Genomic DNA, 57,671 nt, shown 5'->3' on the forward strand with positions numbered 1-57,671 from the left:
ACGTTTGTACAAAGAAATCTTCTGCATCTTCAAGTATGCGCGAAAAAAAGTGACTGCTTTTGAGGAGATTTTATCCCACAGTAATAACGGAATAAAGTTTGGATCATCATGGTAATAGGATAACTTTGATACATATGTTATATAGCAGGTAACAGAAGAAAATGCTCCCGACAAGGAGGAACAGCAAAAATGGACCAATTTCATGCGACAACGATATTTGCCATTCATCATAACGGGAAATGTTCGATGGCTGGTGACGGACAAGTAACAATGGGAAACGCGGTAGTAATGAAGCATACAGCAAGAAAGGTCAGGAAAATTTTTAATGGCCGGGTTTTGGCAGGATTCGCAGGCTCTGTTGCCGATGCGTTTACACTGTTTGAACTGTTTGAAGGTAAATTGGAGGAGTTCAATGGAAACCTGCAAAGAGCTGCTGTAGAGCTAGCGAAAGAATGGAGAAGCGATAAAGTCCTTAGAAAACTTGAGGCCATGTTGATTGTCATGGATCAGGAGAGCTTGTTACTGGTTTCGGGTACTGGGGAAGTCATTGAACCGGATGACGGGATCCTTGCCATTGGTTCAGGAGGCAACTATGCATTAGCAGCTGGCCGGGCCTTAAAAAGCTATTCAGGGGAGCATTTATCAGCAAAGGAAATCGCAAAAGCTGCTTTGGAAATAGCTGCAGACATATGTGTTTACACCAACCATAATATCATTGTTGAAGAATTATAACGGGAAGGAGTTTTCATAAATGGCCAGAACAACTGATTTAACCCCCCGTCAAATTGTAGAGAAACTTGATCAGTATATTATTGGGCAAAAGGATGCGAAGAAAGCTGTTGCTGTTGCACTCCGGAATCGATATAGAAGGGGCCTGTTGACTGAAAAGCTTCGGGAAGAAATTATTCCTAAGAATATTTTAATGATAGGACCGACTGGGGTAGGGAAAACGGAAATTGCCAGAAGAATTGCCAAACTGGTGGGCGCCCCATTCATTAAAGTAGAGGCTACAAAATTTACTGAAGTTGGTTATGTTGGCCGTGATGTAGAGTCAATGGTACGTGACTTAGCCGAAACCTCTGTTCGTCTTGTCAAAGAAGAACGGATGCAAAGCGTCAAGGAACGGGCAGAAGAAAATGCCAATAGCAGACTGGTGGAACTGTTAGTGCCGTCATCTAAAAAATCTTCAAACTATAAGAATCCATTAGAAATGCTATTTGGCGGAGGGAATCAAACCCAGGAACAAGATTCCCCGCAAGAAGATTATTCCGTTTATGAAAAACGGAAAATTGTCAAAGAAAAATTAGCTTTAGGCCAATTGGAAGATGAAATTGTTACGGTCGAAGTGGAGGAGCAAACCCCTTCCATGTTTGATTTGCTGCAAGGCTCAGGTATTGAACAAATGGGAATGAATATGCAGGATGCGCTTAGCAGCTTTATGCCCAAAAAACACAAAAAAAGAAAGCTGACGGTTCGTGAGGCACGAAAAGTGTTAACGAACGAGGAAGCCTCCAAACTGATTGATATGGATGAAGTGACAAGCGAAGCAATCTTCCGTGCAGAACAAAATGGAATCATTTTTATCGATGAAATCGATAAAATTGCCAGCAAAAATCATGGCGGTTCGTCCGCAGATGTTTCCAGGGAAGGTGTTCAAAGAGATATTCTTCCTGTTGTGGAAGGTTCGACGGTTGTAACGAAATATGGGCCAATCAAAACGGATCATGTATTATTTATTGCTGCTGGGGCTTTCCATATTGCAAAGCCTTCTGATTTAATTCCTGAACTTCAAGGGAGATTTCCAATCCGTGTTGAGTTGACAAAGCTTACAGTCGATGACTTTTACCGGATATTAGTAGAACCGGATAATGCTTTGATTAAACAATATCAAGCATTATTGGAAACGGAAGGTATACAAATTGAATTTTCTGACGATGCTATTCGTAGAATAGCCGAAATCGCTTTCGATGTGAATCAAAATACCGATAATATTGGAGCAAGGCGGCTGCATACCATTTTGGAAAAACTGCTGGAGGAACTCTCCTTCGAAGCGCCAGACATTTCCATGGAGAAAGTCACCATTACCCCGCAGTATGTGGATGAAAAACTTGGAGCCATATCCAAAAACAAAGACCTGAGTCAGTTTATCTTATAAACAGGACTAGAAAACAGGCTTTGGCAGTATCAAAAATAAAAATTTAATAATGGTTGTTGTAATTTAGGAGGAAGAAACAGATGGATTTACTTACTAAGACACGAAGAATTAATGTATTACTGCAAAAAGCTGCAGGAAAGCCAGTAAACTTTAAAGAAATGGCTGAAACTTTAAGCGAAACAATTGAAGCGAATGTTTACATTGTAAGCCGCCGCGGGAAACTTTTAGGATTCTCGATTTATCAGCAAATTGAAAACGAGCGTATGAAGAAAATGTTCGAAGACCGCCAGTTCCCAGAAGAATATACCAATAGTTTGTTTGATATTAAAGAAACTTCTCCAAACCTTGGTGTTGAAAGCCAATATACAGCATTTCCTGTAGAAAACAAAGAATTGTTTAATGAAGGCTTAACTACCATTGTACCGATTATTGGCGGGGGCGAACGGCTTGGAACATTAATTCTTGCCCGTTTGCATGAAAAATTCCATGATGACGACCTGATCCTTGCAGAATACGGCGCAACAGTTGTCGGAATGGAAATTTTGCGTGAAAAATCAGAAGAGATTGAAGAAGAAGCGAGAAGCAAAGCTGTTGTACAAATGGCAATCAGTTCATTATCTTACAGTGAACTTGAGGCCATTGAGCATATCTTTGAAGAATTAAACGGCCATGAGGGCTTGTTAGTGGCTTCTAAAATTGCAGACCGCGTTGGAATTACCCGCTCTGTTATTGTTAACGCGCTAAGAAAACTTGAGAGTGCTGGGGTTATTGAATCACGTTCTCTTGGAATGAAAGGAACTTACATTAAAGTTCTTAATGATAAATTCCTTGTAGAACTGGAAAAGCTTAAATCTCATTAATAAATCTTCTTGGTTCCCAGCCATGGCTGGGAATTTTTTTTTCGAAACTAATTCTTGATTGTTTAAAAACCATATGCTATAGTAATTCATGGTGTTAATACACACGTTCGGGGATTTGGACAGATGGTGCTGTTAGAACAGTTTCTGGCCAAAGATGAGCTGGACGGAGGAAATCAAACCAAATAGGAGGAACAATCATGTCAGTAATTTCTATGAAACAATTGCTTGAAGCTGGTGTGCATTTTGGACACCAGACTCGCCGTTGGAACCCTAAAATGAAGAAATATATCTTCACTGAGCGTAACGGCATCTACATCATCGACCTTCAAAAAACAGTTAAGAAGGTTGAAGAAGCTTACAACTGGGTAAAGGAACTTGCTGCTAACGGCGGTACTATGCTATTTGTAGGTACTAAGAAACAAGCTCAAGATTCTGTTAAAGAAGAAGCAGAACGTTCTGGTATGTACTATGTTAACCATCGCTGGTTAGGTGGTACTTTAACAAACTTCGAAACCATTCAAAAGCGTATTGGCCGCTTAAAAGACATTGAAAAAATGGCTGAAGACGGCACTTTCGATGTACTTCCTAAGAAAGAGGTTGTACAATTAAAGAAAGAACAAGAGCGTCTTGAAAAATTCCTAGGCGGAATTAAAGATATGAAACAGCTTCCTGATGCACTGTTCATTATCGACCCTCGTAAAGAGAGAATTGCAGTGGCTGAAGCTAAAAAATTAAACATTCCAATCGTTGGTATTGTTGATACGAACTGCGATCCAGATGAAATCGATGTCGTAATTCCAGCAAACGATGATGCTATCCGTGCGGTTAAGCTTTTAACAGGCAAAATGGCTGATGCGATCCTTGAAGCAAAACAAGGTGAAGAGGTACAACCTACAGCTTAATGAATGCTTTTTTAAAAAGGTGATAAGAGGGAGACCCTTTATCACCTTTTTTTAAGAAAAAAATGTAGTGAACTAGAATGTTTATCTTCATTCCTAATGGCTATGATAGGAATATAGTACATAAGAAAGTTTAAGGAGGAAATATAGAATGGCAATTACTGCTCAAATGGTAAAAGAACTACGTGAAAAAACTGGCGCAGGTATGATGGACTGCAAAAAGGCATTAACTGAAACAAATGGAGATATGGATAAAGCAATTGATTATCTTCGTGAAAAGGGAATCGCCAAAGCAGCTAAAAAGGCTGACCGTATTGCAGCTGAAGGATTAACTTCTATTCAAACTAACGGTAACGATGCTGTTATCTTAGAAGTTAACTCTGAGACTGACTTCGTTGCGAAAAATGAAGGCTTCCAAACACTTGTAAAAGAAGTTGCAGAGCATCTGCTTGCTAAGAAACCAGCAACTGTTGATGAAGCATTAGCTCAAACGATGGAGAATGGTGCGACTGTTGCTGACCATATCAACGCTGCGATCGCTAAAATCGGTGAGAAACTGACTCTTCGCCGTTTTACCATTGTTTCAAAAACTGATAATGACGCATTTGGCGCTTACCTTCATATGGGCGGACGCATTTCTGTATTGACTGTTTTGGAAGGAACTACTGATGCAGATGCTGCCAAAGATGTATCCATGCATATTGCAGCATTAAATCCTAAGTATGTATCCCGTGACCAAGTGTCTCAAGAAGAAGTGGAGCATGAGCGTCAAGTATTAACACAGCAAGCTCTGAATGAGGGCAAACCTGAGAATATCGTGGCTAAAATGGTAGAAGGACGTTTAGGAAAATATTTTGAAGATGTTTGTTTGTTAGACCAAACATTTGTCAAAAATCCAGACCAAAAAGTACGCCAATATGTTGAATCTAAAGGCGCATCTGTTCGTGAATTTGTCCGTTACGAAGTAGGCGAAGGTATTGAAAAGCGTGAAGATAACTTTGCTGAGGAAGTAATGAATCAAGTAAATAGAAAATAGTCAACTATTCTCTAGCTCCAGCCAAAAGGTAAATGGGAATGTTACTGCAATAATTTTGTGAATAGGGGACACGATGTGTGTTCCCTATTTTTAAAGGAATAAGCTATAATTTAATGGAGGTTTATATGAACGGTCCTAAGTACAAACGCGTTGTGTTAAAATTAAGCGGAGAGGCGCTTGCTGGTGAATCAGGCTTTGGGATTAAACCTTCAATCATCAAATCAATTGCCACTCAAGTAAAAGAAATTGCTGAACTTGGCGTGGAAGTGGCTGTCGTTGTTGGCGGCGGCAATATTTGGCGCGGAAAAATCGGCAGCGAAATGGGGATGGACAGAGCCACAGCTGATTATATGGGAATGCTTGCAACAGTCATGAACTCGCTGGCTCTCCAGGATAGTTTAGAACAGCTTGGAGTCGAATCAAGGGTTCAAACCTCTATCGAAATGCGCCAGGTAGCTGAACCATACATAAGACGCCGGGCGATGCGCCACCTTGAAAAAGGCAGGGTCGTTATTTTTGCAGCGGGTACGGGTAATCCTTATTTTTCAACAGACACCACAGCAGCTTTAAGAGCAGCAGAAATTGATGCGGAAGTCATCCTGATGGCTAAAAATAATGTGGATGGCGTTTATTCGGCAGATCCGCGAGTGGATGCCAATGCCACGAAATATGATGATTTATCCTTTCTGGATGTTATCAAGGAAGGATTGGCGGTTATGGATTCTACAGCTTCTTCCCTATGTATGGATAATGATATTCCGCTTATTGTTTTCTCGATTATGGAACAAGGAAATATTAAACGAGCCGTTTTAGGCGAAAAAATTGGAACTGTTGTGAGGGGGAAAAACTGATGGCTAAACAAGTTATTAATCAAGCAAAAGAAAGAATGACTAAAGCAATCCAAGCGTATACTCGCGAACTTGCTACCATTCGTGCTGGCAGAGCCAGTGCATCATTGCTGGATCGAATTACGATTGATTATTACGGTGCACCAACTCCAGTCAATCAAATGGCGGGGATTACTACCCCAGAGGCTAGATTGCTTGTTATTCAGCCATATGATAAGTCCGTTCTTGGAGATATTGAAAAAGCCATTTTGAAATCTGATTTGGGCTTAAATCCTACAAATGACGGTTCTGTTATTCGGCTTGCGATTCCTCAATTGACAGAAGAACGCCGTAAAGAGCTCGTGAAATTGGTCAAAAAGGAATCTGAGGAAGCAAAAATTGCTGTCCGCAATATTCGCCGTGATGCCAATGATGATTTGAAAAAACTCGAAAAAGCTGGCGAAATAACAGAAGATGCCTTGCGTGGATTTTCGGATGATATCCAAAAGTTGACAGATGAACATATCAATAAAATTGATCAAATAACCAAAGATAAAGAAAAAGAAATCATGGAAGTGTAATTTTAATGCATGCAACCCTCTTTTTAGGGGGTTTTTTAACTATTTAAGGCAGTTTTATTGGCTATAGTGAAAACTTGAAAGATTTTGAACGTTATTCTTAAATCATCCTCTTGTACATATGTTAATTTAAGAGATATCTTCTTGCATTTTTGGTATGATTAAAGCATATTTATTATTGTTTTTTACATAACCGCCAAATCTTAAGTTTCACTTTATTATCGGAGGAAACAATACTTTATTTGAGGAGCAATAGTATGTTAAATAAGATGAAGCTTTGGAAGAATCAAAAATCCTCTTCCACACTCCGAGATAAAATAGAACAAATAAAAGCGAGACCTGTTCCTGAACATGTGGCGATCATCATGGATGGCAATGGGCGCTGGGCTAAAAAACGGGCTCTGCCGCGAATTGCAGGCCATCATGAGGGGATGAAGGTTGTCCGTAAAACGACAATGCTGGCGAACGACTTAGGAATTAAAACTTTAACACTCTATGCATTTTCAACTGAAAATTGGAAACGCCCGAAGAATGAAGTGGACTATATCATGAAATTGCCTGAAGAATTTTTGGATACGTTTCTTCCAGAACTAGTGGAAAACAATGTTCGGGTGAAAATGATGGGGTATAAAGACCAGCTCCCGAAACACACACTAAGAGCTATTGAACAAGCGATGGAAAAAACAAAAAACAACAATGGGCTGATCCTTAATTTTGCCTTGAATTATGGCAGCAGGGCGGAAATTCTCGATGCTGTTAAGCAAGTCTTAAACGATTATCATAGTGGTATACTAAAAGAAACAGATATAGATGAAGAAGTTTTTTCATCCTATCTGATGTCTTCAAATTTTGCGGATCCGGATTTATTAATTCGGACAAGCGGTGAAATTCGCTTAAGCAACTTTATGCTATGGCAGCTAGCCTATTCGGAATTTTGGTTTACCGATGTTTTATGGCCGGATTTCAGTGAGGAACATTTAATCGAAGCGATTGAAGCATACCAAAGCCGGCAGCGCCGGTTTGGGGGAATTAATACGTGAACCAAAAAGGTGTTGAACTATTAGATGAAGCAAAGAATTATTACAGGAGTTGTAGCCGCGGCACTATTTTTGCCAATTATTATTTACGGCGGCCTGCCTTTCGTGTTAGTCACCTATTTGCTTGCAAGCATTGGGTTATATGAATTGCTAAAGATGAAGGGATTGTCCATCTTTTCGCCATATGGGATGCTTTCTGTTTTATTTTTATGGATCATTCTTTTTCCTAAGCAATATGATGAACTTATCGCAGATTTTTATTATTCAAGGATAGAAATTGCGATAGCATTTATTTTTTTGTTACTAACCTATACGGTCCTTACGAAAAATCGTTTTACCTTTGAAGATGCAGCTTTTTGCATCCAGTCCGCGATTTATGTGGGAATCGGGTTTTACTTTTTTATTGAGACCAGAGAGGCCGGGCTGATCTATATCTTCTACTCGTTGTTTATCATTTGGGCCACTGATTCAGGTGCCTATTTCATTGGAAAAGCGCTTGGGAGGAATAAATTGCTCCCAGAGATCAGCCCCAATAAAACTGTGGAAGGATCCATCGGCGGAGTGGTCTGCGCTATGGCTGTAGCGGCCCTATTTCTAGCATTTGCCGATATGGATACAGCACCGATTACCCTTTTGGGGGTAACATTGGTATTATCCGTTTTTGGACAAATTGGCGATCTTGTACAATCTGCCTATAAACGCCATTTCAATGTGAAGGATTCCGGCAATATCCTTCCAGGACATGGAGGAATATTAGACCGTTTTGACAGTTTATTATTTGTTTGGCCATTATTGCACTTTTTTCATTTATGGTAGAAGAAATGTAGGATGTGCCTTTTGAAATATGGGAGATGAAGGAATTGAAGTTAATCAGTTTGTTGGGTGCATCAGGTTCTATAGGCACTCAAACTTTAGATATTATCCGCCAGCATCCGAATGATTTTAAACTGGCTGCCTTTTCGGTTGGAAAAAATATTGATTTGGCTCGAAAAATTATCCTTGAGTTTCGTCCAGAGCTAGTTTCTGTACAAACTAAAGGCGATTATCATATAGTGAAAGCAGAGTTCCCTGGCACTAAAGTTACATATGGTGATGAAGGTCTGATCGAAACAGCGGTGTTTGACAAGGCGGATATTCTTGTGAATGCTGTTCTTGGCAGTGTCGGCTTAAATCCGACTTTGCAGGCGATCGAAGCTGGAAAAACCATTGCGATTGCCAATAAAGAAACACTGGTAACAGCAGGACATTTAGTGCTTGAAGCCGCCAGAAAGCATCAAGTTCCGCTTCTCCCGGTAGACAGTGAACATTCAGCTATTTTCCAAGCTCTTCAGGGGGAGAAGGATAAAAATATTGAGCGGCTGATTCTGACAGCATCAGGTGGAAGCTTTAGGGACCGTACTCGAGAAGAGCTAGTGGATGTAACGGTTGAAGAAGCATTAAACCACCCAAACTGGTCCATGGGGGCAAAAATTACCATTGATTCAGCTACAATGATGAATAAGGGATTGGAAGTAATAGAGGCCCATTGGCTGTTTAACATGCCATATGAGAAAATTGATGTGTTGATGCATAAGGAAAGTATTATCCATTCCATGGTAGAATTCCATGACAGCAGCATCATCGCTCAGTTAGGAACTCCTGATATGCGGGTGCCGATCCAATTTGCGCTTACTTATCCTGATCGATTGCCGCTTCCTGCAGCCAATCGGCTTGCTTTGGCGAAGATAGGTTCACTGCATTTTCAGGAAATGAGTTTTGAAAGATTCAGGTGTTTAGAGTTTGCTTATTCTGCCGGAAAAACAGGCGGCACCATGCCAACTGTTTTAAATGCCGCAAATGAGGCAGCAGTCGCTGCATTTTTACAAGGGAAAATTAAGTTTTTGCAAATTGAAGAATTAATTGAAAAAGCATTAATCCGGCATCAGCCGATTGAACATCCGGAATTGAGTTTGATTCAAGAGGTTGACAAAGAAACTAGACAATATGTACATTCACTTCTGTAAAAAAACGGAAGCGCACGTAAGAGGTGGCGGAGCTAGAATGTATGATGGCAAAAGTGAAACTTTTTAACCTAAAAAAAGGTGGTTTTATCGTTGACTACAGTTTTAGCTTTTATAGTGATTTTTGGCGCACTCGTTTTTTTTCATGAGTTAGGGCATTTTATTTTTGCAAAGCGGGCAGGAATTCTTTGCCGTGAATTTGCGATTGGCATGGGTCCTAAGGTTTTCTCACATAAAAAAGGGGAAACAACCTATACCATCCGATTATTGCCAATTGGCGGCTATGTCCGGATGGCAGGCGAGGATCCGGAAATGATCGAAATCAAAGCAGGTTACCGGATTGGTCTTTTATTTGACAAAGAGGAAAAAGTATCAAAAATTATATTGAATAATAAAGAAAAATTCCCGAATTGCCGGATTGTGGAAGTCGAGTTTGCAGATATTGAAAAGGATTTAATTATTAAGGGCTTCCCCGAAGATGATGAAGATCATTTAACATCTTTTTCTGTTAGTCCGCAAGCCGTTATTGTCGAAAATGGTGTAGAATCGCAAATTGCCCCTATCGACCGCCAATTCGCCTCCAAATCGCTGGGACATCGCTTCATCACCATTTTTGCTGGCCCAATGAATAACTTCATTTTGGCGTTTGTTGTCTTTATTGTGATTGCCTTATTGCAAGGTGTCCAGACAAACGAACCTAAACTCGGAGAAATAACTCCTGATGGTGCCGCTAAGGCGGCGGGGCTTCAGGAGGGCGATATTGTCCAAAGCATAGATGGGTCAGAAATTTCAAGCTGGAATGATGTCGTTGAAATCATTAGGGAAAATCCAAATAATAAATTAGATTTTACGATTGTCCGTAACGGTGTAGAAAAAGAAATCCAAGTAACACCAGAAGAAAAAATAGTGGAAGATCAAAAGATGGGGATGATTGGTGTATATAGTCCCGTTGAAAAATCTCCCGTCCAGGCTGTGACTGCTGCGGCCAAAGAAACCTATTTCTGGACCATTCAAATATTTGTCAGTTTGGGTAAATTAATCACTGGGCAATTCTCGATAGATGCTCTATCAGGGCCGGTTGGAATTTATGTTTCGACAGATGAAGTGGCCAAGTCAGGAATCTTTTATTTAATGAAATGGGCCGGCATTTTAAGTATCAACCTTGGGATTATGAATTTACTGCCAATTCCTGCTCTTGATGGCGGAAGACTAATGTTCTTTGCGATAGAAGCCGTAAGAGGAAAGCCAATCGACCGCCAAAAAGAAGGGATGGTTCATTTTATTGGCTTTGCACTTCTGATGCTATTAATGCTGGTGGTCACATGGAACGACATTCAAAGATTTTTCTTAAAATAAGATATTCTAAGAAACGCCCCTGCAGGAAGATGCAGGGGCACTTTTTATGGTTCCAAATCTGGATGAAGTTTTCTGTCGAATAAAGCCGAATCCAGTGCAATCATGTGTTATAATTACATTTTAGAAATCACTACAAAGAGATATAGATATAGATGGGAGAGAGAACGTTGAGCGGTCTATCCTTAGGGAATAAAGAGCGATTCTTACTCTTGCTCCAGCAGCTTCAATTAACAGAGGATGCTGTGATGATCCACTTCAATAATGCACAAATTGAAAGAATGTTAGTTGAAAAAAAAGCTAGGAAATGGCATTTTGAATTTTTATTTGAAAAAATACTGCCTTATCAGATTTATATGCAATTTACCTCAAGATTGGAGAGAGCTTTTGCTGAAATTGCCAAAGTTTCCTACGATATAAAAGTTTTGGATAAAACCATTGCACCGCAATTGGTCCTGGATTACTGGAGCCATTGTATCCAGCAAATCGATGGAATCGCACCGCCCCTATTAAAATTACTCAGTGAGCAAATGCCGCAAATCAGCGGAACCAAGCTGACCGTATCGGTTCGCAATGATACAGAAGGACTCACCTTAAAACGAAAATATGCGGCAGTAATCAGTGACATCTATCAATCGTTTGGATTTCCGCCTTTTTCGTTTGAAACGGACTTAAAAGCAGAAGAAATGAATGAGGAGTACCAGAAGTTTTTAGAGGCCAAGCAAAAGGAAGACTCTGAGCGTGCCCTTTTAGCGATGGTTGAAATGCAAAAGAAAGAGGCTGAGAAAGAACAAGCAGGCACAGATGTTCCGGAGGGCCCTCTTACCATCGGGCTCACGATTAAAGATGACAGTGAACTTCGCAGCTTAATTGAAATCGTCGATGAAGAGCGCAGGATTGTGGCAGAAGGTTACATTTTTGACGCAGAAATACGTGAATTAAGAAGCGGGCGTTCGCTATTGACTTTTAAAATGACGGACTATACCAGTTCCATCATTGTTAAAATGTTTTCCCGCGACAAAGAAGATGCGGCCCAATTTGCCCGTGTTAAAAAGGGCATGTGGGTGAAAGTAAGAGGAAGCATCCAAAACGACACATTTGTCCGCGATCTCGTTATGATTGCAAACGATATTAATGAATTTAAGCCATTGGGGCGCAAGGATACAGCACCGGACAACGAGAAACGTGTGGAACTTCATCTTCATTCCCCAATGAGCCAGATGGATGCTGTTACCCCTGTCAGTGCCCTGGTCGCACAGGCAAAGAAATGGGGACATAAAGCTATCGCAGTTACAGACCATGCGGTTGCCCAATCGTTTCCAGAAGCATTCAGTGCAGGCAAGAAGAATGGTGTTAAAATCCTTTATGGAGTTGAGGCAAATTTAGTTGATGATGGTGTTCCAATTGCCTATAATGATCACCATCGATTATTGGCTGATGATACGTTTGTGGTCTTTGACGTTGAAACCACTGGACTTTCAGCAGTATTTGACACGATTATTGAACTTGCGGCTGTCAAGGTCAAAGGCGGAGAAATAATTGACCGTTTCGAGTCGTTTGCCAATCCGCACCACCGGCTGAGTGCTACAACGATCAATTTAACAGGTATTACGGATGATATGGTCCAAACGGCACCGGATGTGCCGGAAGTGCTGCAAAGATTCCATGATTGGGCCGAAGATGCCGTACTGGTAGCACATAACGCTTCCTTTGATATGGGATTCTTAAATGTCGGCTACAAAAATATGGGATTGGATAAAGCGAAAAATCCTGTTATTGATACACTGGAATTAGGTCGTTTTCTTTATCCGGAATTAAAGAACCATCGATTAAATACGCTGGCTAAAAAGTTTGATATTGAATTAACACAGCATCACCGGGCCATTTATGATGCCGAGGCGACCGGCTATCTGCTGATGAAGATGTTAAAGGATGCCTCAGAAAAGGGCATAGAATATCATGACCAATTCAATGAGCATATGGGGCAGGGAAATGCTTACCAAAGGGCTCGTCCGTTTCATTGTACCCTGTTAGCTCAAACGGAGGCAGGCCTAAAAAATCTGTTTAAAATCATTTCAATCGCACATCTCGAGTATTTTTACCGTGTGCCAAGAATTCCAAGGTCCGTCCTGCAAAAATACAGAGAAGGAATCTTGGTCGGCTCTGCTTGTGATAAAGGAGAAGTGTTTGAGGGCATGATGCAAAAGTCCCCCGAGGAAGTCGAGGAGGCTGCCCGCTTTTACGATTATCTGGAAGTTATGCCAAAGGAAGTTTATGCACCATTGCTTGAAATGGAACTGGTCCGCGATGAAAAAGCACTTGAAACCATCATTAGCAATATTGTTGCTTTAGGCGATAAACTGGGGGTTCCGGTTGTAGCTACTGGAAATGTGCATTATTTAAATGAGAACGATAAGATCTACCGGAAGATTTTAATTAGTTCACAGGGTGGCGCTAATCCGTTAAACCGCCATGAACTGCCGGATGTTCACTTTAGAACTACGAACGAAATGCTTGATGCCTTTGCTTTTTTAGGCAAGGATAAGGCAAAAGAGATCGTGGTGGAAAATACCAATAAAATTGCTGATATGATTGATGACATTAAACCGATAAAAGACGACCTCTATACTCCGAAAATTGAAGGAGCCGAGGAGGAGATGCGCCGGATGAGCTATGCAATGGCCCATCAAATATATGGGGACCCGCTGCCAGAAATTGTGGAAGCCCGTCTGGAAAAAGAATTAAAAAGTATTATTGGGCACGGATTTGCGGTTATTTATTTGATTGCTCACAAGCTGGTAAAGAAATCACTCAATGATGGCTACCTAGTTGGTTCGCGTGGTTCTGTCGGTTCCTCATTGGTTGCCACTATGACGGAAATTACCGAAGTCAATCCGCTGCCGCCGCATTATATTTGTCCAATCTGCAAGCATTCTGAATTCTTTAATGATGGTTCGGTTGGTTCCGGATTTGACCTTCCAGATAAAGACTGTCCGCAATGCGGTACAACATATAAGAAAGACGGCCATGATATCCCATTTGAAACCTTCCTTGGCTTTAAAGGGGACAAGGTTCCGGATATCGACTTAAACTTCTCAGGGGAATATCAACCTAGGGCACATAACTATACAAAGGTATTGTTCGGTGAAGATAATGTCTACCGTGCAGGAACGATTGGAACGGTTGCTGATAAAACGGCGTTTGGATATGTTAAAGCTTATCAGCAGGATCATAATCTTCAAATCCGCGGTGCGGAAATTGAAAGACTGGCATCTGGCTGTACTGGTGTAAAAAGAACAACCGGCCAACACCCGGGAGGAATCATCGTTATCCCTGACTACATGGATGTATTCGATTTTACACCGATTCAATTTCCAGCAGATGATCGTAACTCTGAATGGCGGACTACTCATTTTGACTTCCATTCGATCCATGACAATGTTCTTAAATTAGATATCCTGGGCCACGATGATCCGACCGTGATCCGGATGCTGCAAGACTTGAGTGGAATTGATCCGAAGACGATCCCCACTGATGATCCTGAAGTCATGAAAATCTTTAGCGGCACTGAATCACTTGGTGTAACGGAAGAACAAATCATGTGTAAAACAGGCACGTTAGGAATTCCTGAGTTTGGAACGAGATTTGTCCGGCAAATGCTTGAGGACACAAAGCCCACTACCTTTTCTGAGCTTGTGCAAATTTCTGGACTCTCACATGGTACTGATGTATGGCTGGGAAATGCCCAAGAATTGATTCACAATCGCACCTGTACCTTAAGTGAGGTAATCGGCTGCCGGGATGACATTATGGTGTACTTGATATATCAAGGCCTTGAACCATCCTTTGCGTTTAAAATTATGGAGTCAGTCCGTAAGGGGAAAGGACTGACAGAGGAAATGGAGGCCGAAATGCGCAGGAACGAGGTACCAGAGTGGTATATTGATTCATGCAAAAAGATTAAATACATGTTCCCAAAAGCCCACGCTGCTGCCTATGTACTAATGGCAGTAAGAATCGCATATTTTAAAGTCCATTTGCCATTGTTATACTATGCAGCATACTTTACTGTCCGTGCGGAAGACTTCGATCTTGAAACCATGACGAGGGGCCCTGAAGCGATTCGGGCAAAAATCGAGGAAATAAATGCAAAAGGGTTAGATGCATCCAATAAGGAAAAGAGCTTATTGACTGTTCTTGAACTTGCCTTGGAAATGACAGAAAGAGGCTACTCCTTCCAGAATTATGATTTGTACAAGTCAGATGCAGCTGAATTTATCATTGATGGGAACACGCTCATTCCTCCATTTAATTCAATTCCGGGTCTAGGGACGAATGCCGCTGTTAACATTGTCAAAGCTAGGGAGGATGGCGAATTTCTTTCCAAAGAAGACCTGCAGCAGCGCGGCAAAGTTTCTAAAACAATTCTCGAATATCTGGATAAACAAGGCTGTTTGGAATCCCTGCCGGAGCAGAATCAGCTTTCTCTTTTCTAGCTGTCATAATGCCATGCATTAGGGATAACATTTGCATATAGTACTTGATTATGTTATAGTTTTATTGGAAATACTAAGAAATACTCTCGTGCACAAGAGTGGGGACCCTCCCACTCTTTCGTGTTGTTTAAGCAGTTTTCTTTCTTTGATTTTTTAATGGCTTTTGGAGCAACTACATAGAATATGGGTGGAAAAGGAGGTCTAGCATGAGCAAAATAACAGAAGTAGTAGAAGAGCTGGCTGCACCAATTTTTCAAGAACTTGACTTGGAATTAGTGGATATCGAGTATGTGAAGGAAGGAAAAAGCTGGTTTCTTCGCGTGTACATCGATAAGGATAACGGAGTTGACATTGAAGATTGTGGTCTTGTCAGTGAACGTCTAAGCGAAAAGCTTGATGAGGTCGACCCTATTCCTCATAACTATTTTCTTGAAGTATCATCACCTGGAGCAGAGCGCCCATTAAAAAAGGAAAAAGATTTTCTAAAAGCAATTGGGAAAAATGTCTTTATCAAAACTTATGAACCCATAAATGGGGAAAAAACGTTTGAGGGGACTTTACTTGAATATGACGGCCAGCTAGTAAAATTGGAAGTCAAAATTAAGACCAGGAAAACAACGGTTGAAATTCCCGTTGAAAAACTGGCCAGTGCCCGCTTGGCAGTTACATTTTCATAAAAATACAATTTAAAAAGGTTAGGGGGATACGAACAAATGAGCAGCGAATTATTAGATGCTCTTACTGTACTGGAGAAAGAGAAAGGTATTTCCAGAGACGTATTAATTGATGCTATTGAAGCTGCACTTATTTCTGCTTATCGCCGCAATTTCAATCAGGCACAGAACGTAAGAATTGACTTGAATTTGGGAACAGGCACCATGCGTGTTTTTGCACGTAAAGAGGTGGTGGATGAGGTTTTTGATCCACGACTGGAAATTTCTATTGAAGATGCAAGGAGACTCAATCCAAACTACCAAGTAGAAGACGTTGTCGAAATGGAAGTTACCCCGAAAGACTTCGGGAGAATTGCAGCGCAAACGGCAAAACAAGTGGTTACCCAGCGTGTTAGAGAAGCAGAGCGGGGTATCATCTACTCTGAATTTATCGACCGTGAAGAAGACATTATGACGGGGATTGTGCAAAGGCTCGATTCCAAGTTTATTTATGTCAGCCTTGGCAAAATTGAGGCATTGCTGCCTATCAATGAACAAATGCCAAATGAACGCTACAAGCCACATGACCGGATTAAGGTTTTTATCACGAAAGTGGAAAAAACAACAAAGGGACCACAAATTTTTGTATCCCGTACTCATCCGGGACTTTTAAAGCGGCTTTTTGAAATTGAAGTACCGGAAATTTATGATGGCACAGTGGAAATTAAATCGGTGGCCCGCGAAGCCGGAGACCGTTCGAAAATTTCTGTTCATTCCGATAATCCGGAAGTGGATCCAGTTGGTGCCTGCGTTGGTCCAAAAGGGACAAGGGTTCAAGCTGTTGTAAATGAACTAAAAGGTGAAAAAATCGATATTGTAAAATGGTCTGATGATCCAGTTGTATTCGTTGCAAATGCCCTTAGTCCTTCAAAAGTACTTGACGTAATGGTCAATGAAGAAGAGAAAGCTACTACAGTAGTTGTTCCAGATTACCAATTATCACTAGCTATTGGCAAGCGCGGCCAAAATGCCCGGCTTGCAGCAAAATTAACTGGCTGGAAAATTGACATAAAATCAGAATCTGAAGCCCGTGAAAAGGGAATATATCCACGTGAGGAAACAATCAGATTATTTGATGATTCTCCTGAACCAGATTTTGATTATGACGAAGAGTTAGAATAGGTTTGAGGTGAATAATCGTGAACACTAAAAGAAAAGTTCCGATGCGCAAGTGTGTGGCAACCGGTGAAATGAAGCCGAAAAAAGAACTCGTTCGCATTGTTCGCTCAAAAGAAGGCGAAGTTTCTATCGATTTGACGGGGAAAAAGTCCGGCAGGGGAGCGTACCTTTCTAAGGAAAAGGATGCTGTTTTGCTGGCAAAGAAAAAAAATATTCTTTCCAATCATTTAGAGGTACTAATCGATGATTCTCTATATGATGAACTTCTTGAACTAATCGAGAAGGAGAATGGGTCACCCAAATGAGACAAAATCAATGGATGTCTCTCCTAGGGTTGGCCAATCGAGCACGGAAAATCATATCAGGTGAAGAGCTATCTGTGAAGCAAATCCGCAGTGGAAATGCTAAACTTGTTTTATTATCTGCAGATGCATCTCAAAATACGACAAAAAAAATTACAGATAAATGTAATTCATATGCAGTTCCTTTAAAAATAGTTGAAAATCGTTATCTTCTTGGCCAGTCAATCGGCAAAGAAGCCCGCGTTGTGGTAGCTGTTTTAGATGATGGATTTGCCCAGAAACTGGTGACGTTGCTCGATTAAATCTAGCGGGGGTGAAATGAATGAGTAAAATGCGTGTTTATGAGTATGCAAAAAAATATAACCTTTCGAGTAAGGAAATTATAACGAAATTAAAAGAAATGAATATAGAGGTTTCCAACCATATGGCCACATTAGAAGCAGGAGATATTAAAAAGCTGGATGCAGTTTACACGAAGAAAGAAAGCAGCTCCTCTCAGCAAAAACAAGGGAATGCTGCGCAGCAAAAACAATCCAATAATCCACGTCCTGCAGGGCAAAATATGGCCAAAAAGCCAGTGGTACCGCCAAAGTCCAATCCTAAGGCTTTTGAGGAAGAAGAGGACAAATTGGCTGTTCCTGCAAAAGTAAAAGTTGCTGTACCGCCAAAAGCAAAAGAAGGAAAAAAACACGATCAGGAATACCAGTCTAAAGAAAACAAGGCTTTTCAAGCTGGCAAGCCAAAAAATAAGCCGAATCATAATCAAAACCAAAATCGGAATCATAATAATAGGCGGAAAAACCAGCCTCCTGTACAACAGGCTGCAACACAGAAGAAAAAGGAAAAAGAACTTCCAGCCAAAATTACGTTTAGTGAATCACTGACGGTTGCTGAGCTGGCCAAAAAGCTCCACAGAGAGCCATCAGAAATTATCAAAAAACTATTCCTGCTTGGAGTGATGGCCACCATCAATCAAGCGCTGGATAAAGACGCGATTGAGCTTATTGCGGGTGAGTACGGAGTAGAAGTGGAAGAAGAAATAAAGGTGGATACCACTGATTTAGAGAATTATTTTACTGAAGATGCACCGGACAATCTTGCTGAGCGTCCTGCAGTTGTGACAATCATGGGTCACGTCGACCATGGTAAAACGACCCTGCTTGATTCTATCCGTAATACTAAAGTTACGGAAGGAGAAGCTGGAGGTATTACCCAACATATAGGGGCTTATCAAGTTGTTGAAAATGGCAAAAAAATCACCTTCTTGGACACACCAGGACACGCTGCTTTTACAACGATGCGGGCGCGGGGAGCTCAAATCACAGACATTACAATTCTTGTGGTAGCTGCTGATGACGGGGTAATGCCGCAAACTGTTGAAGCAATCAATCACGCTAAAGCTGCTGAAGTACCAATTATCGTCGCAGTCAACAAAATGGATAAGCCGGATGCCAATGCGGACCGCGTTATGCAAGAGCTTACTGAGCATGGGTTAGTTGCGGAAGCATGGGGCGGCGATGTGATCTTTGTTCCACTATCCGCGAAAACTGGCGAAGGAATCGATAATTTACTGGAAATGATTCTATTAGTCAGCGAAGTGGAAGAATACAAAGCGAATCCAAACCGCAATGCAGTTGGTACAGTAATTGAAGCAAGACTTGACAAAGGCCGCGGTTCCGTTGCTACGCTCCTTGTCCAAAACGGCACATTGAAAATTGGGGACCCAATTGTTGTCGGAAATACGTTTGGACGTGTCAGGGCAATGGTCAACGATTTAGGGCGGCGCGTGAAGGAAGCGGGTCCATCTACACCTGTCGAAATTACTGGATTAAATGAAGTGCCTCAGGCTGGTGACCGTTTTGTCGTATTTGACGATGAAAAAACTGCCCGTCAAGTGGGAGAAGCACGTGCACAGCTAGCACTTGCGGCCCAGCGCGGCGAAAAAACCCGTGTTAGCTTAGATAACTTGTTTGAACAACTAAAACAAGGCGAAATGAAGGACCTTAATATCATTATTAAAGCGGATGTTCAAGGCTCTGCAGAAGCATTGGCAGCCTCCTTGCAAAAAATTGATGTTGAGGGAGTCGTCATTAAGATTATCCACAGCGGTACTGGTGCCATTAATGAGTCCGATATTACTCTGGCCTCTGCATCGAATGCCATTGTTATTGGTTTCAATGTCCGCCCTGATGCGAATGCAAAACGGGCTGCTGAGTCTGAGAAAGTAGATGTCCGTCTGCACCGGATTATTTATAAAGTGATTGAAGAAATGGAAGCAGCGATGAAGGGGATGCTTGATCCTGAATTCCAAGAAAAAATCATCGGCCAGGCTGAAGTCCGCCAAACCTTTAAAGTATCAAAGGTGGGAACGATTGCCGGTTCATATGTAACGGACGGAAAAATCACCCGTGACAGCGGAGTCCGGGTAATCCGTGATGGGATTGTCATTTTTGAAGGTGAAGTGGACGCGTTAAAACGTTTTAAAGATGACGCCAAAGAGGTTTCTCAAGGATATGAATGTGGAATTACCATTAGAAACTTCAACGATATTAAAGAAGGCGACATCATTGAAGCATATGTAATGGAAGAAGTCGAACGGAAATGATCGTCGGCATCGCCTCATGTGAATGCATCATTTACGATGCCCATTCCTTGAAAGAGAAGCGAGCCGTTTTGCAAAGAATTCTTGCCCGCTTGAAACAAAAATTTAATGTTTCAGCAGCAGAGGTAGACTTTCAGGATGTATGGCAGCGGACAAAGATTGCCATCGCAGCAGTATCCCAAGCAAAGGCTGGGGCTGAAAAAGAATTGCAAAACGCGTTAAAGTTAATTGACTCGTTTCCGGAGATCGAGAGGACAATCACCGAAATAGAATGGCTTTGAATAAGAGGTGAATGTGATGAGCCTTAGAGCAAATCGTGTTGGAGAGCAAATGAAAAAAGAACTTAGTGATATCATTGGCCGGAAGATCAAGGATCCACGCATCGGCTTTGTGACAGTCACAGACGTTCAAGTAACTGGAGATTTGCAGCAAGCAAAAGTGTATATTTCCGTATTAGGTGACGATGAACAAAAAGAGAATACCTTAAAAGGTTTGGCAAAGGCAAAAGGCTTTATTCGAACTGAAATCGGCCATCGTATTCGATTGCGCAAAACACCGGAAATTATTTTTGAGTTTGATGAGTCGATCGATTATGGAAATCGAATCGAAACATTACTTCATCAAATACAATCTGGTGACGAGCAGCCAGAATCGAAGGATGAAAAATAATTCTCTTGTTTAATTCGAAAATGCACTCCTAAGAATGAAATGGTTCGTATAAAAAACGAGAGAAATGGATAGACGCTTGTCTATCCATTTTTTTCGGGTTGGAAAGGAGTTTTTTATAAATTGGAAGGAATATTGCCATTATATAAACCTGCAGGATTAACGAGCCACGATTGTGTTTTTAAATTAAGAAAAATCCTTAAAACGAAAAAAATCGGCCACACAGGCACGCTTGACCCTGATGTGACCGGCGTTCTGCCGATTTGCATAGGAAAGGCAACAAAAGTGGCTGAATATATCACGGATGCAGGAAAAGCTTATGAGGGTGAAGTAACGATTGGCTTTTCCACGACTACAGAAGATGCTTCAGGGGAAGTAGTAGAAAAAAAACGGATAGACCGGACAATTTCTCGCAAAGAAATACTTAGTGTTCTTGAATCATTCACAGGGGAAATTGAACAGACACCGCCCATGTATTCGGCTGTTAAGGTAGGAGGCGTAAGGCTTTATGAATATGCCCGTAAAGGAATCCAAGTCGAACGGCCGACAAGAAAGATTACGATTTATTCAAATGAATTGCTTGATGAGCGGGATGAATTTTCCGGAGAGGTTATACGTTTTAAATTCAGAGTCAGCTGCAGTAAAGGGACCTATATTCGGACATTAGCAGTCATGATTGGCCAAGCGCTGGGATTTCCTGCCCACATGTCTGCACTCACCAGAATCCAGTCTGCCTCATTTACCTTAAATGATTGTTTGACATTTGAACAAGTTGAAAAGCTGATGGAAGAGGGAAAAATAGCAGACTATTTAAGACCTTTAGAAACCGCTCTTTCTCATTTGCCGAAAATGGTGATACATGATAAAGTAGCAGAGAAAGTGAAAAATGGTGCGGTTTTAACTATTCCTGAGCACTTAATGAAATGTAACGGCCCGATTATAGCTGAAACGGAAAGTGGATTGGCACTCGCCATTTATTCCCAGCATCCTAATAAGCCAGGGCTGCTCAAACCAATTAAGGTGTTAAGGAACGAATAGAAAAGGTATAGATAGAAAAGGTATAGATAGAAAAGGTGAAGTACAATTGGATGTATTTAAGCTTAGTTTTCCATTAATCCTTGCGAAAAATCAATTCCCCCCTCTGGCAATGGCTTTGGGATTTTTTGATGGGGTCCATCTTGGACATCAGAAAGTGATTGCTGAAGCAAAAAAACAGGCAGCAGAAAATGGGCTTGGGTGTGCAGTTATGACGTTTGATCCTCATCCTTCTGTGGTTTTGGGGAAAAATAACCAGCATGTACAGTCAATTACTCCTTTAGCGGAAAAAGTCAATAAAATTGCCGAGCTTGGAGTTGACTATTTGTTTATTGTTCATTTTACTCCTGAATTCGCCAATTTGCTTCCACAGGAATTCGTGGATCATTATATCATAGGATTAAATGTCAAACATGTAGCAGCAGGCTTTGATTTTACCTACGGAAGAATGGGGAAAGGCACCATGGAGACCTTGCCATTTCATTCAAGAGACATGTTTTCTTACTCAGTAGTACCGAAGTTTACAGAGGGGAATGAAAAGGTTAGTTCGACTAGAATACGCAAATTGCTTAGAGACGGGAAAGTGGATGAACTGCCTGTCTTGCTTGGCAGGTATTATACAACTGCTGGGACTGTGGTGCATGGAGATAAACGAGGCAGGGCAATTGGATTCCCTACTGCAAATGTAGAGATTTCTGATGACTGCATTCTGCCGCCAACTGGTGTTTATGCTGTTAAGCTGCTTGTGAATCAGCAATGGCACGACGGGGTTTGTAATCTAGGATATAGGCCGACGTTCTATAATGAGACCGTAAAACCTTCTGTTGAAGTACATTTATTTGACTACAATCATGAATTCTATGGGGAAGAGGTAACCATCGAGTGGCATCGGCGCCTGAGACAAGAACAGAAATTCGCGGGAATTGATGAATTGGTTCTACAAATCGAACAGGATAAACGCAGCGCTCTACAATACTTTAAAGAAAATCGACAAGCTCTCTGATTTTATAAAGAAAAAGGATTTTTCTTGTAATATATTATCGTTTAAACTTGCATTTTTTAATAAAACAAGGTATTCTTAAATACGTATTAAAAATAACCTTTGCTTGGCAAGTCGAGTCACCGACGCTTGCTCGGTAAATGGGGATTGTAATTTTAGGAGGTGAACACGGATGGCAATCACACAAGAGCGTAAAAACGAAATCATCAATGAGTACAAAACTCATGAGAACGACACAGGATCTGCAGAAGTACAAATCGCTGTCCTTACTGAACAAATCAACAACTTAAATGACCACTTGCGTACTCACAAGAAAGATCATCATTCACGCCGCGGTCTTTTAAAAATGGTTGGTAAACGTCGTAATCTTTTAACATACCTACGTAACAAAGATGTACAACGTTACCGCGAGTTAATTAATAAGCTTGGCCTACGTCGTTAGTTTACAGAAGCGGGATTTTTCCCGCTTTTTTATTAGCTTAAAAAGGATAAAATGATTTCCATTATACATATTTTTTAAGTAAGGATTTTTTTGTCTATACTATTAGAAAAGCATTAGTTCTATCCAGCGCCATATGGCCTGGAGATGGGCCATTCTAATTAAACTTCATGACGATAACTAAAGCGAATCCGCTTTTTAAAAATATTTTTTAAATTTGGCAAGATGATCGCAGTAATTTGACTTTTGCATCATCCTCCCAAGTGATTAGATTGAGAGGGGTAAAAATATGGAACAAACGAAACATGCATACTCCATCGATTGGGCCGGCCGTAATTTAACCGTTGAAATTGGACAACTTGCTAAGCAGGCAAACGGTGCGGTACTAGTCCGTTATGGAGATACTGCTGTATTAAGTACAGCAACGGCTTCAAAGGAGCCAAAGAATTTAGACTTTTTCCCGCTAACCGTTAACTATGAGGAACGGCTATATGCGGTGGGAAAAATTCCTGGAGGCTTCATCAAGCGTGAAGGCCGCCCAAGTGAGAAAGCGATTTTGGCAAGCCGCCTCATTGACCGTCCGATTCGACCGCTATTTGCTGACGGTTTCCGAAATGATGTTCAAGTAATCAGCATCGTCATGAGTGTGGACCAGGATTGCTCGCCAGAAATGGCAGCTATGCTGGGATCATCGTTAGCTCTTAGTGTATCGGATATCCCATTCGAAGGACCGATTGCCGGGGTTGTAGTTGGAAGAGTTGACAATCATTTTGTCATCAATCCAACCGTTGAACAATCAGAAAAAAGTGATATTCATTTAACAGTAGCCGGTACCAAAGATGCGATTAACATGGTTGAAGCAGGCGCCAATGAAGTGCCTGAAGAAGTCATGCTTGAAGCCATCATGTATGGTCACGAGGAAATTAAACGGCTGATCGATTTTCAAGAGAAGATAGCTGCTGAAATTGGCAAAGAAAAAATGCAGATTAAGTTATATGAAATTGATGCAGAGCTTGAAGCTGAGGTAAGGCAAATTTGTGAAGAAGACATGATTAAAGCCATTCAGGTTCAAGAGAAGCATGCTCGCGAGGATGCCATTAATGAAGTGAAAAAACAAGTGATGGCTAAATTTGAAGAGCAAGAGGCAACAGAAGATGACCTAAAGCAGGTTAAACAAATTCTCGATAAAATTGTCAAGGGCGAGGTCCGCCGCTTAATAACTGTTGAAAAAGTCCGACCAGATGGCCGTAAAATTGATGAAATCCGTCCTTTATCCTCTCAGGTTGGAATTTTGCCCCGCACCCATGGATCAGGCCTTTTCACCAGAGGGCAGACACAAGCTTTAAGTATCTGTACACTTGGAGCAATGGGCGATGTGCAAATTCTGGATGGCTTGGGAATTGAAGAGGAGAAGCGTTTTATGCACCATTATAATTTCCCTTCGTTTAGTGTAGGGGAAACTGGGCCAATCCGCGGACCAGGCCGCCGTGAAATTGGACACGGTGCTTTGGGAGAACGTGCGCTTGAGCCGGTAATCCCTTCTGAAAAGGATTTCCCGTATACGATTCGGCTTGTTTCAGAAGTGCTTGAATCAAACGGTTCAACTTCACAGGCAAGCATCTGCGGAAGCACATTAGCAATGATGGATGCAGGTGTTCCGATTAAAGCTCCTGTTGCAGGGATTGCCATGGGTCTTGTTAAATCCGGCGAACATTATACGGTTTTAACCGATATTCAAGGGATGGAAGACCATTTAGGAGATATGGATTTCAAAGTGGCCGGGACATCCAAAGGGGTTACGGCGCTGCAAATGGATATTAAGATTGAAGGGCTTTCTCGTGAAATATTAGAAGAAGCTTTGCAGCAAGCCAAAAAGGGAAGAATGCAAATTTTAGACCATATGCTATCAACCATTTCAGAACCTCGGACCGAGCTGTCACCATTTGCTCCGAAGATTTTAACCATGCACATCAATCCTGATAAAATTCGTGATGTGATTGGGCCTAGCGGCAAACAAATTAATAAAATTATCGAGGAAACTGGCGTTAAGATTGATATTGAACAAGATGGAACTATCTTTATAGCCTCTGCGAATTCAGAGATGAACCAAAAGGCAAAGAGCATCATTGAAGATATTGTTCGAGAAGTGGTTGTGGGACAAATCTATCTTGGAAAAGTAAAACGTATCGAAAAATTTGGCGCTTTCGTTGAGATCTTCGCAGGAAAAGACGGATTGGTCCACATTTCCGAACTGGCTGAAGAACGGGTAGGAAAGGTGGAAGACGTTGTCAAAATCGGCGATGAACTCCTTGTCAAAGTAACCGAAATTGATAAGCAAGGGCGCGTTAACTTATCCCGGAAAGCTGTATTGAAAGAGCAGCGAGAAAAGGCAGAAGAAAAGCAATAATCAGGATGGGACTAGTGCCCATCATGTTTTATTAAAAAAGTCAGGCGCCCCCTGACTTTTTCTTTTTTCAATAGAAAGTTTGACATTTGCGGGTTTGGGAAATGTCCTGCACCAGCGGTTATCTTATGTTCTACCTTGTCCTTCTGATACATAATCTGTAAGGAAGGGGGAACGGAAAGATGAAAAAGGCGTTCACTTTATTTATAATTGGTCTGGCTGCTTTCGTTAGTGTAAACAATCCCATTGTCAATCGGTATCTTGCTGATATAACAGAATCCGCTTTGCCAGCAGGCAATGATTCGGATTCACTTTACCAAAGCATAATCAAACATGCACCTACATACGAAAAACCACCTTCTGATGCCAAAATTGACCGGGTTTGGAAGGCAATGCCTGGTTATAACGGATTAAAGGTTGATGTGGAAGCATCCTATAAGAATATGAAAAATAAAGGTGTTTTTGATAAAGATAAGCTAGTATATACCCAAGTGAAACCAAAAATACATTTGGATGATTTAGCTCCTTCTCCCATTTATCGAGGACATCCTGAAAAACCAATGGTATCGTTTATTATTAATGTTGCATGGGGCAATGAATATTTGGCGGATATGCTTAAAACATTAAAAAGGCATAATGTATCAGCCAGTTTTTTTCTTGAAGGAAATTGGGTTAAAAAAAATCCTGAGCTTGCCAAGATGATCGTCAGCGCTGGACATGAGGTGGGGAACCACTCCTATTCCCATCCCGATATGGCGAAGCTGACGGCTTCTCAAGCCAGGGAACAAATCATCAAGACGAATGAAATCATCGAGGCCGTAACAGAGCAGAAATGTTATTGGTTCGCACCGCCAAGCGGCAGTTACCGTGATGAAACAATAAAGATTGCCCATGATTTACAATTGAAAACCGTCATGTGGACAGTGGATACGATTGATTGGCAAAAGCCAGCCCCTGAAACCTTAATCAATCGTGTCATCCCAAAAGTAGAGAATGGGGCAATTATCCTGATGCACCCGACCGATTCCACGGCCAAAGCGCTTGACCGGTTAATTACAGAAATTGAGCAAAAAAATTTAAAAATAGGTACAGTTACAGAATTAATGAAGGAAGAGAGAATTTTGAAATAGGAGGAAAGGATAGCTTAAAGTTGGATAAAATAGTCATAATAGGTATAATTAAGTATTGGATATGAGCATCCGCTGTATAGACAGGAGGAAGTCGATTGATAAATAAGTACACTTGTAAAAATGGAGTAAGAATTGTTCTAGAACAAATTCCCAGCGTTCGATCCGTAGCCATTGGAATCTGGATTGGAACCGGTTCTAGAAATGAAAATCAAGAAACAAACGGGATCTCCCATTTTCTTGAACATATGTTTTTTAAAGGAACTGCCACAAAAACTGCTAAAGAAATAGCGGAGTCCTTCGACAGTATCGGGGGCCAAGTAAATGCTTTCACCTCAAAAGAGTATACCTGCTACTATGCGAAAGTTCTTGATACACATTCAAAATTTGCTCTTGATGTATTAGCAGATATGTTCTTTCATTCGACCTTCGTTGAAGAGGAATTAAATAAGGAAAGAAATGTCGTTCTTGAAGAAATAAAAATGTATGAAGATACACCGGATGACATTGTGCATGACTTGCTTAGCCAGGCAGTCTATGAAGACCATCCGCTGGGATATCCCATTCTAGGAACAGAAGAAACATTAAATACTTTTACCGGCCAGTCACTTAAAGACTATATTCATCAAAGATACACACCAGAAAATGTCGTGATTTCAATAGCAGGAAACGTTCCGGAAGCCTTTATATATGAGGTGGAAAAGTATTTTGGTTCCTATGAAGGAGGGAATCAGGATACAGTTGGAAATCCTCCTGTTTTTCATGCCAATCGCAAGTCTAGAAAGAAAGACACGGAGCAGGCTCATTTATGCATTGGATTTGAAGGGTTAAAAGTTGGACATGAGAATATTTATAGTTTGATTACCTTGAATAACATTTTAGGCGGCAGCATGAGCTCAAGGTTATTTCAAGATGTCCGGGAACAAAGAGGCTTAGCTTACTCCATTTTCTCCTATCATTCTGCTTATCAGGATAGTGGAATTGTAACGATTTACGGGGGAACGGGTGCAAAGCAGCTTAATGTTTTATTTGATACCGTTCAAGAAACGCTGGAGAAATTGAAGCAAGATGGAATTACTGAAAAGGAACTGACGAACAGCAAAGAGCAGCTGAAAGGCGGATTGATGCTTAGCTTAGAAAGTACCAATAGCCGCATGAGCCGAAATGGAAAGAACGAGCTCTTGTTAAAACGGCATCGTTCGTTAGACGAGATTATTGAGGAAATTGATCAGGTGACAAAACGTAGTGTCGATGAAATGGCACGAAAAGTGTTCACTGACCATTTTTCTGTTTCATTGGTTAGTCCAGACGGGAATTTGCCTGATAAATTAGTTTTAAAAAAAACGGTTCGATTTTTTCGAACTGTTTTTTTTTTAGATGGATTAGTCACTTTCCTTTTCGTAGTCTAAACTGGGACTTCCCGCTATACACTAGTAGAAAAGGAGAGAGGAGCCTTGCTATGAGACTAAGCGAATTAAGCGGGAAAGAAATCGTCGATGTTAAAAAGGCAGAACGTCTTGGCGTACTAGGCCAAACCGATTTAGAAATCAACGAAACAACCGGACAAATTCAGGCATTGTTAATTCCCTCAGTAAAATGGTTTGGTTTGAGAAAACAGGGCGGAGAAATTAGAGTCCCTTGGCAGCATATTAAAAAAATCGGATTAGATATGATTATTATAGATGTACCTGAGGAATAAACCGGGATAAAAGCCCAAGCAAAATAACTTTTGCTTGGGCTTTTTTATTTTCCTGGGCAGGAAAACTCACAGTTTAATTGGTTCTTACATAAGATGTGGAAGTGACAAAGCAAATAGAAATTCTGCAGGATTTTATTAAAAGAAGGTGAATGCTTTCATGCTGACAGAGATGCAGATAGCCATTATCGGCGGGGATGCCAGACAGCTGGAAATCATCCGAAAGCTAACAGAATTAGATGCAAGATTATCACTAATTGGTTTTGAACAACTGGATCACGCCTTTACTGGAGCGGTCAAGGAAAAGTTAGATGAAGTCGATTTTGCTAATATAGATGCCATTATTTTGCCGGTTGCGGGAACGAATTATGAAGGACAGGTAGAAACGATTTTTTCCAATGAAAAAGTGGTTTTGACGGAAGATATTTTGTCTAAAACCCCAGAACATTGCACCATTTACTCGGGTATATCGAATGCCTATTTAAATGGAATTGTTAAGCAGTCGAAAAGAACCTTAATTCAGCTATTTTCAAGGGACGATGTTGCCATCTATAATTCAATTCCAACTGTCGAAGGCACGATTATGATGGCGATTCAGCATACTGACTTCACTATCCATGGTTCCAATCTTACCGTTCTCGGATTGGGAAGGTGTGGAATGAGCATTGCCAGAGCATTTCATGCCCTAGGTGCAAAAGTCAAAGTCGGAGCAAGAAAAAGTGAACACCTTGCTAGAATAACCGAAATGGGGGTAACTCCGTTTCATCTCAGCAATATTGTAAACGAGGTGTCCGATACAGATATATTAATCAATACTATTCCCTGCCAAATTGTGAGTGCGAGCGTCATATCAAAGCTGCCCCCGCATTCATTAATCATTGATATTGCCTCAAAGCCAGGCGGAACTGATTTCCGCTATGCAGAAAAAAGAGGAATAAAGGCATTGCTGGCTCCCAGTCTGCCAGGGATTGTTGCCCCTAAGACAGCTGGGCAAATTCTAGCAGATGTTCTTTCGCAATTACTCCAGGATGACCTTAATAACCGAAAGGGGAAAGGAAAATGAGTCTACAAGGCAAGAGAATTGGATTTGGATTAACCGGCTCCCATTGTACTTACGATGCTGTTTTTCCGGAAATAGAAAAGCTTGTTCAGGCCGGAGCAGAGGTAGTGCCGGTAGTGACATACACGGTGAAAAATACAGATACCAGGTTTGGCAAAGGAGAAGATTGGGTAGAGCGGATTGAGGATTTAACGGGTAATAAGGTAATCGATTCAATCGTCAAAGCCGAACCATTAGGACCGAAAATGCCGCTCGATTGCATGGTCATTGCTCCTTTAACAGGCGTGTCGATGAGTAAATTTGCCAATGCCATGAATGACAGTCCTGTATTAATGGCCGCCAAAGCAACATTGAGAAATCTAAAACCAGTGGTGCTGGGAATATCAACAAATGATGCCCTAGGATTAAATGGTGTCAACTTAATGAGGTTAATGGCCGCCAAAAATATCTACTTTATTCCTTATGGCCAGGATGATCCAATTAACAAACCAAATTCAATGGTTGCAAGAATGTCCATGTTAGTTGAAACAGTGGAAACCGCATTAGAAGGAAAGCAAATCCAGCCGGTTTTGGTCGAACGTTATAAAGATGGTGACTAAATTAAATCCCCTATATAAATATGGTTATTTCTTTAATAGAATATGATAAAATAGATTAATCATTCATCAGTGGGTTCATTTTGAAGATGGCCTGCTGATGAGTTAACCAATAATGAAATGCTGGCAAAATTCCAGAATAGTGACCAGCTGGTATAGGAAGGGGAACACACAGAATGAATCAGCAAAATGGATTTCACGTTGCTGTTGTAGGGGCAACAGGTGCAGTTGGACAACAAATGATTAACACATTAGTTAAGCAAAACTTCCCTATCGAAAAGCTTACTCTTTTGTCATCATCACGTTCAGCAGGGCAGAAAATAACCGTTAATGGAGAGGAAATTACAGTTCAAGAGGCAAAACCTGAAAGCTTTGAAGGCGTGGATATCGCCTTATTTAGTGCTGGAGGCAGTGTTTCTAAAGAATTGGCTCCAGAAGCAGCTAAACGTGGAGCAATCGTAGTGGACAACACAAGTGCATTCCGAATGGATCCTGATAAACCGTTAGTTGTTCCAGAAGTTAATGAAGATGACTTGAAGAATCATAACGGCATTATCGCCAACCCGAACTGCTCGACTATCCAAATGGTTGTGGCGCTAGAACCGATTCGCCAAAAATTCGGTTTGAAAAAAGTGATTGTATCCACCTATCAAGCAGTATCTGGAGCTGGTGCCGCTGCAATCCAGGAATTAATGGATGAAACCAAGGCTGTTCTGGCTGATGAAGCATATGAGCCAAAAATTCTTCCTGTTAAATCCGATCAAAAACATTATCAAATAGCTTTTAATGCGATTCCGCAAATTGATAAATTTCAAGAGAATGGTTATACATTCGAAGAAATGAAAATGATAAATGAGACAAAGAAAATTATGCATTTACCAGAGCTTCAGGTTTCTGCGACATGCGTCCGGCTTCCAGTCCCTGTAGGGCATTCTGAATCTGTATATTTTGAGATTGAGGCGGACCATGTAAGTGCTGAAGAAATTAAAGCATTATTAAAGGACGCGCCTGGTGTCGTGCTGCAGGACGATCCAGACAATCAAGTTTATCCAATGCCTGCTGATTGCGTTGGCAAAAACGAGGTATTTGTCGGACGGATCCGTAAAGACATCGACGAAGACCGCGGTTTTCATATGTGGGTAGTATCTGATAACCTCCTCAAAGGCGCAGCCTGGAATTCTGTACAAATTGCCCAAAGTTTAGTCAAATTAGGCTTAGTTAAATAAGCAACATCAATAAAGGCAGGTTTAGGATCAATATGAAGATCATTGTTCAAAAATTTGGCGGTACATCCGTAAAGGATGAAAAAAGCAGAAAACACGCACAACGCCATATAGAAAAAGCCATTGCTGAGGGCTATAAAGTGGCAGTTGTTGTATCGGCGATGGGCAGAAGCGGAGATCCTTATGCAACAGATACCCTTCTTTCCTTAGTAGGCGGTAATGTAAGCAAGATTTCTAAGCGGGAACATGATTTGCTCTTGTCCTGCGGCGAGGTCATTTCTAGTGTGGTCTTTACGAATATGCTTTTGGACAGCGGCATCCAAGCAGCCGCATTAACTGGAGCTCAAGCAGGATTTCGAACGAACAGTGACCATACGAATGCTAAAATCGTTGAAATGAAATGCGACCGTTTGTTAAGGGAATTGGAAACCCATGATGTTGTCGTTGTTGCCGGATTCCAAGGTGCAGCAAAGAATGGAGATGTAACAACAATCGGACGCGGCGGGAGTGATACCTCAGCAGCTGCCCTAGGGGCCGCCCTGAATGCAGAGTGGATTGATATTTTTACCGATGTTGAGGGGATTATGACGGCGGACCCGCGCATTGTTGAAAACGCCCGGCCGCTTTCCGTAGTAACCTATAATGAGGTTTGCAATATGGCGTATCAAGGAGCAAAAGTCATTCATCCGAGAGCAGTGGAGATTGCTATGCAGGCAAAAGTTCCAATCAGGATTCGTTCAACTTATTCTGATAACCTCGGTACGTTGGTAACAGCCTTAAATAGGCAAAATCGCGGCAGTGACATTAGGGAACGGCTTGTTACGGGAATCGCCCACGTATCCAATGTCACGCAAATTAAAGTATTTGCGAAAAAAGAGCAATATTATTTGCAGGCTGAAGTGTTCAAAGCTATGGCGAATGAACAAATCAGCGTAGATTTTATCAATATTTCTCCTAATAGTGTTGTATATACGGTAACAGATGAAATGGCGGACCGTGCCATTAAAGTATTGCAGGATTTGGGCCACGATCCGGTGGCAGAAAGGCATTGTGCCAAAGTTTCCGTTGTTGGGGCAGGCATTGCAGGGGTCCCAGGAGTAACCTCTAAAATTGTCTCAGCTTTGTCCGACCAAGGCATTCGTATTTTGCAATCTGCTGACAGTCATACAACAATTTGGGTCTTAGTGAAACAAGATGATTTAGTAAAATCGGTTAATGCATTACATGATGCCTTTCAATTAGAGGAAGAGACCATGGAATATAATCTTTCCGATATATAAACTGGTTAATAAGCTTCATAAGGAAAAGCTAATAGCCAGCGGTTTGAGAGGAGTAAGAAAATGGTTCATTTCGGGAGAGTATCGACGGCAATGGTAACCCCCTTTGATCGTAAGGGGCATATTGATTTTGCTAAAACCACGAAGCTTGTCAATTATTTAATTGAAAATGGGACGGAATCACTTGTTGTGGCAGGCACAACAGGGGAATCGCCAACATTGTCAAAAGAAGAAAAACTGGCTTTATTTGCCCATGTGGTCAAGGTGGTTGATAAAAGAATTCCCGTCATTGCGGGCACCGGCAGCAACAACACTTATGCATCCGTTGAGTTGACTAAAAAAGCGGAACAGCTCGGAGTCGATGGTATCATGGTTGTTGCCCCCTATTATAATAAACCGAACCAAGAAGGGTTATATCAGCATTTTAAGGCAGTGGCAGAAAGCACAACGCTTCCAGTTATGATCTATAACATTCCCGGAAGGTCAGTTGTTACCATATCTCCTGAAACGGTGATTCGTTTATCCAAGATAGCTAATATTGTTGCAGTAAAGGAAGCTAGCGGCGATTTAAATGCTATGGCCAAGATTATTGCTGGTACGGATGATGAATTTGATTTGTACAGTGGGGATGACAGCATGACCATTCCTGTTCTTTCCATCGGAGGAGCAGGAATAGTTTCAGTCGCTTCCCATGTAGTTGGAAATGAACTGCAGAAAATGGTGACATCATTTTTAGAGGGGAAAGTGCAAGAGGCGGCAATAATGCACCAAAAGCTATTGCCGCTTGTTCAGGGGCTATTTGCCGCCCCAAGTCCCGCACCTGTTAAAACAGCCTTACAAATTAAGGGGTTAGATGTGGGATCTGTGAGATTGCCTTTAGTTGGATTATCGGAGCAGGAACGTGCAGCCCTCACAACCCTATTAACAGATGGAATACAATAAAAAAGTCAGCCGAACTCGGCTGGCTTTTTTATTGTACGAAAGTGATTGCGGCAAACATACCTCGGTAGATGCGCCATACGGGCCAGCCGCACTTTTCCTTTTTTTGTTGTAAAGGCTTTCGAATCTAAAGTATAATAGAGATAACTGATTTCGATCGGGCCGCTTAAAATGAATAGTTTTTAAAGAAAGATAATTTGGACGTCAACATAGGAGGAAACGGATAGTGATCAAAAAAAAGAAACAGTCCATTAAGTTGATTGCACTTGGTGGAGTAGGAGAAATCGGAAAAAATATGTACCTTGTGGAAGTAGATAAGGACATATTTATTATTGATGCCGGGCTAATGTTCCCCGAGGAAGAAATGCTGGGTATCGATGTGGTTATTCCTGATATCACCTATTTAAAAGAAAATAAGGAACGGGTAAAAGCGATTTTCTTAACTCACGGACACGAAGACCACATCGGGGCGCTTCCATATATCTTGCATGATTTAGATGTGCCAGTATACGGAACGAGACTGACTTTGGCATTAGCCCATGCAAAATTAAAAGAGTTCGATTATTCTGGGAAAGTAAACTTTAAGGAAATTGATTCCGATGCTGTGTTAGAGTTGGAATCTGTTGATGTCAGTTTTTTTAGGACCAACCACAGTATCCCGGATTCAGTGGGGGTATGTATCCACACTTCAGAGGGAATTATCGTCTATACCGGTGATTTTAAATTTGATCAGGCTGCAGCCAAGCTCTATAAGCCTGAAATCGGAAAGATGGCTGCAATTGGTGAATCAGGCGTTTTATGTTTGCTTTCCGATAGTACAGAAGCGGAGAGGCCGGGATATACAGTGTCGGAGGCAATCGTCGAGCGGGAAATGTCCAATGCCCTATATAATGCACCCGGCCGGATAATCGCTGCCTGTTTTGCCTCTGATCTAAACAGAATTCAACATGTATTCAATGTGGCACGAGAAAACAAGCGCAAGGTGGCGGTCACAGGAAAAAGTCTTGAACGGATTTTCCATATTGCCCTTGATTTAGGATACTTGGAAGTGCCGGATGATTTAATTATTTCGATTACGGAAATTAACCAATACCAGGATCGTGAAATTGTCGTTCTGATGACAGGCAGTCAGGGTGAACCAATTGAAGCTCTGCAAAAAATGGCTAAACAGACACATAAGCTAGTAAATATTCAACCGGGTGATACGGTATTAATAGCAGCTTCTCCACTAAGGGGGAGTGAAATCTTATTGGCAAGAACCGTGGATATGCTGTTTAAAGCAGGAGCTGATGTCATTTCCGGCAAACGCACCATTCATGGCACAAGTCATGGCAGCCAAGAAGAATTAAAATTCATGCTGAATTTAATGCAGCCAAAACTATTTATCCCCGTTCATGGAGAATATCGGATGCTGAAGGCACACCGTAAGCTTGGCTTAGAATGCGGACTGCGTGATGAACAGATTTTAATAGCAGACCGTGGCGACGTTGTCGAATGGAAAGATGGAAAAGGTGCCATTATAGGCAAAGTCCCATCTGGCAATATCCTAATCGATGGAATTGGTGTTGGAGATGTAGGAAATATTGTATTGAGGGACCGTAAGCTATTATCACAAGATGGTATTTTAATTGTCGTAGTCACATTAACGAAACAGCAGGAAAAGAAAATCGCGGCTGGACCAGAAATTATTTCAAGAGGATTTGTTTATGTCCGTGAATCTGAAAAGCTAATGGATGATTCCACTAAATTAGTGCGGGATATCGTAGAAAAAAACCTGGCAAAAGCTGTTTTTGAATGGTCGAGTCTAAAGCAGGAAATCAGGGATGACTTAAATCGGTATTTATATGAAAAGACAAAAAGAAGGCCGATGATTCTGCCGATCATCATGGAAGCATAAAAATTTCAAAGGATGGCACTCGGGATGCGGACAATTCTAATTCTTGTGTGCCATCCTTTTTCGTTATGTTGAATCCGCAGCAATGAGCGGAGACATATTTCCCTTTCAGAGCATGATTTTTTAACAGTGGTTCATAATATAAGATATCATGCGTGAAGGGAGTATTAGGATGGATAATGATTTACTGATCAATAATTCCGGCAATCAGGAAGGGCAGGACCCGCCCAAAGAGGAAAAACCTGCTTCTCCATTAATAGAGAAAATACAACAGCTTGGGCAAACGAATGTACCGCAATTATCTTCAGATTCAAAAATTCATTGTTTAACGATTGTTGGCCAAATTGAGGGACACTTAGCCCTTCCACCGCAAAATAAAACAACGAAGTATGAACATATCATTCCCCAGCTGGTAGCCATTGAGCAAAATCCGAATATTGAGGGGGTTCTCATTATCCTCAATACAGTAGGCGGGGATGTGGAGGCAGGATTAGCGATTTCGGAAATGCTGGCCACTCTCTCAAAGCCTACTGTTTCAATTGTGTTAGGGGGGGGACACTCAATTGGTGTGCCCATTGCAGTATCTTGTAATTATTCTTTTATTACGGAAACGGCCACAATGACCATTCATCCGATCCGTTTAACCGGGCTGGTCATTGGGGTTCCCCAAACATTCGAATACTTAGATAAGATGCAAGAACGTGTGGTCAACTTTGTCACTAAGCATTCTAAAATTTCGGAAGAAACGTTTAAAGACTTGATGTTCGCCAAAGGAAATTTAACAAGAGACATAGGGACGAATGTCATCGGGGCAGATGCGGTAAAATATGGGTTGATCGATGACCTTGGCGGCATTGGCCAAGCTATGAAGAAATTAAATGAATTGATTGATCTTCAAAAAGAAAAGAACGAAGGATTGATTCAATGATTTTATATACCATGATGCCGCATGAACTGGTCTTTCCCTATGAAGCCGATGAATTTGAGAAACAGCAAGTTGTAACCTACAATGGTATCCCGTTGGTTGTGGAGACATCTGGAACTCAATTTGCACAGGTTGTACGAATCTTAAGCAGCGATCCTCAACATTTTTTGGATGAGCAAATCTGTCCGGGAGCCAAAATTTCTTTTTCCAATCTTGATGGTTGGCAGAAACCTAATTAAGAATTATGGTATAATCAGGGTAGATAGCCAAGAGCAGCCAAATGGGCTGCTTTCTTCCTTTTTGTAAAAATGAATGACCATCATTAAATTGTGAAGGCAGTCTCGGATAAACATATATAAATATAAGGTGATTAGATGGCGAAAAAAAAGAGAAGACAACCGAAAAGAAGAGAAACGCAGCTAAAACGAACCCTAAAGTATGAACTGTCGGCGATCGCATTACTTGCTCTTGCGATTATCTCCATTGCTAAGCTGGGAGCAGTAGGAAGGGCAACGGTCCTTTTCTTCCGCTTTTGGATGGGTGAATGGTATATGCTAAGTTTACTTGGAATGGTTCTTTTAAGCATTTATTTCATGTGGAAGAGAGAAATGCCTTTTCTCTTCCATACAAAATTAGTGGGAAGCTATTTTGTGGTTTCAGCCATACTTCTTCTGAGCCATGTATCCCTATTTCATCCGCTGTTAGCTGATGGCAAGCTCAGTAATCCAAGCGTCATTAAGAATACATGGGAATTATTCATGATGGAACTTCGAGGTGAATCCAGCACAACTGATTTAGGCGGAGGAATTCTTGGAGCCATATTATATGCCTTATTCCATTATTTATTCGCAGAAACTGGGACAAAAATTATCGCGTTTATTTTTATTATCATTGGATTTATTTTGCTGACAGGAAAATCGTTTGGAGAATTGCTGGCAAAAGTCATGACCGTTTGTTTGGGCTTCTTTAAAACACAATGGGATGAATTCAAACTCGACATGTCAGAATGGAAACAAAAGCAGCAAGAACGTAAAAATCAACGGAGAATAGCGAGGCGCGGCGGGGGAGAAGCGTCCCAAGGCAGCAACATGCCGGCAGCTGCTGAAATAACTCAAGAAATTCAAGGGGAGGAATTGGCTGTTCCTGAACCGATTATCTCTAATTTCGCCGACCGCGCCTATTTGGAGGATGCTGTAATCGAACCGAATCAGCAAGAACAGCCAAAACGAAGAAAGAAAAAACAGGAAGAAGAAGAACCGGAAGAGGACAATTCACCTCCCATTACCTTTACAGAAGTGGAAAATGTGGATTATGAATTGCCGCCATTAAGATTGTTAAAGCTGCCGAAAAAAACGGACCAAAGCGGGGAATATGAACTGATTAATAAGAATGCGGCGAAGCTGGAACGAACCTTCCAAAGCTTTGGCGTAAAAGCCAGGGTTACGCAAGTTCATTTAGGCCCGGCAGTAACGAAATATGAAGTACATCCCGATGTCGGAGTCAAGGTTAGCAAAATTGTCAGTCTTAGTGACGATATTGCATTGGCTTTAGCTGCAAAAGGAATTCGGATTGAAGCCCCCATCCCAGGGAAATCCGCTATTGGGATAGAAGTTCCGAATACAGAAGTGGCCATGGTGTCACTTCGGGAAGTTCTGGAAGCAACCCAAAATGATAAACCCGATGCGAAGCTAATGATTGGATTGGGCAGAGATATTACCGGTGAAGCGGTAATGGCAGAATTAAATAAAATGCCCCATCTTTTGGTGGCTGGTGCAACAGGGAGCGGGAAAAGTGTTTGTATCAACGGCATCATTACCAGTTTACTAATGCGTGCCAAGCCTCATGAGGTTAAATTAATGATGATTGACCCAAAGATGGTGGAGCTGAATGTATACAACGGGATTCCCCATTTACTGGCACCGGTTGTGACAGATGCTAAAAAAGCATCACAGGCATTAAAAAAGGTGGTAAGTGAGATGGAACGGCGCTACGAGCTTTTCTCACATACTGGAACCCGCAATATAGAAGGCTATAATGACCATGTTCGGAAGCATAATCTTGAGGAAGACGATAAACAGCCGCTCTTGCCATACATTGTAGTCATTGTGGACGAGCTGGCAGATTTAATGATGGTTGCTTCATCGGACGTGGAGGATTCGATTACAAGGCTTGCCCAAATGGCCCGGGCCGCAGGGATTCATCTCATTATTGCCACTCAACGGCCTTCAGTAGATGTTATTACTGGCGTGATTAAAGCCAATATTCCATCGAGAATTGCTTTCGCCGTCTCCAGTTCAACTGATTCACGAACGATTCTAGATATGGGTGGAGCAGAAAAGCTATTGGGCAGAGGGGATATGCTGTTTATGCCAGTCGGGGCCACAAAACCTGTACGGGTGCAGGGAGCATTCCTATCTGATCAGGAGGTGGAGGACACAGTGGAGTTTGTCATTTCTCAGCAAAAGGCACAATACCAAGAGGAAATGATCCCAGACGATGTGCCTGAAGCAGCCGGTGAAGTGGATGATGAATTGTATGATGATGCTGTTGAATTAGTCATTGATATGCAAACCGCATCGGTTTCCATGCTGCAGCGCCGTTTCAGAATCGGCTATACTAGGGCCGCCCGCCTGATAGACGAAATGGAAGTCAGAGGGGTTGTGGGACCGTATGAAGGAAGCAAACCGCGGGCAGTTCTTCTATCAAAACCTAATGAAGAAAAAAGCTCCTAATAGGCGGAGGATAATCATACTTACAAAAAAAAGAGCCAAATGGCTCTTTTTTTATGATTATTTTTTATTAATCATGAATAAATATAAATAGGAAAATCCTCCTGGTATTACCTATTTTTGTAAGGAAGATATTCAATTATAGCAGATTTATAGGCTTTTGCTGCAGGTAATTTGAAACAATTTTATCCAAAGTGCCTTTTTTCGACAAATTCAAGAATTTCTATTTATTTATAGACTAAAACATGATAATATAAATCACGATTAGTAGGAATGATATCATATGTCTGATGTCTTAGGAAAAAGGCCGGGGGATCACAGCATGTCCATTAAGTCAGATAATCGCCATTTATATTTACAAGTAATTGACCGCCTCAAGCAGGATATCGAAGCGGGGGTATATAAAGAAAAAGAAAAATTACCCTCAGAATTTGATCTTGCTAAGCAGCTCGGGGTAAGCAGAGCTACCTTAAGGGAAGCACTGCGGATTCTAGAGGAGGAAAACGTCATTATCAGGCGTCATGGTGTGGGAACCTTTGTAAATGCAAGGCCGTTATTTACGTCGGGCATTGAACAGCTCAATAGCGTGACGGACATGATCACTCAGGCTGGCATGAAACCTGGCACAATTTTTCTAAGATCATCAAAACAAACTCCAACCGAAGAGGATATTCGTCGTTTCAAGTGTTCACCAAGTGAGGAAATAGTGGTAATGGAACGGGTAAGAACGGCAAATGGGGAACCAGTCGTTTATTGTATTGATAAAGTTCCATCACATATATTACCCGAAACTTTTTCTCATGAGGAAGAATCAATCTTTAACATTTTAGATGGGGCTGCTCACAAAAGAATTACATACGCGATTGCGCAAATTGAACCAATCGGCTACCATGAAAAAATATCTCCCATTTTAGAATGTGAACCAGAAACTGCTTTGTTAGTGCTAAAACAAATGCATTTTGATGAAATGGATGAACCTGTCCTATTTTCGGTAAACTATTTTAAAGCAGATAAATTTAGTTTTCACGTACTTAGAAAACGTATTTAATTCTCTCAGTGCGCATGAAAATGAATTTATCATTTGACCATTTCTGCTAAATCAAACAACAAATCTAGGGGGTAAATACCTTGAAAAAGCGTAAAATTGGAATGGCGCTATCCTTAGTTCTTGCTGCTGGTACACTGTTGGGTGCTTGTGGTAAAAGCGATGACAATGCTGGCGATGATAACGCAAAAGGCGGAGAGAAAGAAAAAGCTTTTACAGTAGCTATGGTTACTGACGTTGGCGGTGTTGATGACAAATCCTTTAACCAATCTGCTTGGGAAGGTCTTCAAGCATTTGGTAAAGAAAATGGTCTGGAAAAAGGTAAAGATGGGTATGATTACCTTCAATCTAAATCAGATGCTGATTATTCAACAAACTTAAATACACTTGCACGCCAAGATTTTGATTTAGTATTTGGTATTGGTTTCTTGATGCAGGGTGCAGTTGAAGAGATTGCTAAGCAACAGAAAGATCATCACTTTGCTATTGTCGATTCCGAAGTGGATCAGCCAAATGTTGCAAGCATTCTTTTTAAAGAGCAGGAAGCTTCTTTCCTTGCCGGTGTTGCTGCTGCGATGACAACGAAATCCAATAAAATTGGTTTTATTGGCGGAGTTGAAAGTGCAGTTATTGAGCGCTTCGAGGCAGGATTTGTTGCTGGTGTGAAAGCAGCTAATCCAGATGCTACAGTTGATATACAATATGCTGGTGCATTTGATAAAGCAGAACTTGGTCAATCTATCGCTTCTAAAATGTACTCTTCTGGTGATGACGTAGTCTTCCATGCTGCTGGTGCAACTGGTAACGGTCTATTTAAAGAAGCTACAGACAGAAAAGCAAAAGATCCTAACGCTGAAATTTGGGCAATCGGAGTAGACAGCGATCAAGCAAACATGGGTCCAGATGTTGTCTTAACATCCGCTCTTAAACGAGTAGATAACGCAGTTGTTGACCTTTCAACGAAAGCAAAAGACGGTAACTTCCCTGGCGGAAAAACAATCACTTACGGTTTAAGTGAAGACGGTGTTGGTTTAGCGCCAATTAACGAAAAAGCTGCTGCAAAGGCTGATATTGAAAAAGCGGTTAACGAGTGGATTGAAAAGATTAAATCCGGTGATGTAAAAGTTCCTGGAACACGTGATGAACTAAAGTCATTTAGTGCACAATAAGGAAAAAATCAAGGAATAAGCGGGAGATGATCTCCTTCTTATTCCTTCTTATTGAAATCTTAACTGAAGCGTAGAAAGGCATTTCTACTTTTCATTTAGGGTTTTAGCAAGGAGGCGGCCCTCTGTTTTTTAAAAACAATCAAAGGTCTGACCTCTTACTACTATTGGTTAAAATTTCCTTACCTTTATGACAGGGAGTGAGAAATCATAATGGATTATGTTATTGAAATGCTGAACATTCGCAAAGAGTTTAACGGCTTCGTTGCAAATGATAATATTACCCTTCAATTAAAAAAAGGGGAAATTCATGCATTGCTCGGTGAAAACGGCGCTGGCAAATCTACTTTAATGAATGTTCTTTTTGGCTTGTATCAGCCGGAACAGGGTGAAATCCGAGTAAAAGGCAAGCCTGTAAAAATAACAGACCCGAATGTGGCAAATGATTTAGGCATCGGGATGGTGCACCAGCATTTTATGCTCGTCGATGTTTTTACTGTAACGGAAAATATTATTCTCGGCAGAGAGATTACCTCAAAGGGCAGTATTGACATCAAAAAGGCGGAACAAGAAGTTCGGAAAATTTCAGAACGGTACGGTCTGGCTGTAGATCCACAGGCGAAAATTTCGGATATTTCCGTAGGGATGCAGCAAAGGGTAGAAATTTTAAAAACATTGTACCGGGGAGCCGAGATCTTAATTTTCGACGAACCGACTGCCGTTTTAACGCCTCAGGAAATTAAAGAATTAATACAAATTATGAAAACGCTTATCAATGAGGGGAAATCGATCGTTCTGATTACCCATAAATTAAAGGAAATTATGGAAGTAGCTGACCGTTGTACCGTCATCCGGAAAGGAAAAGGAATTGGGACTGTCAATGTCAGTGAAACCAATCCTGATGAATTGGCCAGAATGATGGTAGGCCATGATGTTGTTTTTAAGGTGGATAAAAAGCCAGCAAACCCGCAGCAGAGTGTCTTGGACGTGAAGGATTTTGTTGTCAAAGATTCACGAGGAGTTACGGTTGTCAATGGACTGGACTTGACTGTCCGCGCTGGAGAGATTGTCGGAATTGCTGGTGTGGATGGCAATGGACAATCTGAATTTCTTGAAGCAATCACTGGTTTGCGTAAAGCAGAAAGCGGCAGTGTGAAGCTAAATGGAAAAGATATTTTTAATCTTACGCCAAGAAAGGTTAAGGAATCTGGTGTAGGCCATATCCCACAAGACCGCCATAAACATGGACTAGTATTAAACTTTCCAATTGGGGAGAATATGGTCCTGCAAAACTATTATAAGGAACCATTTTCCAAACGTGGAATTTTAAATTTTAAGGCGATTTATCAACAGGCAAGAAAATTGATTGATGAGTTTGATGTTCGGACACCAAGTGAATATGTTTTAGCCCGTGCCCTTTCTGGAGGGAACCAGCAAAAGGCGATTATTGGGCGCGAGGTGAATGATAATCCTGATTTGCTCATTGCTGCTCAGCCAACTCGCGGTCTCGATGTTGGGGCTATTGAATTTATTCATAAAAGATTAATTGAACAGCGTGATAACGGAAAAGCAGTCCTGCTTGTTTCGTTTGAACTAGATGAAATAATGAATGTCAGTGACCGGATTGCTGTCATTTACGAGGGAAAAATCGTTGCAGTCGTGGATCCAAAGGAAACAGATGAACAAGAACTTGGATTGCTAATGGCTGGTTCGAGCAGAAAGAAAGCAGGTGAAAGTACGAATGTCTAAACGCTTAATCGGTATTTTGACACCAATCATTGCAGTTTTGTTGGGGATTATTGTTGGAACAATCATCATGCTGGCTAGCGGATATGACCCGATAACTGCCTATACGGCCTTATGGAATGGGGCTTTTGGTGAGGTTTATTATACAGGTGAAGTAATTCGGCAGGTAACGCCATATATTCTAGCGGGGTTAGCAGTGGCATTTGCTTTCCGCGTCGGATTATTTAATATTGGGGTTGAAGGCCAATTCCTTGTTGGCTGGCTGGCTGCTGTTTGGGTAGGTGTCTCCTTTGATTTGCCAAGAATCATTCATTTGCCTTTAGCCATACTGGCTGCAGCTATTGCAGGGGCATTATGGGCATTTATACCTGGCTTATTGAAAGCGCGTTTGCGGGTGCACGAAGTTATTGTCACCATTATGTTGAATTACACGGCATTGCATGTTTGTAACTACATCATCAAAAACGTCCTTACCGATAATAAGGACAAGACAGACCTCGTGAAGGACTCTGCAACATTAAGGTCTGAATGGCTGCAAAGCATCACAGATTATTCACGTTTTCATTGGGGAATTATTGTTGCTATTATTTGCTGCTTTATTATGTGGTTTTTACTTGAAAGAACGACAAAAGGCTTTGAATTGCGGGCGGTTGGATTTAACCAGCATGCCGCTCAATATGCTGGGATGAACGTAAATCGAAATATTATCCTATCCATGGTCATTTCTGGAGCATTTGCGGGATTAGCAGGAGCAATGGAGGGATTAGGCACCTTTGGCTATGTGACGGTAAAAGGCGGATTTACAGGAGTAGGTTTTGATGGCATTGCTATCGCACTGCTTGGGGGCAACACAGCGCTTGGGGTCTTTTTCGCCGCTATTTTATTTGGCGCATTAAAAATTGGCGCATTGAACATGCCGCTTGAAGCAGGCGTCCCTAACGAATTGGTAGATATTATTATTGCCCTGATTGTATTCTTTGTAGCTTCAAGCTATATCATAAGAAAATTACTTGATCGATTCGGCAAGAAGGAGGTGAAGTAAGTGAGCTTAATGGATATTTTAACCATCGTCGTCCCATCAACATTATTATGGGCCGCTCCACTTATCTTCACTGCATTAGGTGGAATCTTCTCGGAGCGTTCTGGAGTCGTTAATATCGGACTGGAAGGCTTAATGGTTATAGGTGCGTTTACGTCGATTGTTTTTAACCTGACATTTGTAGATACATTCGGAAATGCCACTCCATGGGTAGCACTTTTGGCAGCCATGGCCGTTGCAGCACTGTTTTCTATTCTGCATGCGGTTGCCGCTATTACATTTCGGGCGGACCATACTGTTTCAGGTGTAGCGATCAACCTGCTGGCAACCGGTACTACGCTTTTCCTTGTTAAGCTGATTTATGGCAAAGGTGAGACTGGCATTATCAGTAAGGGTTTTAGTAAAATTGATATTCCTATTTTGAAGGATATACCGATTATCGGAAAAATCTTTTTCCAGGACACTTATTGGACATCGTTCCTTGCAATCGGAGTAGCTTTCATTGCCTGGTATATTGTGTTTAAAACTCCATTTGGCCTTCGGCTTCGCTCGGTCGGTGAGCATCCGATGGCAGCCGATACAATGGGAATTAACGTAACAAAAATGCGCTATTTGGGCGTTATTATCTCTGGTGCTCTTGGTGGACTCGGCGGGGCGGTATATGCTCAATCGATTACATCAAACTTCAGCCATTCAACCATCAGTGGACAGGGCTTTATGGCTATGGCGGCGATGATTTTTGGTAAATGGCATCCGCTTGGCGCTCTTGGTGCTGGCATCTTCTTTGGCTTTGCCCAAAGTATCAGTATCATAGGCTCTAGTTTGCCGTTCCTTAAAGAAATTCCAAATGTTTATTTATTAATAGCGCCATATATTTTAACCATTCTTGCTTTGACCGGATTTATTGGCCGTGCAGATGCTCCAAAAGCTTCTGGCACACACTATATCAAGGGAAGCAGATAACAGCCGAAAGGAGACTCCTCAGAATTACTGAAGAGTCTCTTTTTGTCTTTAAAATGGAAAATGTTTGCATTAACCAAGCTTGAAAAATTATAGTTAGAGTATAGGTTTTATCGAAAAGGAAAAAATAGAAAGAAAAATGTTTACATATGCTAGAATGAACCGCCACGTTAAATTATCTGTTAGGGAGGAAGGTCAATGATCGCTGTTTCAGAAAAAACTACCGAAATGCCAGGTTACCAACTGCATGTTATCGAAACAGATAAATATAAAACCAACACCATCGTATGGAGAATGAAGGCCCCGCTGGATAAGGAAAACATAACAAAACGGGCGCTTCTTCCACATGTTCTGCAAAGCAGTTCGGCAAATTTCCCCTCAACTGCGGCACTGAGGTCTTATTTAGATGAATTGTATGGAGCAACATTATATGTGGATCTATCAAAAAAAGGCGAATACCACATCATCAGTTTTTTAATCGAAATTGCAAATGAAAAATTTTTATCTGATCCCAGTCCTCTCTTAAAGAAAGGATTTGAATTGTTAGCAGAGATTCTAACCAATCCGCATAAATCGGGAAATGGCTTCGACCCGGAGACCATTGAAAAAGAGAAGCGTACTTTAAAACAGCGGATTCAATCTGTATATGATGATAAAATGCGTTATTCCAACGTGAGGCTTATTGAAGAGATGTGCAAAGGAGAACCCTATGCTCTCCAAGTTAACGGTGAGGCGGAAGACGTTGATGAGATTACACCTGAAAACTTATTTGCGTATTACCAACAAGCCTTTTTAGAGAACGAAATGGACCTTTATGTGGTAGGGGACGTAAAGGAAGAGGAAGTGAAGAGTTTTGCTTCAGAGCTCCTTAAATTTGAAAACAGGACCCCTAAAGAAGCTGCTGTGCCAGAAATTAACCGAAAAGAAAAGGTTCATGAGGTGAAAGAAGCACAGGATGTGAAACAAGGAAAATTAAATATCGGTTATCGCACCAATATTAAATATGGTGATCCCGATTACTTTGCCCTCCAAGTCTTTAATGGCATTTTTGGCGGTTTTTCGCATTCTAAATTATTCATCAATGTCAGGGAGAAGGCCAGTCTTGCTTATTATGCTGCCAGCCGCTTGGAAAGCCATAAAGGACTTATGATGGTCATGTCGGGGATTGACAATAAAAATTATGATCAGGCAGTGAAAATTATTAATGAGCAGATGGAAGCGATGAAAAAAGGCGAATTTACCGATGAGGAATTAGTCCAAACAAAAGCGGTCATCCGAAACCAGATATTAGAGACCATTGATACATCAAGAGGCCTGCTGGAGCTGCTATATCATAATGTGGTCGCCCATGCAGATATTAACTTAGATGCTTGGCTGAACGAAATGGAAAATGCCACAAAGGAAGAAATTGTTGGAGTGGCAGATAAGATTCGTTTGGATACGATTTACTTCTTAACAGGAATGGAGGCGGGCAAATAATGGAGAAAATTAATTTTGACCAGCTTCAAGAAGAGCTTTACCATGAAAAAATGACAAATGGCCTAAATGTTTACATTTTGCCTAAAAAAGGCTTTAACAAAACGTATGCCACTTTTACGACCAAGTATGGGTCTGTCGACAATACCTTTGTTCCACTTGGCAAAACAGAATATGTTAAGGTACCTGATGGAATTGCCCATTTTTTAGAGCACAAGCTTTTTGAAAAGGAGGATGGCGATGTATTCCAGCAATTCAGCAAGCAGGGTGCATCTGCCAATGCCTTTACATCGTTTACCAGAACGGCCTATTTATTCTCAAGCACATCCGAAGTAGAGAAAAATTTAGAAACCCTGATTGATTTTGTTCAGGAACCCTATTTTTCAGAGAAAACGGTGGAAAAAGAAAAAGGGATTATTGGCCAGGAAATTACGATGTATGATGATAATCCTGATTGGCGCCTTTACTTTGGACTGATCGCTAACCTTTATGAAAAGCATCCGGTAAATATTGATATCGCCGGGACAGTTGAGTCCATCTCCCATATTACGAAAGATTGGCTGTATGAATGCTACAATACGTTCTATCACCCCAGCAATATGCTGCTGTTTATTGTAGGTCCTGTAGATCCTGAGCAGATTATGAATCAGGTGAAAGAAAATCAAGCCAAAAAGAATTACAAGGAAATGCCTGAAATTAAGCGCCAGTTTGAAGAAGAACCTCCCCATGCAGCTAAGAAAAAACAAGTGCTGCAAATGAATGTCCAAACGTCTAAATGTTTAGTGGGGATCAAGGCTCTGCATACAGACCAGCAAGGAAACGAAATGTTAAAAAATGAATTGGCCATGAACGTTCTTCTCGATCTCCTGTTTGGGAAAAGCTCGGAAAATTATAATCAGCTTTATAAAGATGGATTAGTAGATGATACGTTCTCCTATGATTATACACAGGAACAAGGATTTGGGTTCGCCATGATTGGCGGGGACACAAGTGATCCTGACCAGCTGGCAGAACGCCTAAAAGAAATGCTGATGGCTTCTAAATCATCAGGTGCCTTTTCAGAAGAACAATTAGCACGGGCTAAGAAGAAAAAAATTGGAGCGTTCCTGCGGGCCATTAATTCACCCGAGTATATCGCTAATCAATTTACCCGTTATGCTTTTAACGAAATGAATCTATTCGATGTCGTGCCTGCTTTGGAAAAAATCTCATTGCAGGATGTTCAAAAAATGGCAGACGAAGTGATAACGGAAGAGCGCATTTCAATTTGCCAGGTTATTCCCAAGACAAAATAGAAAGAAGCGCCGTTTTTTAGGCGCTTCTTTCCATGAGCAAAGATACAGTAATAAGAAAGAGATGAATAAAATGAAAAAATATGCACTTATTACGGGAGCAAGCGGCGGAATTGGACAAGCGGTGGCAGTTAAGCTAGCTGAAAATGGCTACAATTTGTATTTGCATTATAACCAGAATAAACAATCGATCCATGATTTAATGGAAAAACTGAGCGGATATGGAGGAGACCATCTGCCCATCCATGCTGATTTGTCCAAACCAGACGGTTACACTCATGTAGCTTCACAAATTTTCTCATTGGATGCCGTTATACATTGCGGCGGCATGAGCAGCTATGGATTACTGATGGATTTAAAGCTTGAAGAAGCAGTTGAGTTATTGAATGTTCACGTATTATCCCCCTTAATGTTAACAAAAGAACTGCTTCCTAAATTGATTAGTAAACAGTCCGGCAATATTGTCGTCATCACATCGATTTGGGGTCAAACCGGCGCTTCCTGTGAGGTTGCTTATTCTGCTGCCAAAGGCGCCCAAATTTCCTTTGTCAAAGCTCTTAGCAAGGAAGTGGCTTTAAATGGCATCCGGGTAAATGCCATTGCCCCTGGTGCGATTAGCACCAAAATGTTAGAGGGCTTTACGGAGGAAGAGGTAGAACGGATTGCTTATGAAATTCCCATGGGCAGGCTGGGGCAGCCAGAAGAAATTGCCAAAGGGGTTGCCTTTTTATTATCAGAAGAATCCAGTTATATGACGGGACAAGTACTGGCCATGAACGGCGGCTGGTACACGTAACAACATCTTTTTTTGTGTATAGTTTGAGTCTTGCCTTCGCATAATAACCTTGTACCAATCCAAAGGAGGTAAAAAACATGTCTATGTTAAATGATTGGAAAGAATGGGAAGACTTCCTTGCGAACCGTCTTCATCAAGCCCAAGATAAAGGCATGAGTGAAGGTGCCATCTCTAGTTTAGCTTATCAAGTTGGGGATTATCTTGCCAGCAATGTTGATCCGAAGAACGAACAACAAAGGGTTCTTTCAGATCTATGGTCTGTAGCTGACGAGAAAGAACAGCAAGCTATAGCAAACGTGATGGTAAAACTTGTTCAAAATAATGGAAGCAGCCAATAAATTTTGAGAGGAGATTCTCCTCTCTTTTTTTTACGTTTAACCGTTTTTTCATCCAAAAGAATAAATCAGCAAAGAAAAGAGTGAATATACATGTTTTTACTTTCATCTTACTAGAAAATCATTTATGATTAAGTTTAGGTAGACGTGTGAAAAAAATGTCGAAAATTCTTTTAAGGGGGTATGAAGTTGAGATGAAAAAAGAGTGGTACTTAGAATATGAAATCCAAAAAAATCGTCCAGGTTTGCTTGGTGATATATCATCCCTCTTAGGAATGCTTTCTATTAATATCGTAACCATAAATGGTGTGGATGAAGGCCGCCGCGGTCTCCTCATGTTGGCAAAAGATGATGATCAAATAAAACGGCTTGAGTCAATTTTACATACAATGGACACAATAAAAGTAATTAAGCTAAGAGAACCCAATCTTCGTGATCGGCTGGCAGTCAGACATGGGCGCTATATCCAAAGAGATGCCGATGACAAGAAAACATTTCGTTTCGTAAGAGATGAGCTTGGTTTATTAGTGGATTTTATGGCAGAATTATTTAAGCAGGAGGGCCACAAATTGATTGGCATACGGGGAATGCCAAGGGTAGGCAAGACTGAATCTCTGGTTGCCGCTAGTGTTTGCGCCAATAAGCGCTGGCTGTTTGTCTCTTCAACCTTGTTAAAACAAACAATCCGCAATCAGCTGATCGAGGACGAGTACAATGCCAATAACCTATTTATATTGGACGGGATTGTTTCTACTAGACGTGCGAATGAACGTCATTGGCAGCTGGTCCGTGAAATTATGAGGCTTCCTTCTGTTAAAGTAATTGAACATCCTGATATCTTTGTCCAAAATTCAGAGTACTCACTCGATGATTTTGACTACATAATTGAACTTAGAAATCATGCTGATGAGGAGATAACCTATCAAATGGCTGATCAGAATCATATGTTTTCGGGTTCAGACTTTGGAGATTTTGATTTTTAAATATTGGAAGGTGTTAATAGGTGACTGAATTAGGGAATCGATTAAAAGAAGCCCGTTTAGCCAAAGGATTAAGCTTAGATGACTTGCAATCGATGACAAAAATACAAAAACGTTATTTGGTGGGTATCGAAGAAGGGAATTATTCCAGCATGCCTGGAAACTTTTATGTGCGCGCCTTTATTAAGCAGTATACCGAAGCCTTGGGGTTAAATCCTGATGAGATATTTGAAACCTATAAAAGTGAAATTCCAGCTTCCTACAATGAGGAATTGCCGCAGCAATTATCAAGGGTGAGGACTCATAAATCGATCCCGCGGAGCAATTCGAAAGTTTTTGATATATTGCCGAAAATTTTAATCGGCGTCTTTGTCATTGGGGTGGCCAGTTTGTTTTACTATTTCATTTCCAGCTACGCTAATAAAGATACAAATGAAGCGGTCAGGAATGATAATGAGCAGGTTAAATTAGTTAAATCAGAAAATCTTGAGAAAGCAAAAAACGATGAAAAAGCCAATGAACAAACTGGAAAAAGCGGCTCCAGTAAACAAGATGACCAGAAAACTGATGAAGAAAAATCAGTAGAAACTGAAAAAACGCCTGCCGCAGAAGCGCCTAAGCAAGAATTAGCTGTCGTGCAAAGCAGCGGAAAGAATTCCACTTACTCGCTAAATAACGCAGATAAATTTGTCGTGAAGCTTGTTTCAAAAGGCCAAAGCTGGGTCAGCATTAAAAATGGACTAGGCAAATCTTTCTTTCAAGGAATGCTGACAGCAGGTGCTGCGGAAACCCAAACAGTGGATTTATCAACAGAAAAAGAGGCTGTTATTGTGGTGGGGCGTGCCGTTGATACGGAGATTTATGTGAATGACCAAAAGCTTGAGTATGCTGTAGCGCCGAATGAAGTGGTTCGTCAGAACATTACGATTCAATATGTTCCGAAGACCGAATAGTCATCCAGTGATGACTATTTTTCGCATGGAGAAATCATCCGTTTTTTTAATTATGTTTTTGTTTTCAACTAGGAGGAAAATGTATGAATTTACCGAATAAAATTACTGTTTCAAGAATATTATTAATCCCTGTATTCTTGATCATTATGCTGGTTCCGTTTGATTGGGGAGATGTGAAAATTTTAGGCGCAAGCATGCCCGTTACCCATTTTGCCGGAGCATTAATTTTTATTTTGGCTTCCACCACAGACTGGGTGGATGGCCATCTTGCACGAAAGTATAACCTCGTCACCAATATGGGGAAATTCCTTGACCCGCTTGCCGACAAGCTGCTTGTGTCGTCAGCACTAATTGTTCTAGTGGAGCTGGGTTTTGCCCCGTCATGGATTGTTATTGTTATTATCAGTAGAGAATTTGCCGTCACTGGCCTTCGTCTCCTGCTTGCGGGTGAGGGTGAGGTAGTTGCGGCCAACATGCTGGGGAAAATTAAAACCTGGGCGCAAATTATCGCGATTTCAGCGCTGTTATTACATAATATACTCTTTACCATGATTCCTTTTCGATTTGATTTATTAGCCCTCTGGGTCGCGCTCATCTTTACGATTTGGTCTGGCTGGGATTATTTTGCTAAAAACAGCCATGTGTTTAAAAACTCTAAATAGGGGTGTCAGATATGAATGCTGAGATTATCGCGGTTGGCTCCGAGCTTTTACTGGGCCAAATAGTCAATACAAATGCACGATTTTTGTCTCAGCATTTAGCTGGGGCTGGCATTAATGTGTTTTTTCATACTGTCGTCGGGGATAATCAAGACCGGCTAAAGTCAGCCATTGAAATCGCTGAAAAAAGGTCGGAAATCATCATTTTTACAGGCGGACTTGGCCCGACTAAAGATGATTTGACGAAAGAAACCATTTCCCGCCATCTTGGAAGAGAGCTCGTAATCGATCAAACGGCGTTAGCCAGCATTGAAGAGTACTTTAAAAATTCGGGCCGGGTAATGACAGAGAATAACCGTAAGCAGGCGCTCGTTATTGAAGGTTCAGATGTCCTTCCGAATAATCATGGCATGGCACCCGGGATGGTGTTGTCAAAGGATCACCATATTTATATGCTCCTGCCTGGACCTCCAAAAGAAATGGAGCCGATGTTTCTAGACTATGGCATTGGAGCACTTTCACTTCAGGCGGGCACAAAGGAAGAAATTGTTTCGAGAGTGCTGCGTTTCTTTGGAATTGGGGAGGCTGCATTAGAGACGGAAATAATTGATTTAATTGATGCCCAAACCAATCCGACGATTGCTCCGCTTGCCGGTGATGGGGAAGTGACTTTAAGGCTGACGGCAAAGCATGCGGATAGAAATATTGCAGAATCAATGCTGGATGAGCTAGAAACGAAAATTGCCAACAGGGTTGGTGAATTCCTTTATGGATATGATCAAACCTCGCTTATGGCCGAATTAGTGAAGTGTTTAAAAGAAAACAGGCTTTCCATTACAGCGGCTGAAAGTTTAACCGGAGGTATGTTCCAGCAGGAGCTGACATCCATTTCAGGGGCCAGTTCGCTGTTTAAAGGCGGAGTGGTGTGTTATTCGAATGAAATCAAACATCTGGCTGTCAAAGTAAAGCAGGAAACCCTTAAGCAATACGGTGCCGTCAGTGAACAATGTGCCAGGGAATTAGCAGAAAACATTGCCGCGATATTTAATACGGATATTGGAGTGAGTTTTACGGGTGTAGCGGGACCAGGTGAATTGGAAGGGAAACCGGCAGGAACAGTTTATATTGGAATTGCCGTAAAGGGAAGGCAAGCCGTTGTGGAAAAATTGACGTTAAGCGGCACGAGAGACCAAGTCAGGCTCCGTTCCGTGAAATACGGTTGTTATTTGATATTAAAGCGTTTGAAGGAACGGGCTGTCCATTAAGGGGTCTGACTCCACGCCTAGGCCAATATATAGAATGGTTTTTTCAAAAAACTTCTATATATTGCGGGGTGGTGTCTGACCTCTTTGTTTTTGGACTGCCTCATTTTTGGCATTAAGTATATTTCTGACAATTTAGGATAATATGCTTTTACTAGCTGAACGGCGATAAAAAGACTGAAATAAGGGGCATTATTGTCATCTTAAGGGATATATTTGGCTTGAAAAAGGTCGAATGAATGTTCGTGTTTTTTCTCGACAAATGGTTGAAAAGAGGTTATATTATTAATAGGTTTTATTTTTACATTGATAGAAGCCAAAAAATTAATTTTTAGATAAAGGGAGGAACTATTTGTGTCAGACCGAAAGGCCGCCTTAGAAATGGCGCTAAAGCAAATAGAAAAACAATTCGGCAAAGGTTCCATTATGAAGATGGGCGAGCAGGCCGAAACGAAAGTATCAACCGTCCCAAGCGGATCGCTGGCGCTTGATGTGGCACTTGGAGTAGGAGGATATCCGCGCGGACGGATCATCGAGATTTATGGTCCAGAAAGCTCCGGTAAGACCACGGTAGCGTTACATGCCATTGCAGAAGTACAGGCTAAAGGCGGACAAGCAGCGTTTATTGACGCTGAGCATGCCCTGGACCCGGCTTATGCACAAAAATTAGGTGTAAATATTGATGAATTATTGCTGTCCCAGCCAGACACAGGCGAGCAAGCGCTTGAGATTGCAGAGGCATTGGTTCGAAGCGGTGCAATCGATATTATTGTTATCGACTCTGTAGCAGCCTTAGTGCCAAAAGCTGAAATTGAAGGCGAAATGGGTGACGCTCACGTGGGCTTACAGGCCCGCTTAATGTCGCAAGCTCTTCGTAAACTTTCAGGAGCTATCAACAAATCAAAAACAATCGCTGTTTTCATCAATCAGATTCGTGAAAAGGTTGGAATCATGTTTGGAAACCCTGAGACGACACCAGGAGGGCGTGCCCTTAAATTCTACTCCACTATCCGTCTTGAAGTCCGCCGTGCGGAGCAGCTAAAACAAGGCAATGATATAGTCGGTAACAAGACAAAAGTGAAAGTAGTGAAGAACAAGGTTGCTCCTCCTTTCCGTACTGCTGAAGTGGATATCATGTACGGTGAAGGCATTTCCAAAGAAGGTGAAATCATCGATATGGGATCCGAACTCGATATTGTGCAAAAAAGTGGCGCTTGGTATTCCTACAATGATGAAAGACTAGGTCAGGGCCGTGAGAATGCGAAGTTATTCCTCAGGGAAAATCCCGATATTCGTCTAGAGATCCAGACTAAAATCCGTGAACATTACGGATTAGATGGGGATAAAACCGTTGTAGAATCGGATGATGACGAGCAGTTTGAGTTACTGGATTAATATCCTAAGAGCAAAACCAATAGGAAGGTTTTGCTCTTTTTTATAATTTGAATTTTTATTCGAATAAAAGCAAATTTATTCATTCTGTATCTTAAAAAAGATGAAAATAATTTTATGATATTCGAAATATTTCAAAATGGTTTCAGGACTAACCTTGACAATGTATTATCCCACCTTTACAATTAATATGTATATTTTACATTTTTGTCAAAATACAATTCGAAAAGCCTTAGTGCTTGCTGTATGTTGAGTCTAAACAATGTACATGCCGACACTTAAAAAATGTAGCAAAAGTTCATAGCAAGAGGAGGTGTAACGATGGAAGCATTTTTACTCATCATCTCCATTTTGCTTGGCCTTATCGTCGGTGCCGTTGTTGGCTATTTTATTCGTAAATCCATTGCTGAAGCTAAAATTGCAGGGGCAAAAAATGCCGCAGAGCAAATCCTGGAAGATGCTAAGCGTGATGCTGACACATTAAAAAAGGAAGCACTGCTTGAGGCAAAGGACGAAATTCACAAGCTTCGTACTGAAGCGGAACGTGAGGTTCGCGAACGAAGAAATGAACTGCAAAAACAAGAAAACCGTTTACTGCAAAGAGAAGAGAATTTAGACCGGAAGGATGAAACGTTAAATAAGCGTGAAATTCTTTTAGAAAAGAAGGATGATTCTCTAAATCAAAGACAACAGCATATTGAAGAGATGGAAAGCAAAGTGGACGAGTTGGTGCGTACACAACAGACAGAACTCGAACGAATTTCGGGCTTAACCCGTGAAGAAGCAAGATCAATCATACTTGACCGGACAGAAAATGAACTTTCTTATGAAACGGCAGTAATGATTAAGGAAAACGAAAATCGTGCGAAAGAGGAAGCTGATAAAAAAGCGAAAGAGATTCTTTCGTTAGCAATCCAGCGTTGCGCTGCTGACCATGTTGCGGAAACGACCGTCTCGGTCGTTAACCTTCCAAATGATGAAATGAAAGGCCGGATCATTGGCCGGGAGGGACGTAACATTCGTACGCTTGAAACACTTACGGGTATCGATTTAATTATCGATGATACACCGGAAGCCGTCATTCTATCAGGATTTGATCCGATTCGCCGGGAAACCGCCCGTTTAGCGCTTGAGAAGCTTGTGCAAGATGGACGGATTCACCCAGCTCGCATCGAGGAAATGGTTGAAAAGTCTCGACGCGAAGTGGATGAGTACATTCGTGAAGTGGGAGAACAAACCACTTTCGAAGTCGGCGTGCACGGACTCCATCCTGATTTAATTAAAATTCTCGGCCGATTGAAATTCAGGACCAGCTACGGCCAGAATGTGTTAAAACACTCGATGGAAGTTGCCCAGTTATCGGGTTTGCTTGCAGCCGAACTAGGTCAGGACGAAACGTTAGCACGGCGGGCTGGACTGCTCCATGACATCGGAAAAGCGATTGACCATGAAGTGGAAGGAAGCCATGTAGAAATCGGTGTGGAACTTGCAACGAAATATAAGGAACATCCTGTTGTCATCAACAGTATTGCTTCTCACCATGGTGATACCGAACCAACCTCGATTATTGCCGTTTTAGTTGCAGCTGCAGATGCCCTATCAGCTGCACGTCCTGGTGCTCGTAGTGAAACGCTTGAAAACTATATTCGCCGTCTTGAAAAGCTTGAGGAGATTTCTGAATCCTTTGAGGGCGTTGAAAAATCCTTCGCAATTCAGGCTGGACGTGAAATTCGCATTATGGTAAGACCAGATGCGGTTGATGACCTGCAAGCTCATCGATTGGCGCGCGATATTCGCAAACGGATCGAAGAAGAGCTTGATTATCCAGGGCATATTAAAGTGACGGTCATCCGTGAAACACGAGCTGTTGAATACGCAAAATAAGCGGTGCATATGCACCGCTTTTTAAATTTGAGATAAAAGCAAGCATCCAAAAAACAGAGCAGCAGTCCTCTGAGGATTATTCGCCTGTTTTCGGAGAAAAACTATTACTAACAATACTTTTTTGAAAGGTCGTAAATATGAATTTACTATTTATCGGTGATGTCGTAGGTTCACCTGGCAGAGACATGGTGAAAGAATATCTGCCAAGGTTAAAAGAAAAATATCGCCCCCATATCACTATCATCAATGGGGAAAATGCAGCTGGCGGCAAAGGCATCACAGAAAAAATTTACAGGCAATTTTTAGAACAAGGTGCACAAGCCGTTACACTTGGAAACCATTCTTGGGATAATCGGGACATATTTGAATTTATTAATGATGCCAAATATTTGGCTCGTCCGGCTAATTTACCAAAAGATACTCCTGGCCAAGGAATGATTTTTTTAAAGCTGAATCATTTAGAGGCTGCCATCATTAATTTACAAGGAAGGACATTCATGAATCCTATTGATGACCCTTTCCGAAAAGCGGATGAACTGATTGAAGCAGCCAGAACCAGAACACCGTTTATCTTTGTTGATTTTCATGCCGAGGTCACGAGTGAAAAGCAGGCGCTTGGCTGGTATCTGGATGGCAGAGTTTCAGCTGTGGTTGGGACCCATACGCATGTTCAGACGGCTGACCATCGCATATTGCCTGGGGGTACAGCTTATTTGACAGACGTAGGCATGACAGGGCCATATGATGGGATTCTAGGGGTAGAAAAAGAAGCAGTGTTGAAACGTTTTCTAACCAGCCTGCCCTCCCGATTTGAGGTAGCGGAGGGAGGCAGGAATCAATTAAGTGCTGTCAGCATTGAATTAGACCAAAAAACCGGCCTGGCGAAAAAAATAGAGCCTATCCTCATTAATGACGATCATCCATTTTATTCTTAGAGCAAAGGCCATCCCTTTGCTCTTTTTCATGCTTAATGAATTGGAAAATGAAGAGACTAGTGCTTTTGTTTTGGTTTTTTTTTGTCCAAGCTGGAATATGTTTTTTGTGCGCCGAATATAGTAGCAGTGGAATGTTATATACCTGATTGGTTCATGAAACTGCTCATGCGGAATCGGGATTTTACAAGGAGGAGCTAGGAATGGAAATATTAAAGGTTTCAGCAAAATCTAATCCTAATTCTGTAGCTGGTGCACTTGCCGGAGTTCTGCGTGAAAGAGGTGCGGCAGAAATACAGGCGATTGGTGCGGGTGCATTAAATCAAGCCGTAAAGGCAGTAGCCATTGCTCGAGGATTCGTAGCGCCTAGCGGAGTGGATTTAATATGTGTCCCTGCGTTTACCGATATCCTAATCGACGGTGAAGAACGCACAGCTATAAAATTAATTGTAGAACCGCGATAAAAGCTTAGTAAATTCTGATCGCGGAAAATTGGAAATACACTTTCAAACCTGGTTGTTTTATACAAGCAGGTGTTTTTGTGTTCAATTCCTTTAATGGTACTTAATGGGTAAAATAAAAATACTAGAAATATAAAATTGCTATATTAAAATAAGAGATTTAAGCGTTTTCATTACAAAACCAGCCTAAGCCGTTTGATGAAATGTGGTTTATAATTGACAAAAATAAACAGTTTTTCATAGAAAATAAGCTTACTTTTCATTTGAAAAAAACGTTCATTTTAAATAATAAAAAAATATTCATAT

General features: G+C 41.4%; 52 protein-coding genes. All 52 read left to right on the forward strand.

Annotated features, from left to right (window positions below; genetic code table 11):
* Positions 1-189: 189 nt before the first annotated feature.
* The 52 genes from hslV (at position 190) to spoVS (ending at position 57,368) form a co-directional block, all read left to right on the forward strand.
* The gene (gene hslV, locus NFS43_RS02250; RefSeq protein ID WP_251549137.1) at positions 190-732 is read left to right on the forward strand and encodes an ATP-dependent protease subunit HslV; all 543 of its coding nucleotides are present in this window, start codon (positions 190-192) and stop codon (positions 730-732) included.
* Between the two features lie 19 nt (positions 733-751).
* The gene (gene hslU, locus NFS43_RS02255; protein WP_251549138.1) at positions 752-2,155 is read left to right on the forward strand and encodes an HslU--HslV peptidase ATPase subunit; all 1,404 of its coding nucleotides are present in this window, start codon (positions 752-754) and stop codon (positions 2,153-2,155) included.
* 80 nt (positions 2,156-2,235) lie between these two features.
* The gene (gene codY / locus NFS43_RS02260) at positions 2,236-3,015 is read left to right on the forward strand and encodes a GTP-sensing pleiotropic transcriptional regulator CodY (protein ID WP_251549139.1); all 780 of its coding nucleotides are present in this window, start codon (positions 2,236-2,238) and stop codon (positions 3,013-3,015) included.
* Positions 3,016-3,212: 197 nt separating this feature from the next.
* Positions 3,213-3,917 carry a 30S ribosomal protein S2 gene (gene rpsB, locus NFS43_RS02265; protein WP_251549140.1) on the forward strand — a complete coding sequence of 235 codons (705 nt, stop codon included), beginning with the start codon at positions 3,213-3,215 and terminating at the stop codon, positions 3,915-3,917.
* A 148-nt stretch (positions 3,918-4,065) separates the two neighbouring features.
* Entirely contained in the window at positions 4,066-4,950 is an 885-nt protein-coding gene (gene tsf, locus NFS43_RS02270) for a translation elongation factor Ts (RefSeq protein WP_251549141.1), read from the forward strand.
* A 125-nt stretch (positions 4,951-5,075) separates the two neighbouring features.
* On the forward strand, positions 5,076-5,801 hold the full coding sequence (pyrH, locus tag NFS43_RS02275) for a UMP kinase (RefSeq protein WP_251549142.1): 726 nt from the start codon (positions 5,076-5,078) through the stop codon (positions 5,799-5,801).
* Positions 5,801-6,358 carry a ribosome recycling factor gene (frr, locus tag NFS43_RS02280; protein ID WP_251549143.1) on the forward strand — a complete coding sequence of 186 codons (558 nt, stop codon included), beginning with the start codon at positions 5,801-5,803 and terminating at the stop codon, positions 6,356-6,358. Before pyrH ends, frr begins: the two co-directional genes overlap by 1 nt.
* 254 nt (positions 6,359-6,612) lie before the next feature.
* Positions 6,613-7,395, forward strand: a complete 783-nt coding sequence (locus tag NFS43_RS02285) for an isoprenyl transferase (RefSeq protein WP_251549144.1) — start codon at positions 6,613-6,615, stop codon at positions 7,393-7,395.
* Between the two features lie 24 nt (positions 7,396-7,419).
* On the forward strand, positions 7,420-8,208 hold the full coding sequence (locus tag NFS43_RS02290) for a phosphatidate cytidylyltransferase (protein WP_251549145.1): 789 nt from the start codon (positions 7,420-7,422) through the stop codon (positions 8,206-8,208).
* A gap of 44 nt (positions 8,209-8,252) precedes the next feature.
* Positions 8,253-9,395 carry a 1-deoxy-D-xylulose-5-phosphate reductoisomerase gene (gene dxr, locus NFS43_RS02295; RefSeq protein WP_251549146.1) on the forward strand — a complete coding sequence of 381 codons (1,143 nt, stop codon included), beginning with the start codon at positions 8,253-8,255 and terminating at the stop codon, positions 9,393-9,395.
* A 90-nt stretch (positions 9,396-9,485) separates the two neighbouring features.
* On the forward strand, positions 9,486-10,748 hold the full coding sequence (rseP, locus tag NFS43_RS02300; RefSeq protein ID WP_251549147.1) for an RIP metalloprotease RseP: 1,263 nt from the start codon (positions 9,486-9,488) through the stop codon (positions 10,746-10,748).
* A 152-nt stretch (positions 10,749-10,900) separates the two neighbouring features.
* Positions 10,901-15,241 carry a PolC-type DNA polymerase III gene (locus NFS43_RS02305; RefSeq protein ID WP_251549148.1) on the forward strand — a complete coding sequence of 1,447 codons (4,341 nt, stop codon included), beginning with the start codon at positions 10,901-10,903 and terminating at the stop codon, positions 15,239-15,241.
* Positions 15,242-15,447: 206 nt separating this feature from the next.
* Positions 15,448-15,918: a ribosome maturation factor RimP gene (rimP, locus tag NFS43_RS02310; protein ID WP_251549149.1), complete on the forward strand. Its 471-nt coding sequence runs from the start codon at positions 15,448-15,450 to the stop codon at positions 15,916-15,918.
* 36 nt (positions 15,919-15,954) lie between these two features.
* Positions 15,955-17,076, forward strand: a complete 1,122-nt coding sequence (gene nusA, locus NFS43_RS02315) for a transcription termination factor NusA (protein ID WP_251549150.1) — start codon at positions 15,955-15,957, stop codon at positions 17,074-17,076.
* A 17-nt stretch (positions 17,077-17,093) separates the two neighbouring features.
* Positions 17,094-17,378 carry an RNase P modulator RnpM gene (gene rnpM / locus NFS43_RS02320; RefSeq protein WP_251549151.1) on the forward strand — a complete coding sequence of 95 codons (285 nt, stop codon included), beginning with the start codon at positions 17,094-17,096 and terminating at the stop codon, positions 17,376-17,378.
* Positions 17,375-17,677, forward strand: a complete 303-nt coding sequence (locus NFS43_RS02325; protein ID WP_251549152.1) for a YlxQ family RNA-binding protein — start codon at positions 17,375-17,377, stop codon at positions 17,675-17,677. Before rnpM ends, NFS43_RS02325 begins: the two co-directional genes overlap by 4 nt.
* 20 nt (positions 17,678-17,697) lie before the next feature.
* Entirely contained in the window at positions 17,698-19,980 is a 2,283-nt protein-coding gene (gene infB / locus NFS43_RS02330) for a translation initiation factor IF-2 (RefSeq protein WP_251549153.1), read from the forward strand.
* On the forward strand, positions 19,977-20,258 hold the full coding sequence (locus NFS43_RS02335; protein ID WP_251549154.1) for a DUF503 domain-containing protein: 282 nt from the start codon (positions 19,977-19,979) through the stop codon (positions 20,256-20,258). The genes infB and NFS43_RS02335 overlap by 4 nt, the downstream gene beginning before the upstream one ends.
* A 16-nt stretch (positions 20,259-20,274) precedes the next feature.
* Complete coding sequence (gene rbfA, locus NFS43_RS02340) at positions 20,275-20,646, forward strand: 30S ribosome-binding factor RbfA (RefSeq protein WP_251549155.1); 372 nt, start codon at positions 20,275-20,277, stop codon at positions 20,644-20,646.
* A 120-nt stretch (positions 20,647-20,766) separates the two neighbouring features.
* Positions 20,767-21,681, forward strand: coding sequence for a tRNA pseudouridine(55) synthase TruB (truB, locus tag NFS43_RS02345; RefSeq protein WP_251549156.1), 915 nt, complete (start codon positions 20,767-20,769; stop codon positions 21,679-21,681).
* A 46-nt stretch (positions 21,682-21,727) separates the two neighbouring features.
* Positions 21,728-22,681, forward strand: coding sequence for a bifunctional riboflavin kinase/FAD synthetase (ribF, locus tag NFS43_RS02350; RefSeq protein WP_251549157.1), 954 nt, complete (start codon positions 21,728-21,730; stop codon positions 22,679-22,681).
* A gap of 169 nt (positions 22,682-22,850) precedes the next feature.
* Positions 22,851-23,120 carry a 30S ribosomal protein S15 gene (gene rpsO, locus NFS43_RS02355; protein ID WP_251549158.1) on the forward strand — a complete coding sequence of 90 codons (270 nt, stop codon included), beginning with the start codon at positions 22,851-22,853 and terminating at the stop codon, positions 23,118-23,120.
* Between the two features lie 286 nt (positions 23,121-23,406).
* Positions 23,407-25,524: a polyribonucleotide nucleotidyltransferase gene (pnp, locus tag NFS43_RS02360; protein ID WP_251549159.1), complete on the forward strand. Its 2,118-nt coding sequence runs from the start codon at positions 23,407-23,409 to the stop codon at positions 25,522-25,524.
* Positions 25,525-25,703: 179 nt separating this feature from the next.
* Entirely contained in the window at positions 25,704-26,651 is a 948-nt protein-coding gene (locus tag NFS43_RS02365; RefSeq protein WP_251549160.1) for a polysaccharide deacetylase family protein, read from the forward strand.
* 95 nt (positions 26,652-26,746) lie between these two features.
* A complete protein-coding gene (locus NFS43_RS02370; protein ID WP_251549161.1) occupies positions 26,747-28,057 on the forward strand; it encodes a M16 family metallopeptidase in 1,311 nt (436 codons plus the stop codon).
* Positions 28,058-28,107: 50 nt separating this feature from the next.
* Positions 28,108-28,347, forward strand: coding sequence for a YlmC/YmxH family sporulation protein (locus tag NFS43_RS02375; protein WP_251549162.1), 240 nt, complete (start codon positions 28,108-28,110; stop codon positions 28,345-28,347).
* Positions 28,348-28,504: 157 nt separating this feature from the next.
* A complete protein-coding gene (gene dpaA / locus NFS43_RS02380; RefSeq protein WP_251549163.1) occupies positions 28,505-29,407 on the forward strand; it encodes a dipicolinic acid synthetase subunit A in 903 nt (300 codons plus the stop codon).
* On the forward strand, positions 29,404-30,003 hold the full coding sequence (gene dpaB, locus NFS43_RS02385; RefSeq protein WP_251549164.1) for a dipicolinate synthase subunit B: 600 nt from the start codon (positions 29,404-29,406) through the stop codon (positions 30,001-30,003). The genes dpaA and dpaB overlap by 4 nt, the downstream gene beginning before the upstream one ends.
* A gap of 173 nt (positions 30,004-30,176) precedes the next feature.
* The gene (asd, locus tag NFS43_RS02390) at positions 30,177-31,226 is read left to right on the forward strand and encodes an aspartate-semialdehyde dehydrogenase (protein ID WP_251549165.1); all 1,050 of its coding nucleotides are present in this window, start codon (positions 30,177-30,179) and stop codon (positions 31,224-31,226) included.
* Between the two features lie 32 nt (positions 31,227-31,258).
* Entirely contained in the window at positions 31,259-32,503 is a 1,245-nt protein-coding gene (gene dapG / locus NFS43_RS02395; RefSeq protein WP_251549166.1) for an aspartate kinase, read from the forward strand.
* Between the two features lie 60 nt (positions 32,504-32,563).
* Positions 32,564-33,442: a 4-hydroxy-tetrahydrodipicolinate synthase gene (gene dapA / locus NFS43_RS02400; RefSeq protein WP_251549167.1), complete on the forward strand. Its 879-nt coding sequence runs from the start codon at positions 32,564-32,566 to the stop codon at positions 33,440-33,442.
* A gap of 223 nt (positions 33,443-33,665) precedes the next feature.
* Positions 33,666-35,336: a ribonuclease J gene (locus NFS43_RS02405; protein WP_251549168.1), complete on the forward strand. Its 1,671-nt coding sequence runs from the start codon at positions 33,666-33,668 to the stop codon at positions 35,334-35,336.
* Positions 35,337-35,505: 169 nt separating this feature from the next.
* Positions 35,506-36,261, forward strand: coding sequence for a ClpP family protease (locus NFS43_RS02410; protein WP_251549169.1), 756 nt, complete (start codon positions 35,506-35,508; stop codon positions 36,259-36,261).
* A complete protein-coding gene (locus NFS43_RS02415; protein ID WP_251549170.1) occupies positions 36,258-36,497 on the forward strand; it encodes a YlzJ-like family protein in 240 nt (79 codons plus the stop codon). The genes NFS43_RS02410 and NFS43_RS02415 overlap by 4 nt, the downstream gene beginning before the upstream one ends.
* Positions 36,498-36,632: 135 nt before the next feature.
* Positions 36,633-38,990 carry a DNA translocase FtsK gene (locus NFS43_RS02420; RefSeq protein ID WP_251549171.1) on the forward strand — a complete coding sequence of 786 codons (2,358 nt, stop codon included), beginning with the start codon at positions 36,633-36,635 and terminating at the stop codon, positions 38,988-38,990.
* 319 nt (positions 38,991-39,309) lie between these two features.
* Positions 39,310-40,035, forward strand: a complete 726-nt coding sequence (locus NFS43_RS02425; RefSeq protein WP_251549172.1) for a GntR family transcriptional regulator — start codon at positions 39,310-39,312, stop codon at positions 40,033-40,035.
* Positions 40,036-40,115: 80 nt separating this feature from the next.
* Complete coding sequence (locus NFS43_RS02430; RefSeq protein WP_251549173.1) at positions 40,116-41,201, forward strand: BMP family lipoprotein; 1,086 nt, start codon at positions 40,116-40,118, stop codon at positions 41,199-41,201.
* 210 nt (positions 41,202-41,411) lie between these two features.
* The gene (locus NFS43_RS02435) at positions 41,412-42,947 is read left to right on the forward strand and encodes an ABC transporter ATP-binding protein (RefSeq protein ID WP_251549174.1); all 1,536 of its coding nucleotides are present in this window, start codon (positions 41,412-41,414) and stop codon (positions 42,945-42,947) included.
* On the forward strand, positions 42,940-43,986 hold the full coding sequence (locus NFS43_RS02440) for an ABC transporter permease (protein WP_251549175.1): 1,047 nt from the start codon (positions 42,940-42,942) through the stop codon (positions 43,984-43,986). The genes NFS43_RS02435 and NFS43_RS02440 overlap by 8 nt, the downstream gene beginning before the upstream one ends.
* A complete protein-coding gene (locus tag NFS43_RS02445) occupies positions 43,987-44,946 on the forward strand; it encodes an ABC transporter permease (RefSeq protein WP_251549176.1) in 960 nt (319 codons plus the stop codon).
* Positions 44,947-45,141: 195 nt separating this feature from the next.
* Positions 45,142-46,422: an EF-P 5-aminopentanol modification-associated protein YfmF gene (yfmF, locus tag NFS43_RS02450; RefSeq protein ID WP_251549177.1), complete on the forward strand. Its 1,281-nt coding sequence runs from the start codon at positions 45,142-45,144 to the stop codon at positions 46,420-46,422.
* Positions 46,422-47,714 (forward strand): EF-P 5-aminopentanol modification-associated protein YfmH, encoded by a 1,293-nt coding sequence (gene yfmH, locus NFS43_RS02455; RefSeq protein WP_251549178.1) that lies wholly within the window; start codon positions 46,422-46,424, stop codon positions 47,712-47,714. The genes yfmF and yfmH overlap by 1 nt, the downstream gene beginning before the upstream one ends.
* Positions 47,715-47,784: 70 nt before the next feature.
* On the forward strand, positions 47,785-48,507 hold the full coding sequence (gene ymfI / locus NFS43_RS02460; RefSeq protein ID WP_251549179.1) for an elongation factor P 5-aminopentanone reductase: 723 nt from the start codon (positions 47,785-47,787) through the stop codon (positions 48,505-48,507).
* 77 nt (positions 48,508-48,584) lie between these two features.
* Complete coding sequence (locus tag NFS43_RS02465) at positions 48,585-48,845, forward strand: DUF3243 domain-containing protein (protein WP_251549180.1); 261 nt, start codon at positions 48,585-48,587, stop codon at positions 48,843-48,845.
* 191 nt (positions 48,846-49,036) lie between these two features.
* A complete protein-coding gene (locus tag NFS43_RS02470; RefSeq protein ID WP_251549181.1) occupies positions 49,037-49,825 on the forward strand; it encodes a DUF3388 domain-containing protein in 789 nt (262 codons plus the stop codon).
* Positions 49,826-49,845: 20 nt separating this feature from the next.
* Complete coding sequence (locus NFS43_RS02475; RefSeq protein WP_251549182.1) at positions 49,846-50,775, forward strand: helix-turn-helix domain-containing protein; 930 nt, start codon at positions 49,846-49,848, stop codon at positions 50,773-50,775.
* An 83-nt stretch (positions 50,776-50,858) separates the two neighbouring features.
* Entirely contained in the window at positions 50,859-51,437 is a 579-nt protein-coding gene (pgsA, locus tag NFS43_RS02480; RefSeq protein WP_251549183.1) for a CDP-diacylglycerol--glycerol-3-phosphate 3-phosphatidyltransferase, read from the forward strand.
* 11 nt (positions 51,438-51,448) lie between these two features.
* Positions 51,449-52,699 (forward strand): competence/damage-inducible protein A, encoded by a 1,251-nt coding sequence (locus NFS43_RS02485; protein WP_251549184.1) that lies wholly within the window; start codon positions 51,449-51,451, stop codon positions 52,697-52,699.
* Between the two features lie 351 nt (positions 52,700-53,050).
* Positions 53,051-54,091 (forward strand): recombinase RecA, encoded by a 1,041-nt coding sequence (recA, locus tag NFS43_RS02490; protein ID WP_277613890.1) that lies wholly within the window; start codon positions 53,051-53,053, stop codon positions 54,089-54,091.
* A gap of 318 nt (positions 54,092-54,409) precedes the next feature.
* Entirely contained in the window at positions 54,410-55,972 is a 1,563-nt protein-coding gene (gene rny, locus NFS43_RS02495; RefSeq protein ID WP_251549185.1) for a ribonuclease Y, read from the forward strand.
* Positions 55,973-56,109: 137 nt separating this feature from the next.
* Positions 56,110-56,907, forward strand: a complete 798-nt coding sequence (locus NFS43_RS02500; protein WP_251549186.1) for a TIGR00282 family metallophosphoesterase — start codon at positions 56,110-56,112, stop codon at positions 56,905-56,907.
* Between the two features lie 200 nt (positions 56,908-57,107).
* Positions 57,108-57,368 (forward strand): stage V sporulation protein SpoVS, encoded by a 261-nt coding sequence (spoVS, locus tag NFS43_RS02505; protein ID WP_038541258.1) that lies wholly within the window; start codon positions 57,108-57,110, stop codon positions 57,366-57,368.
* The last annotated feature ends 303 nt before the right edge of the window (positions 57,369-57,671 follow it).

Source organism: Neobacillus muris, assembly GCF_943193175.1.
Lineage (GTDB): Bacteria > Bacillota > Bacilli > Bacillales > Cytobacillaceae > Neobacillus > Neobacillus muris.

Bases quoted from the DNA above. Each gene is read 5' to 3' on its own strand.
- hslV (WP_251549137.1), top strand. From the start codon at position 190: ATGGACCAATTTCATGCGACAACGATATTTGCCATTCATCATAACGGG.
- yfmF (WP_251549177.1), top strand. From the start codon at position 45,142: ATGATCGCTGTTTCAGAAAAAACTACCGAAATGCCAGGTTACCAACTG.
- rimP (WP_251549149.1), top strand. From the start codon at position 15,448: ATGAGCAAAATAACAGAAGTAGTAGAAGAGCTGGCTGCACCAATTTTT.
- hslU (WP_251549138.1), top strand. From the start codon at position 752: ATGGCCAGAACAACTGATTTAACCCCCCGTCAAATTGTAGAGAAACTT.
- rpsO (WP_251549158.1), top strand. From the start codon at position 22,851: ATGGCAATCACACAAGAGCGTAAAAACGAAATCATCAATGAGTACAAA.
- NFS43_RS02415 (WP_251549170.1), top strand. From the start codon at position 36,258: ATGATTTTATATACCATGATGCCGCATGAACTGGTCTTTCCCTATGAA.
- pnp (WP_251549159.1), top strand. From the start codon at position 23,407: ATGGAACAAACGAAACATGCATACTCCATCGATTGGGCCGGCCGTAAT.
- NFS43_RS02500 (WP_251549186.1), top strand. From the start codon at position 56,110: ATGAATTTACTATTTATCGGTGATGTCGTAGGTTCACCTGGCAGAGAC.
- NFS43_RS02485 (WP_251549184.1), top strand. From the start codon at position 51,449: ATGAATGCTGAGATTATCGCGGTTGGCTCCGAGCTTTTACTGGGCCAA.
- dapA (WP_251549167.1), top strand. From the start codon at position 32,564: ATGGTTCATTTCGGGAGAGTATCGACGGCAATGGTAACCCCCTTTGAT.
- NFS43_RS02375 (WP_251549162.1), top strand. From the start codon at position 28,108: ATGAGACTAAGCGAATTAAGCGGGAAAGAAATCGTCGATGTTAAAAAG.
- NFS43_RS02425 (WP_251549172.1), top strand. From the start codon at position 39,310: ATGTCCATTAAGTCAGATAATCGCCATTTATATTTACAAGTAATTGAC.
- dapG (WP_251549166.1), top strand. From the start codon at position 31,259: ATGAAGATCATTGTTCAAAAATTTGGCGGTACATCCGTAAAGGATGAA.
- nusA (WP_251549150.1), top strand. From the start codon at position 15,955: ATGAGCAGCGAATTATTAGATGCTCTTACTGTACTGGAGAAAGAGAAA.
- rpsB (WP_251549140.1), top strand. From the start codon at position 3,213: ATGTCAGTAATTTCTATGAAACAATTGCTTGAAGCTGGTGTGCATTTT.
- NFS43_RS02285 (WP_251549144.1), top strand. From the start codon at position 6,613: ATGTTAAATAAGATGAAGCTTTGGAAGAATCAAAAATCCTCTTCCACA.
- yfmH (WP_251549178.1), top strand. From the start codon at position 46,422: ATGGAGAAAATTAATTTTGACCAGCTTCAAGAAGAGCTTTACCATGAA.
- rbfA (WP_251549155.1), top strand. From the start codon at position 20,275: ATGAGCCTTAGAGCAAATCGTGTTGGAGAGCAAATGAAAAAAGAACTT.
- NFS43_RS02365 (WP_251549160.1), top strand. From the start codon at position 25,704: ATGAAAAAGGCGTTCACTTTATTTATAATTGGTCTGGCTGCTTTCGTT.
- codY (WP_251549139.1), top strand. From the start codon at position 2,236: ATGGATTTACTTACTAAGACACGAAGAATTAATGTATTACTGCAAAAA.
- dpaB (WP_251549164.1), top strand. From the start codon at position 29,404: ATGAGTCTACAAGGCAAGAGAATTGGATTTGGATTAACCGGCTCCCAT.
- tsf (WP_251549141.1), top strand. From the start codon at position 4,066: ATGGCAATTACTGCTCAAATGGTAAAAGAACTACGTGAAAAAACTGGC.
- NFS43_RS02305 (WP_251549148.1), top strand. From the start codon at position 10,901: ATGGGAGAGAGAACGTTGAGCGGTCTATCCTTAGGGAATAAAGAGCGA.
- NFS43_RS02470 (WP_251549181.1), top strand. From the start codon at position 49,037: ATGAAAAAAGAGTGGTACTTAGAATATGAAATCCAAAAAAATCGTCCA.
- dpaA (WP_251549163.1), top strand. From the start codon at position 28,505: ATGCTGACAGAGATGCAGATAGCCATTATCGGCGGGGATGCCAGACAG.
- NFS43_RS02440 (WP_251549175.1), top strand. From the start codon at position 42,940: ATGTCTAAACGCTTAATCGGTATTTTGACACCAATCATTGCAGTTTTG.
- NFS43_RS02435 (WP_251549174.1), top strand. From the start codon at position 41,412: ATGGATTATGTTATTGAAATGCTGAACATTCGCAAAGAGTTTAACGGC.
- NFS43_RS02325 (WP_251549152.1), top strand. From the start codon at position 17,375: ATGAGACAAAATCAATGGATGTCTCTCCTAGGGTTGGCCAATCGAGCA.
- rny (WP_251549185.1), top strand. From the start codon at position 54,410: ATGGAAGCATTTTTACTCATCATCTCCATTTTGCTTGGCCTTATCGTC.
- NFS43_RS02410 (WP_251549169.1), top strand. From the start codon at position 35,506: ATGGATAATGATTTACTGATCAATAATTCCGGCAATCAGGAAGGGCAG.
- NFS43_RS02420 (WP_251549171.1), top strand. From the start codon at position 36,633: ATGGCGAAAAAAAAGAGAAGACAACCGAAAAGAAGAGAAACGCAGCTA.
- pyrH (WP_251549142.1), top strand. From the start codon at position 5,076: ATGAACGGTCCTAAGTACAAACGCGTTGTGTTAAAATTAAGCGGAGAG.
- NFS43_RS02290 (WP_251549145.1), top strand. From the start codon at position 7,420: ATGAAGCAAAGAATTATTACAGGAGTTGTAGCCGCGGCACTATTTTTG.
- asd (WP_251549165.1), top strand. From the start codon at position 30,177: ATGAATCAGCAAAATGGATTTCACGTTGCTGTTGTAGGGGCAACAGGT.
- frr (WP_251549143.1), top strand. From the start codon at position 5,801: ATGGCTAAACAAGTTATTAATCAAGCAAAAGAAAGAATGACTAAAGCA.
- spoVS (WP_038541258.1), top strand. From the start codon at position 57,108: ATGGAAATATTAAAGGTTTCAGCAAAATCTAATCCTAATTCTGTAGCT.
- ymfI (WP_251549179.1), top strand. From the start codon at position 47,785: ATGAAAAAATATGCACTTATTACGGGAGCAAGCGGCGGAATTGGACAA.
- infB (WP_251549153.1), top strand. From the start codon at position 17,698: ATGAGTAAAATGCGTGTTTATGAGTATGCAAAAAAATATAACCTTTCG.
- pgsA (WP_251549183.1), top strand. From the start codon at position 50,859: ATGAATTTACCGAATAAAATTACTGTTTCAAGAATATTATTAATCCCT.
- NFS43_RS02465 (WP_251549180.1), top strand. From the start codon at position 48,585: ATGTCTATGTTAAATGATTGGAAAGAATGGGAAGACTTCCTTGCGAAC.
- NFS43_RS02335 (WP_251549154.1), top strand. From the start codon at position 19,977: ATGATCGTCGGCATCGCCTCATGTGAATGCATCATTTACGATGCCCAT.